The organism is Streptomyces sp. WI03-4A, from assembly GCF_033792105.1.
GTDB classification, from domain to species: Bacteria; Actinomycetota; Actinomycetes; order Streptomycetales; family Streptomycetaceae; genus Streptomyces; species Streptomyces collinus_A.
This window is the reverse complement of record NZ_JARAUO010000050.1, coordinates 1-57,331: the sequence shown is the minus strand read 5'-3', so window position 1 is coordinate 57,331 and position 57,331 is coordinate 1. Positions and strand designations below refer to the sequence as shown.

The following is a 57,331-nucleotide window of genomic DNA, read 5'->3' as shown; positions in this document are numbered from 1 at the left end:
ACAACCGCATCGACACCGTGCGCCCCGAGCACACGCCCGAGGCCATGGGCCGGCCGCCGCGCGTGGACGACCACGGCGGTGAGGTGTACGTCTACCGCCGGGCCACCCTGCCCTGCCACGTCTGCGGCACCGAGATCCGCACCGCCGGGCTCGCCGCCCGCAACCTCTTCTGGTGCCCCGGCTGCCAGAAGCCCTGACCTGGAAGCCCAGACCTGGAAGCGCTGACCTGGAAGCGCTGACCTAGAAGCCGTGCGGCAGCCACGGCGCCACGGGCGAGCCGAACGCCACCGCCGCCTCGCCCAGCGCGCCGCGCCGCACCTCCCGCACCCGGCCCGCCCCCGCCAGCGACAGCAGGCTCACCCCGCCCAGGTAGGACGCACCCAACTCCCTTACCGACAGGGCGAGGTCGGCCGCGTCCGAGGTCCGCTCGCAGGACGCGCCCTTTGCGTCCCCGGTCAGCCGCCAACGGCCCGTGTTCCAGGGGCAGAAGGCGTCCTCGACGTCCAGGACGACGTCCACCGGCGCCTGGTACGTCCGGGCGGCGAGCGCCGCGCCCACGTCGACGAGACGGAGATGGCACGAGTCCCGCGTGCGCGGCAGGCAGCGCCGGATGTCGGAGACCAGGTGCTGCCAGGAGTCGTCGAGCGGCCGCCCCCGCACGGTCAGCGTCGTCATCAGGTCGATGTCGAACAGGAAGCGCCACAGCGTCGCCTCGGACGCCGGGTCGACGGCCGCCAGGTTCTCCAGCGTCACCGTGCCGTCGTGCCCGCCCGGGCCCCAGCCCAGCTTGGTGCGGAAGCGGGCGTACCCGGTGACCGCGCCGTCCCGCTCGGCCACCACGCACTGCAGCGCCGATGCGCCCGCACGCTCGCTCTCCGGATCGAGCAGCCCCGCCCGTTCCCAGCCGGGCTGCCGGGCCAGCATCCCGGGCCGGCGCGGCACCAGCTCCGCGTACACCGCCTCGCACTCCGCGAGCACCTCGGCGGGGTCCGCGTACCTCAGGCGCACCTCCCCGGCGCCGGCCGGCAGCGCCAGCGTCACCCGGCCCGTGTCGATCTCGGCCTGCAGCTGGAAGGCGGCGGCGCCGTAGCCGAAGCGGCCGTAGATCGCCGGCTCGGACGCGGTCAGCGCCGCGAGCGGCTCGCCCAGCGCGCGCACGTCGTCGAGCTGGCGCCGCATCATCGAGGTCAGCACCCCGCGCCGCCGGTGCGTGGCGGCCACGCTCACCATGGTGACACCCGCGGTCGGCACGGAGGCACCGCCGGGCACGGTCATCCGGAAACTGAACGCACCGCCCGTCCCGACGATCGCGCCCCCGTCCCACACGGCCAGCGAACGGTCGAACTCGGTGAGGGACCTGTCCAGTTCGCGCTCCTCGGGAGAGGCCGCACCGCCTCCGAAGGCGCGCAGCAGCGTGTCCCACCACGGATCGAACTCCTCCGGGCGCAGCACCTTCGTCCCGGTCGCACGGTCAGTCGCCATACGCCATGCCTATCAGCGCGATGCGGGACGGGCGAGCGAATTTCTCCCGGTCGGCAGCGAGCGGGCGCCCGGTGCCGTTCACTGGGTGGTTGAACCGCGAAGTTGAGCCTCGGACGGGGGACAAGTGGGACCTCCCGTGCCAAGCGGCTGGTCCGATGGATAGGGTCCCGAACTAATGGCAGCAGGACGAGAGCGGCGCGCGAAGGCCGAGACGTTCACGGCCCGGTGGAAGATGCAGTGGCACCGGGCCCGCGTCGGCCTGCGCAGAAGCGCGGTGGACTATTTCCGCGGCAACGGCTCGGACTGGATCGCGCTCGTCGGCCTGTTCCTCACCATCCCCGTCCTCACGGTCATGACCCTCGGCAACTCCGTGTGGTGCTCACCGGCCACCCTCGTGCTGCCCATCGTCGCCGGCGGTCTGCTGCTGCGTCCGGCGAGCCTGCTGGGCCTGTACGCGGCCGCGGCCACCGCGCTGATCGTGGAGTCCGTCCGGCTCGGCCCGTACACCGAGGGACCCTCGCGGGTCACCCCGGGCGTGGTCCTCGTCGTCGCCGCGTGCGGCTTCTTCGGACTGCTCACCGCGCAGTTCCGCAGCCGGGTCGGCGTGCCCTGGCGGCGCGGCGGCACCATGCTCTTCGACCTGCGCGAGCGGATCCGGGTGCAGAGCAAGCTGCCCAAGATGCCCCAGGGCTGGCACCACGAGATGGCCCTGCGCCCGGCCGGCGGCCAGTCCTTCTCCGGTGACTTCGTCGTCGCCGCCCGCACCAACGGCGGCCGCACCCTGGAGGTCGTGCTCACCGACGTCTCCGGCAAGGGCATGGACGCCGGGTCCCGCGCCCTGCTGCTGTCGGGCGCGTTCGGCGGCCTGCTCGGCTCGCTCCCGCCGCACGCCTTCCTCCCCGCCGCCAACGGCTACCTGCTCCGCCAGGAGTGGGACGAGGGCTTCGCCACCTCCATCCACCTCGTCCTCGACCTGGACTCGGGCGACTACGAGCTGTACTCCGCGGGCCATCCGCCGGGGCTCCAGCTCAGCGCGGGCAGCGGCCGCTGGGAGGAGAAGGCCGCCGAGGGCCCGCTGCTCGGCGTCTACGACGGCGCCCAGTTCGACTCCGTCAAGGGCTCGCTGCGCCCCGGGGACGTGCTGATGCTGTTCACCGACGGCCTGGTGGAGACCTCCGACCGCGACATCGTCGAGGGCATCGACCGCCTCACCGGAGAAGCCGACCGCTACGTCGCCGGCGGCTTCCACGGCGCCTCCTGGCACCTCATCGAGGCGGTCGCGAAGGACGTCAACGACGACCGCGCCCTCCTCCTCATCTGCCGGCAGGCCTCCGCACCGGCCCGCTGAACCCGCCGTGGTGGGGTTTTCCCCCGCCCCGATCCGCCAGCCGCCCGCATGGTCCGGACCCCCTGACGCTCCGTACGTTCGAGACACCAGCGAACGCCCGCGGACCGGAAGGACCCCCATGCCAAGCGACTGGGCCGTAGAACTGCACGGAGTCACGCGCCGCTACGGACGCTCGGCCACCGCCGTGCACGCCCTGCGCGGCATCGACCTCGCCCTCCCCTCCGGCAGCTTCACCGCCGTGATGGGACCCTCCGGCTCCGGCAAGTCCACCTTCCTGCAGTGCGTGGCGGGCCTCGACCGCCCCACCGCGGGCCGGGTGGTGCTCGGCGGCACGGACATCACCGGCCTCAGCGAGAACAAGCTGACCGCGCTGCGCCGCACCCGCCTCGGCTTCGTCTTCCAGGCGTTCAACCTGCTGCCCTCGCTCACCGTCGAGCAGAACGTCGTCCTGCCGACGCGACTGGCCGGCCACCGCCCCGACCGGCGCCGCTGCGCGGAGGTCCTCGCCCAGGTCGGGCTCGCCGACCAGGCCCGCCGCCGCCCCGCCCAGCTCTCCGGCGGCCAGCAGCAGCGGGTGGCCGTCGCCCGGGCCCTGGTCGCCCGCCCCGACGTCGTCTTCGCGGACGAGCCCACCGGCGCCCTGGACACCACCACAGCGGCGGAGATCCTCGCCCTGCTGCGCGGTGCCGTCGACACCCAGCGCGCCACGGTCGTCATGGTCACCCACGACCCGTCCGCCGCCGCCTGGGCCGACCGCGTCCTGTTCCTCGCCGACGGCACCCTCGTCGACCACCTCGACCGCGCCCCGGCCGACCGCATCGCCGCCCGCATGACGACCCTCACCAGCCACATGGCCCACCGGCGCACCGCGGCCTAGGGCCACTTCCGCGACAGGCCCCGGGGCCGCTCGTCGGGACCGTCCTCGCCCGGCGCGGCGAACTCGGCGTCCTGCGGCTGGTCGGCTCCACCCGGCAGCAGGTGCTGCGCATGGTCCACTGGGAGGCCCTGCTGGTCGTCCTCGCGGGCATCGCCCTCGGCACGGGCATCGCCCCAGCCACGCCGGTCCCGATGGTCAACGGCCTCACCGGGCAGGCACCGTACGTGCCACCCGCCGTCTACGGAGCCTTCGCCGGCGCCATCGTCGTCCTCGGCCTGACCGCGGTGACCGTTCCGGCCAGGGCCGCGCTGCGCCGGGAGACACTGGAGCGGTGACCGACACACGACTCAGCCTGGCCGAGGTCGAGAACCTGGCGCGCACCGCCCACGAGGGACAGACCGACAAGGCGGGGCGGCCGTACGCCGAGCACCTCGCGGCCGTCGCCGACGGCGTGCGCGCCCGGGGCGGTGACCCCGAGCAGATCGCCGCGGCCTGGCTGCACGACGCGGTCGAGGACGACGCGCTGCCGGCCGAGTGGCTGGAGGGCGCCGCCCTCACCGAGCGCACCAAGGCGATCGTGCGCGCCGTCACCAAGCGGCCGGGGGAGGAGCCGGAGGCGTACGCGCGCCGGATCCTGGCCACCCCGGGCGCGCTGCTGGTGAAGGAGGCCGACCTGGCGCACAACGCCGACCCGGACCGGCTGGCCGTCCTCGCCGAGCCGACCCGGAAACGACTGACCGAGAAGTACACGCGGATGCGCGCACTCCTCGGTCTGTGAGCGGGGCGGGGAGGGGTTAGGCGCTGACCTTCTCCCGTTCGCGTTCCCTCGTCTGGCGTTCGCGGGCCAGTTCGGCCGCGTCCTGCCGGAACGCCCACTCCATCTTCGGTTCCATCGCGAAGCGGAAGAGCTGCTGGACCGGCCGGGTGCACAGCAGGGTGACGACGGTGGCCGCGACGGCGGTCACCGCGATCTCGCCGAGCGGGTGGTGCAGCCAGGGGTGCTCGAACCAGCCCCGGTAGTCCGCGAACTTCACGAGGAAGCCGTGCAGCAGGTAGCCGTACAGGGTGCCGGCACCGAGGGCCGTGAACCACATGTTCCGGCGCGGCACCCAGGCGAAGAAGCAGGCCGTCAGCAGCAGCGAGCAGCCCATCAGCGCGAGCGTCATCACCGGGCCCGACCACCACGGGGCGGCCAGTTCCTGGGCGGCGTCACGGTGGTAGAACCACGCGGTGTTCATACGGGGCACCGCCCACCAGCCGATCACCAGCGCGGCGGCGAACACCGGCACCGAGGCGATCCGGACCGAGCGGCGGCGCACCAGGTGGAAGTGCTCCGGCTTCATGCTCAGGCCGAGCACGAAGTACGGCAGGAACTGGAGCACGCGCTGCAGGTCGAGGTCGTCGCCGATGTTCGGGGTGGCGGTGGCCAGCATGGCGAGACCGACGGCCAGCGGCAGCGGCCAGCGCACCAGCTTCCAGATCGGCGTGGTGAGCCGCCAGATGAACAGGGCGACCAGGAACCAGGTCAGGTACCAGGGGTCGAGGAGGCTGATCTCCTCGTGGGAGCCGGGGTCGACCGCGTTCTTGAAGAGCGGGTAGGCGGTCTCGAAGATGACGTACGGCACCGCGACACCGGTGATCAGCCGCTTCAGCCGGTCCGGGCGCATGTCGAAACTGCGGGAGAAGAAGCCGGAGATGATGATGAACGCCGGCATGTGGAAGGTGTACACCACCGTGTACAGCGCCTCCAGGATCCGGCTGTCACCCTTCAGCGGCTCCCAGGAGTGCCCCATCGCGACGAGCACGATCGCGAGGAACTTCGCGTTGTCGAAGAACGCGTCGCGTTGTTTGCCCGGTCTGTCCGCCTTCTTCGCCGGTGGCTGCCGCGCCTGGATGCTCATGGGGGTGCGCGGACTGGGCACTCCGTCCGCCGGCGACTGTGCCGGGGGGAGTGGCCTGCGGTTCTGGCCGGGGGGCGAGGCGGCGTCAAACATCTCAGGCACCCTAGCGTCGTCTGTGGGATTTCGTAAAACCCCGAGCGTCATTCCTGGTTATCCCGCTCGGGTACCCCCTGATTTACATAACTTGCCTGTCCCGTCCACGTGATGGTCGGCACAGTCGGGCCCGTCGTTCACCTGCAATGTACCGATTCATCCTGACTAATTGGGTCATACGATGCCTCGGTGTCATCAATTCGAATTACCTGCGCGAGAGATGTGTGGGCACGGAAACGAACCTGCGCAATTCCTCGGTGAGTCCGGTGCCGATGACGGGGTGAATTACCGGACGGTAGGGCGGAGCCGCCGGACGGATGTCCAACGTTGTGTCACGAGCCGCATACCGAGGCCGGGTTGGTGGCACGATGGTTCTGGCGGAGGTGCGGGCGAGCGCCTCCGGGCCGGGAGCGGGACCGACCGAGGGTGTGATCAGTTGTGGCCATTTCACTGTCCGTGGTGCTGCTGTTGGCGATCATCCTTGTAGTGCTGATCCGAGGGGGGAACATCAAGGCGGGGCCGGCCATCGTCGCCGTCCTCTTCGGCTTCTTCCTCGCCTCCACCGGCATGGCGCCGTCCATCAACCGGTTCCTGAACTCGATAGCCGAGACGATCAACTCGATCAGCTTCTGACCCGGCCCCCCGGGGCGGCGGCCCCCGCCGGCCCCCGCCCGCCTCCTGGCGGCACCGCACCCCCGTCTTTACGAGCGACCGCTCGTACGGCCGCGCCCCCGCGTCCGCGCCCGCCCCGTTTGTCACTCGAACGGAGTAATTCGGCGAGGTGTCCTGCCCGGAAAACAGCCGGGGCCCGGCTCCGCCGAAGCGGAGATCCGGGCCCCTGGGCCGTACAGAGCGGGCGACGGGAATCGAACCCGCGTAGCTAGTTTGGAAGACTAGGGCTCTACCATTGAGCTACGCCCGCAAGCGTGCGCCGCAGGTCCGTGACCGCGGCACTGCAGAGCATCGTAGCGGGTCGCCCGCCGCGGAGGCCAACGTGTTGCGCTGCGGCGATGCCACGCGCACGGCAGCGGACAAAGCGGCCGACGGATCCGGCCGGGCCATGTACCCTACGTGTCGCACCAGACGGGGTGTGGCGCAGCTTGGTAGCGCGTCCGCTTTGGGAGCGGAAGGCCGTGGGTTCAAATCCCGCCACCCCGACCACCGGCTCGCGGCATCCCGATGATCACCTTTTGGGGCGCTGACCGGCTGCGGTTACTATGCAAGCTGCGCGCCCGTGTGTCCCGGCCCCCTCGGCCTACGAACTCCTCCGGGCGGCGAAGTCCGCCGGACCATTCTGGCTCCGGCAGAAACCAAGAAGTCAGCCACAAGGAGACCGAACCGTGAAGAGCGCCGTGGAGACCCTGAACCCGACCCGGGTTCGGCTCACTGTCGAGGTGCCCTTCGAGGAGCTCAAGGACAGCCTCGACGCGGCGTACAAGAAGATCAACCAGCAGGTCACGGTGAAGGGCTTCCGCAAGGGCAAGATCCCGGCCCGCGTCATCGACCAGCGGTTCGGCCGCGGTGCGGTCCTGGAGGAGGCGGTCAACGACGCGCTTCCGAAGTTCTACACCGAGGCGGTCAACGAGGCCGAGCTCAGCCCGCTGGGCCAGCCCGAGGTCGACATCACCGACCTGAAGGACGGCGAGACGCTGAACTTCACCGCCGAGGTCGACGTCCGCCCGGCCCTGGAGATCCCGGACTACTCCGGCATCGAGGTCGAGGTCGACGCCGTCGAGGTCACCGACGAGGACGTCGAGAAGTCGGTCGAGCAGCTCCGCGAGCGCTTCGCCTCCACCTCCCCGGTGGAGCGCGCCGCCGAGGACGGCGACGTGGTCACCATCGACCTGGAGGCCAAGGTCGACGGCGAGGTCCTCGAGGACGGCATCGCCAACGGCGTCTCCTACACCATCGGCTCCGGTGAGCTGCTGGACGGCATCGACGACGCCGTGAAGGGCCTGGAGGCCGGTGGCGAGGCCACCTTCACCTCCGAGCTCAAGGGCGGCTCCGCCGCCGGCAGGGAGGCCGAGGTCACCGTCAAGGTCACCCAGGTCGCCGCCCGCGAACTGCCCTCCCTGGACGACGAGTTCGCCCAGCTCGCCTCCGAGTTCGACACCCTGGACGAGCTGAAGGCCGACAGCCGCAAGCGCCTGGCCAACATGAAGCAGTACGACCAGGCCACCCAGGCGCAGGAGCGCGTCCTGGAGAAGCTCCTCGAGCTGGTCGAGGTCCCGGTCCCCGAGAAGCTGCTCGAGGACGAGATCAACACCCGCAAGCACAACCTGGAGCACCACCAGCTCGGCCAGATGGGTCTGGACCTCGACAAGTACCTGGAGATCCAGGGCAAGACCGCCGAGGAGTTCGAGACCGAGACCCGCGAGGCGGCGGTCAAGGGCATCAAGACCCAGTTCGTCCTCGACGAGCTGGTCAAGAAGGAGAACCTCAACGTCAACCAGGAGGAGCTCACCGAGCACCTCATGCGGCGTGCGGCCTCCTCCGGCATGTCCCCCGACCAGTTCGCCCAGGCCGTCGTCGAGGGCGGCCAGGTTCCGCTCCTGGTCGGCGAGGTCGCCCGCGGCAAGGCCCTGGCCGTCGTGGTCGAGGCCGCCACGGTGAAGGACACCAACGGCGAGGTCGTCGACCTCGACGACGAGGAGGAGGAGACCGAGGCCGCTGAGGCGTCGGAGACCTCCGAGGAGACCACGGAGGCCTGACCGGCCCCGCGGCGCCTCCACAGCGCGTACGACGGGCCCTGGGGACCTTCCCCGGGGCCCGTCGCCGTACCGGGGCGGACGCCGCCCCGGAGAGGCGCTGCGATCCGCCCCCGAAGGGGCGTGGGGAACTGCGCGAGCGGCCCCATGCGACCCGCGGACCGGCGACGCAAAGTACCCCTCCCTCACGGACCGCGACCGGTGCTCGGACGGAGCCCTTCGCTACGCCCCCGGCGAACACCCCCATCTCCGGGATTCCCCGAAGGGACCTGAGCGTTAGGGTCCTTGAGTACGGGGGCAGGGGAGTCTCCTGACACCCCAGCCAAGCCCCTGGCAGGACGACGTGAGACGGCCCGGCGCCGTCGTAAGACGAGCAGGTGGATACGTGACGAATCTGATGCCCTCCGCCGCCGGCGAGCCCTCCATCGGTGGTGGCCTCGGCGACCAGGTCTACAACCGGCTGCTCGGCGAGCGGATCATCTTCCTCGGCCAGCAGGTTGACGACGACATCGCCAACAAGATCACCGCACAGCTGCTGCTCCTCGCCGCCGACCCGAACAAGGACATCTACCTCTACATCAACAGCCCCGGCGGCTCGGTGACGGCCGGCATGGCGATCTACGACACCATGCAGTACATCCCGAACGACGTGGTCACGATCGCGATGGGCATGGCGGCCTCCATGGGCCAGTTCCTGCTCACCGGCGGCGCCGCGGGCAAGCGCTTCGCCCTGCCGCACGCGGACATCATGATGCACCAGGGCTCCGCGGGCCTCGGCGGCTCGGTCACGGACATCAAGATCCAGGCCGAGTACCTGCTGCGCACCAAGCGGCGCATGGCCGAGCTGACCGCGTTCCACTCCGGCCAGACGTTCGAGACGATCACCCGGGACGCGGACCGCGACCGCTGGTTCACCCCGGAAGAGGCCAAGGAGTACGGTCTCATCGACGAGCTCATCACGAACGCCTCGGGTGTCCCGGGAGGCGGCGGCACCGGTGCCTGACCGGCCAGGCCACATCACGCACCGCCGAGACCGAAGCCCCCAGAACGCCACCAGGACGGTGAACACCCCATGAGCAACTTCCCCGGCGCCGCCAGCGGCCTGTACGAAGGGCCCCGCCCCGACAGCCGCTACGTCATCCCGCGCTTCGTCGAGCGCACCTCCCAGGGCATCCGCGAGTACGACCCGTACGCGAAGCTCTTCGAGGAGCGTGTGATCTTCCTGGGCGTCCAGATCGACGACGCCTCCGCCAACGACGTCATGGCGCAGCTGCTGTGCCTGGAGTCGATGGACCCGGACCGGGACATCTCGATCTACATCAACAGCCCCGGTGGCGACATGACCGCCCTCACGGCGATCTACGACACCATGCAGTTCGTGAAGCCCGACATCCAGACGGTCTGCATGGGCCAGGCGGCCTCCGCCGCGGCCATCCTGCTCGCCGCCGGTACGCCGGGCAAGCGCATGGCGCTGCCGAACTCGCGCGTGCTGATCCACCAGCCGGCGGGCTCCACCGGCCGCGGTCAGCTCTCCGACCTGGAGATCATCGCCAAGGAGTTCACCCGGATGCGTGACCAGCTGGAGAACATGCTGGCCAAGCACTCGAACCAGCCGATCGAGAAGATCCGCGAGGACATCGAGCGCGACAAGATCCTCACGGCCGAGGAAGCGCTCGAGTACGGCATCGTCGACCAGATCATCTCCACCCGGAAGATGAACAACGCCGAGGTCCGCTGACCCCGAGCAGCAGACTCTCACGCCCTCTTGGCAGGGCCCACGTCAAAGTGAACCCTGCCAAGGGGGACCCGAACACGGGGCCCGGCAAGGTACCGTCGGACATAAGGCAGCACCAGGAGCCGCTGGACTCGAAAGCGTCCGGGCGTCTCCCAGGCGAAGGGGAAGCACACCGTGGCACGCATCGGTGACGGCGGCGATCTGCTCAAGTGCTCGTTCTGCGGCAAGAGCCAGAAGCAGGTCAAGAAGCTCATCGCAGGGCCCGGTGTGTACATCTGCGACGAGTGCATCGATCTCTGCAACGAGATCATCGAGGAAGAGCTCGCGGAGACCAGCGAGGTGCGCTGGGAGGAACTGCCCAAGCCGCGCGAGATCTACGAGTTCCTCGAGGGCTACGTGGTCGGCCAGGAGGCCGCCAAGAAGGCCCTGTCGGTCGCGGTGTACAACCACTACAAGCGGGTCCAGGCGGGCGAGAACGGCGGCGCGCAGGGCCGCGAGGACGCCATCGAGCTGGCGAAGTCCAACATCCTGCTGCTGGGCCCCACGGGCTCCGGCAAGACCCTCCTCGCCCAGACCCTGGCCCGCATGCTGAACGTGCCGTTCGCGATCGCCGACGCCACGGCGCTGACCGAGGCGGGCTACGTCGGCGAGGACGTCGAGAACATCCTGCTGAAGCTCATCCAGGCGGCGGACTACGACGTCAAGAAGGCCGAGACCGGGATCATCTACATCGACGAGATCGACAAGGTGGCCCGCAAGAGCGAGAACCCGTCGATCACCCGTGACGTCTCGGGCGAGGGCGTCCAGCAGGCCCTGCTGAAGATCCTCGAGGGCACCACGGCGTCCGTCCCGCCGCAGGGCGGCCGCAAGCACCCGCACCAGGAGTTCATCCAGATCGACACGACGAACGTGCTGTTCATCGTGGGCGGTGCCTTCGCGGGCCTGGACAAGATCATCGAGGCGCGGGCGGGTGCGAAGGGCATCGGCTTCGGCGCGACGATCCGCTCCAAGCGCGAGCTGGAGGCCAAGGACGTCTTCGAGGACATCATGCCGGAGGACCTGGTCAAGTTCGGCATGATCCCCGAGTTCATCGGCCGCCTCCCGGTGATCACCTCGGTCCACAACCTGGACCGCGAGGCGCTCCTGCAGATCCTCGTCGAGCCCCGCAACGCGCTCGTCAAGCAGTACCAGCGCCTCTTCGAACTCGACGGCGTGGAACTGGACTTCGAGCGCGAGGCCCTGGAGGCCATCGCCGACCAGGCCATCCTCCGCCAGACCGGCGCCCGCGGCCTGCGCGCCATCATGGAAGAGGTCCTGATGTCGGTGATGTACGAGGTCCCGTCCCGCAAGGACGTGGCCCGCGTGGTCATCACCGCCGACGTGGTCCACTCCAACGTCAACCCGACCCTGATCCCCCGCGACGCCCGCGGCCGGGGGGCGGGGGAGCAGAAGACGGCGTAGGCAGCACACACGAAAGGGGCCCCGGTCAGCCGACCGGGGCCCCTTTCGTGGTGACTCACGTCATCAGAGCTTGACGCGCACGTCGTTGCGGAGCTTGACGGCGAGGGAGGCGGTGTCGTCGATCGTGCCGCCCGTACCCGCGGCCAGCGCGGCGAAGCTGAACGCCGAGACGTCGGCCACCGTGCTGTGGTCGCCCCACACGCAGAAGGGCAGGTTGACGACCTTGGCGGCGCCGGCGGTGGACGCCGTCGACGAGCTGTTGTCGATCTGCGCCACCTGGCACTTCATGACGCCGTCGAAGCCTGCCGGGTGGACCGTCTGCGGGCTGCCGACCAGCTTGCCCTTGGTCTTGTCGCCGCTCTGGTCCTTCTCGGACTCGGACTTGATCTTGGCGAACATGGCGTCCACGACGGCCTCGGGGTCGTCGATGGTGCCGTAGACACCGCTGAAGGACAGGCCCTTCGCCGCGAGACCGGTGCCGTTCTGGTAGGTGGCGCCGGCGTGCTTCGGGTTCTTCACGCCCCACTTCGCGAAGTCGGCGAGGTCGTCGTCGCTCATGGTGTCGTCGGAACCGGCGTTGCCCTGCTGCTTGTAGGTGCCGTTGATGACCGTCGACGGCGTCGTCAGCTTGTGCGGGCCGTCGTCCGCGACGTCCGTGCCGCTGGTGCCGTTGAGCAGGAAGTACGCGGCCACGGCGATCGCCGCGACGACCGCCACCGCGCCGATGACCAGGCCCGTCTTCTTCTTGCCGCCGCCCGGCACCGGCGGCTGCGGGGCGCCGTAGGGCTGCTGGCCGTAGGGGCCCGGCTGCTGCTGGCCGTACGGGTTCGGCTGCGGGGGCACGCCCTGCTGCGGGTAGCCGTAACCGGGCTGCGGCGGCACCGGAGGGGCCTGCTGGGGGTAGCCGTAGCCGGGCTGGGGCGCCTGCGGCTGCTGGCCGTAGGGGCCCGGCTGGCCGTAGGGACCAGGCTGCCCCGGCTGGCCGTAGGGACCCGGCTGCTGGGGCTGCTGGCCGTACGGGCCCGGCTGGTTGCTGCTCATTACTGGGTTCCCCTCCAGATGCTTAAGTGTTCCTGACATCCTGGCCCAGGCCCGGGAAGCGCACGGCACCGGGGGCCGCACCGTTACAGAACAAACGCGTTTCGGGACCGCCCCGTGACACCTCTAAACTGACCCCCGTGACCGAGAACGCTCAGCAGCAGCCACCCGCGCCCGACACCGAACTGCCGACCCAGTACGCGCCGGCCGATGTAGAGGGGCCGCTGTACGAGCGCTGGGTAGAGCGCGGTTACTTCGAGGCGGACGCGAAGAGCGACAAGCCGCCGTACACGATCGTCATCCCGCCGCCGAACGTCACGGGCAGCCTGCACCTGGGCCACGCCTTCGAGCACACGCTCATCGACGCCCTGACCCGCCGCAAGCGCATGCAGGGGTTCGAGACGCTGTGGCAGCCCGGCATGGACCACGCCGGCATCGCCACGCAGAACGTCGTCGAGCGTGAGCTGGGCAAGGAGGGCAAGTCCCGCCACGACCTGGGCCGCGAGGCGTTCGTCGAGCGCGTCTGGCAGTGGAAGGGCGAGTCCGGCGGCCAGATCAGCGGCCAGATGCGCCGCCTCGGCGACGGCGTCGCCTGGTCCCGCGAGCGCTTCACCATGGACGAGGGCCTCTCCCAGGCCGTCCAGACCATCTTCAAGCGCCTCTACGACGACGAGCTGATCTACCGCGCCGAGCGCATCATCAACTGGTGCCCGCGCTGCCTCACCGCCATCTCGGACATCGAGGTCGAGTACCAGGACGACGACGGCGAGCTGGTCTCCATGACGTACGGCGAGGGGGACGACACCATCGTCGTCGCCACCACCCGTGCCGAGACCATGCTCGGCGACACCGCAGTCGCGGTCCACCCGGACGACGAGCGCTACAAGCACCTCGTCGGCAAGCTCATCAGGCTGCCGCTCACCGACCGCTCCATCCCGGTCGTCGCCGACACCCACGTCGACCCCGAGTTCGGCACCGGCGCCGTCAAGGTGACCCCGGCCCACGACCCGAACGACTTCGAGATCGGCCAGCGGCACGGCCTGCCGTCCCTCACCGTGATGGACGAGCACGCCGTCATCACCGCCCACGGCCCCTTCCAGGGCCTGGACCGCCTGGAGGCCCGCTCCGCCATCGTCGCCGCGCTGCGCGCCGAGGGCCGGATCGTCGCCGAGAAGCGGCCCTACGTCCACTCCGTCGGCCACTGCTCGCGCTGCAAGACCACCATCGAGCCGCGCCTGTCCATGCAGTGGTGGGTCAAGGTCGGCCCGCTGGCCAAGGCCGCCGGCGACGCCGTCCGCGACGGCAAGGTCAAGATCCATCCGCAGGAGATGGAGAAGCGCTACTTCGACTGGGTCGACAACCTCCACGACTGGTGCATCTCGCGGCAGTTGTGGTGGGGCCACCGCATCCCGGTCTGGTACGGCCCGAACGGCGAGGTCGTCTGCGTCGGCCCCGACGAGCAGCCGCCCGGCACCGAGGCGGAGGGCTGGAAGCAGGACACCGACGTCCTCGACACCTGGTTCTCCTCCGGCCTGTGGCCGTTCTCCACCCTCGGCTGGCCCGAGCGGACCGAGAGCCTCGCGAAGTTCTACCCGAACTCCGTCCTGGTCACCGGCTACGACATCCTCTTCTTCTGGGTCGCCCGGATGATGATGTTCGGCCTGTACGCGATGGACGGCACCCCGCCGTTCCACACCATCGCCCTGCACGGCATGGTCCGCGACCAGTTCGGCAAGAAGATGTCGAAGTCCTTCGGCAACGCGGTCAACCCGCTGGACTGGATGGACAAGTACGGCTCCGACGCCCTGCGCTTCACGCTCGCCCGCGGCGCCAACCCGGGCGTCGACGTCCCGATCGGCGAGGACTGGGTCCAGGGCTCGCGCAACTTCGCCAACAAGATCTGGAACGCGACCCGCTTCGCGCTGATGAACGGCGCGACAGTGGAGGGCCCGCTGCCGGAGCCGTCGGCGATGTCGGCGACCGACCGCTGGATCCTCTCCCGCCTCAACACCGTCATCGCCGAAGTCGACGCGTACTACGACGACTTCCAGTTCGCCAAGCTCTCCGACGCCCTCTTCCACTTCGCGTGGGACGAGGTCTTCGACTGGTACGTCGAGTTGTCCAAGACGACGTTCCAGGCGGGCGGCGAGGCGGCCGAGGTCAGCAAGCGGGTCCTCGGCGAGGTCCTCGACGTCACCCTCAGGCTGCTGCACCCGGTGGTCCCGTTCGTCACCGAGACCCTGTGGACCACCCTCACCGGCGGCGAGTCCGTCGTCATCGCCGAGTGGCCGAGTGACAGCGGCTACCGCGACCTGGCGGCCGAGCGGGAGATCGAGTCCCTCCAGTCCGTCATCACCGAGGTCCGCCGCTTCCGCGCCGACCAGGGCCTGCAGCCGGGGCAGCGCGTCCCCGCCCGCCTGACCCTCGACGGCACGGCGCTGGCCCCGCACGAGGCCGCGATCCGCCAGCTCCTGCGCCTGCAGCCGGAGGGCGACGCGTTCACGGCGACCGCCACCCTGCCGGTCGCCGGCGCCGAGGTCGCCCTCGACCTGTCCGGCACGATCGACGTGGCCGCCGAGCGCAAGCGCCTGGCCAAGGACCTGGCCGCCGCCGAGAAGGAGAAGGCCCAGGCCAACGCCAAGCTCGGCAACGAGGCGTTCCTGGCGAAGGCCCCGGAGAACGTGGTCGACAAGATCCGCACCCGCCTCGCCAAGGCGGACGAGGACATCGCCCGCATCACCGCCCAGCTGGACCGGCTCCCGCAGGCGTAGCGACACACGGCCGGCGGAGCGGGCGCGAGCCCGCCCCCGGCGGCGGACGACGGCCCCCGGAGCGCACGGCACCGGGGGCCTTCGTCCGCCTATGTCACCGCGCCTCCGTAGACTGGCCCCGTGAGCGAAAACCCCGGCAACGACCAGCCCGACCCCCTCGACTCCTTTGACGAGATCATCGCCGCGGAGACCGACCGCGACCCCGATCTCGCCGTCATCGAGGCCGGCAGCCGCACCCTGCGCACCCAGGGCGGCCCGCCGGAGGGGGACGTCCCCGCCAGGCCGGCGGACCCCGAGGTCGACAAGGCCCTGCGCGAGGTCGAGACGGAGCTGGCCACCCGCTGGGGCGAGACCAAGCTGGAGCCCTCCGTCAGCCGGATCGCCGCCCTGATGGACGTGCTGGGCGAACCCCAGCGCTCGTACCCGTCCATCCACATCACGGGCACGAACGGCAAGACCTCCACCGCCCGCATGATCGAGGCCCTGCTCGGCGCCTTCGAACTGCGCACCGGCCGGTACACCTCGCCGCACGTGCAGTCGATCACCGAGCGGATCAGCCTGGACGGCGCCCCGATCACCGCCGAGCGGTTCATCGAGACCTACCAGGACATCAAGCCCTACGTCGAGATGGTCGACACCTCGCAGGAGTACCGGCTGTCCTTCTTCGAGGTCCTCACCGGCATGGCCTACGCCGCCTTCGCGGACGCGCCGGTCGACGTGGCCGTCGTGGAGGTCGGCATGGGCGGCTCCTGGGACGCCACCAACGTGATCGACGGCGACGTCGCCGTGGTCACCCCGATCGGCCTCGACCACACCGACCGGCTCGGCAACACGCCGGGCGAGATCGCCGGCGAGAAGGCCGGCATCATCAAGCAGGACGCGACCGTGATCCTGGCGCAGCAGCCGGTCGACGCGGCGCAGGTGCTGCTGAAGAAGGCCGTCGAGGTGGACGCCACGGTGGCCCGCGAGGGGCTGGAGTTCGGCGTCGTGGCCCGGCAGGTCGCGGTCGGCGGGCAGCTGCTCACCCTGCGCGGCCTGGGCGGCGAGTACACCGAGGTGTACCTGCCCCTGCACGGCGCCCACCAGGCGCACAACGCGGCCGTGGCGCTCGCCGCCGTCGAGGCGTTCTTCGGTGTCGGCGCCCAGCGCGCCGAGCCGCTGGACATCGACACCGTGCGCAAGGCCTTCGCCGCGGTCTCCTCGCCGGGCCGGCTCGAGGTCGTCCGCCGCTCTCCCACCGTCGTCCTCGACGCCGCCCACAACCCGGCGGGCGCGGAGGCCACCGCCGAGGCCGTGCGGGAGGCGTTCGACTTCACCCGGCTGATCGGCGTGGTCGGCGCGAGCGCCGACAAGAACGTACGGGGGCTGCTGGAGGCCTTCGAGCCGATCTTCGCCGAGGTCGTCGTCACCCAGAACTCCACCCATCGCGCCATGGACGCGGACGAGCTGGCCGCCATCGCCGTCGAGGTGTTCGGCGAGGAGCGCGTCCAGGTCGAGCCGCGGCTGCCCGAGGCCCTGGAGGCGGCGATCACGCTGGCCGAGGAGGAGGGCGAGTTCGCGGGCGGTGGCGTCCTGGTCACCGGTTCCGTCATCACCGTGGGCGAGGCTCGCCTGCTGCTCGGGAAGGGCTGAGGTCCCGTCGTGCGTACGCTCTGTTCATCGACCCTGATCGGCGAGTTCTTCGTCATCGGCTTCGCCGCCCTGGTGGCCATGAAGGACCCCGGTCTGGCCATGTCGACCGTGTGGCTGGTCAGCGGGATCGCCATGGTCCTGTGCGTGCTGCTGTGCGGCATGGTGACCCGCCCGGGCGGCGTCGCCCTCGGCTGGGCCCTCCAGCTCGCCCTGATCGCCTCCGGCGTCTTCGTGCCGACCATGTACTTCATGGGCGCGGTGTTCGCCGCCCTGTGGTGGGCGTCGGTGCACTTCGGCCGAAAGGTGGACGAGGCGAAGGCCAGGTTCGCGGCCCAGGCGGAAGCACCCTCCACTACACCTGACGCTGTGTGACGGGCGCCCCGACACGCCCTGTAACCTCGTCCCACCGCACACGTCAGTAGCAAGGAGCCCTCCGTGAGCCAGCGCACCCTCGTCCTGCTCAAGCCCGACGCCGTCCGTCGGGGCCTGACCGGCGAGATCATCAGCCGTATCGAGCGCAAGGCGGGCTGGCGGATCACCGCGCTGGAGCTGCGTACCCTGGACCAGGACACCCTGGAGCAGCACTACGGCGAGCACAAGGGCAAGCCCTTCTACGAGCCGCTGGTGGAGTTCATGGCCTCCGGTCCGGTCGTCGCGCTGATCGTCGAGGGCGAGCGGGTCATCGAGGGCCTGCGCGCGCTGGCCGGCCCGACCGACCCGATCGCCGCCGCGCCCGGCTCCATCCGGGGGGACTACGGCGTGATCGTCCGCGAGAACCTGATCCACGCCTCCGACTCCGAGGAGTCCGCCGAGCGCGAGGTGAAGATCTTCTTCCCGGGCCGTGCCTGAGGCGCGCCGGACGGAATTTTCCGAGAATTTTCTGAGTGAGCGTCAGCTCACCCTCGGGTGCCTGACCTGGGACGGCCGTACGTTTTCGGCCGTCCCTCGGCATATGCGTTGCCGATCGGGGGAACGCGTGCCCCCGATGGCCCGTCTCCGAAGGCGAGGCGCCACGCCATCTGCTGACAATGGCGGAGACCCTCGCGCAGTGTTCGCGCAGGCGCGTTTACGATAGAAGCCTTCACGTCACAGCACCCGCCTCGCCGACCTGATATGCCCTCAAAAGCCCAGGAAAGCCAGATGAATCCGGATGGGGAACTCAATGTCGTTCATCGGCCGTGACATGGCTGTCGACCTCGGGACCGCCAACACGCTGGTGTACGTCAGGGGCCGCGGAATCGTTCTCAACGAGCCCTCCGTCGTCGCGATCAACACCAACACGGGCGGCATCCTCGCGGTCGGTGCGGAAGCGAAGAAGATGATCGGCCGGACGCCCGGGAACATCGTCGCCGTGCGCCCGCTGAAGGACGGCGTGATCGCCGACTTCGAGATCACCGAGCGGATGCTGCGCTACTTCATCCTGAAGATCCACAAGCGTCGGTATCTGGCCAGGCCGCGGGTCGTCGTCTGTGTGCCCTCGGGCATCACGGGCGTCGAGCGCCGCGCCGTGATCGAGGCGTCCTCCCAGGCGGGCGCGCGCCAGGTGCACATCATCGAGGAGCCGATGGCCGCGGCCATCGGCTCCGGCCTGCCGGTCCACGAGGCCACCGGCAACATGGTGGTGGACATCGGCGGCGGCACCACCGAGGTCGCGGTCATCTCGCTCGGCGGCATCGTCACCGCCCAGTCCATCCGTGTCGCCGGCGACGAACTGGACAACGCGATCATCCAGTACATCAAGAAGGAGTACAGCCTCCTGCTGGGTGAGCGCACGGCCGAACAGATCAAGATCACCATCGGCTCGGCGTACGACCTCGACTCCGACGAGCACACCGAGGTCCGCGGCCGGGACCTGGTCTCCGGCCTGCCGAAGACCGTCGTCATCTCGGCCGCCGAGGTGCGCAAGGCGATCGAGGAGCCGGTCAACGCCATCGTCGACGCCGTCAAGACGACCCTCGACAAGTGCCCGCCGGAGCTGTCCGGCGACATCATGGACAGGGGAATCGTTCTGACCGGCGGCGGAGCGCTGCTGCGCGGCCTGGACGAGCGACTGCGGCGCGAGACCGGCATGCCGATCCACATCGCCGAGGACCCGCTGGACAGCGTGGCGCTCGGATCCGGCAAGTGCGTCGAGGAGTTCGAGGCGCTCCAGCAGGTCCTGGACGCCCAGCCCCGCAGATGACGTGACACGCCGATTCCGCCGTACGAGACGTTCTCCTCTCGTGCGGCGGATCGTCGCTATCGAGGCATAAGCTCCCCACCCATGGGCCCCTTCGGTCGGCGCTCCCCGAGCGGCGCCTCAAGGGGTCCCCGAATTCCTATCGAGGAAGGGCACGGCCGCCGCACGTGAGGGACACCAAAGAGAGCCGGCTGCTCCTGGTCCTGCTGATCGCCATCGCGTTCGCGCTGATCACGGTGGACATCCGAGGAGGCCGGAACTCACCGGTCGACGGCGCCCGGCACGCTGCGGCCGCGGCGTTCGGCCCCATCGAGAACGGCATGTCCTCGGCGGTCGACCCCGTCGGCAACGCCGTCTCGGCCGTCCGCGACTCCGGCAGCCGCCACGACCGGCTCGCCGGCCTGGAACGCGAGAACGCGGCCCTCAAGGCGAAGCTCGGCAGCGACGACCGCAACCGCAGCCGTCTCAAGCAGCTCGACAAGATGCTGAAGATCGCCGGCGAGGGCCAGTACGGCATCAAGGGCGCCCAGGTCATCGCCATAGGGTCGGCGCAGGGCTTCTCCTGGACCATCACCATCGACGCCGGCGCCAACGACGGCATCCGGCGGGACATGACCGTCCTGAACGGCGACGGCCTCGTCGGCCGGGTCACCACCGTCGGCCCCGGCACCTCCACCGTCCTGCTCGCCAACGACCCCGACTTCACCGTCGGCACCCGTATGGAGAACAGCGACGAACTCGGCTTCGCCTCCGGACAGGGCGACCGCCCGCTGCGCGTGGAACTCCTCAACGGCAAGGCGGAGGTGAAGAAGGGCGACCGCCTCGTCACCTTCGGCTCCCAGGCCGACAAGCCCTTCGTGCCCGGCGTACCCGTAGGCGTGGTCTCCCGCGTCGACCCCTCCGGCGGCGGCCTCACCCGCACGCTGTACGTCACCCCGTACGTCGGCTTCACCAAGCTCGACATCGTCGGCGTGGTCGTGGCGGCCCCCAAGAAGGACCCCCGCGACGAGGTCCTGCCGGCCAAACCCAAGCCGACCCCGACGCCGACGGTGACCGTCACGGTCACCCCCTCGGCGGACGCACCCGCAGACGGCCAGCAGCAGTAGGAGCTGAGTTTTCTTCATGCGTGTCAACCGGATCCTGCTCTCCACCGCCCTGGTCGTCGTCGCCCTGGTCGTCCAGGTGAGCGTCCTCGCCCGGCTGCACCTGCCGGGCGCCGTGCCCGACCTGCTGCTGCTCACCGTCCTCGGCCTCGCCATGGTGTACGGCCACGTGGGCGGCGCCCTCGTCGGCTTCGGCGCCGGACTGCTCGCCGACCTCGCCCCGCCCGCCGACCACGCGGCCGGCCGCTACGCCCTCGTGCTGTGCGTCACCGGCTACTTCGCCGGACTCATCAAGCCCGAGAACGGCCGCCTGAAGTCGGCCACCGGCCCCATGGCCGTCGTGGTCGCCGCCGCCGTCGGCTCCACCCTGCTGTACGCGGGCGTCGGCGCCCTCGTCGGCGACACCGCCGCCCGCCATGTCGGCCTGACCGGGCTGCTGTTCTCGGCCGCCCTGTACGACCTGCTGCTCGCCCCGTTCGTGGTCCCCGGCATCATGTGGCTGGCCCGCCGTGCCGACAACGACCCGCTCACCGAGACCAGCCCCGCCGCCAAGGCCGGCGACATCTCCTCCGGCTGGCTCTCCTCCGGCACCGGCCTGCGCATCGGCAGCCAGCGCGGCGGCCTCGGCGCCCTGAAGGCCAAGGCCCGCACCCGCTCCACCCGGGTCGGCCGCATCAAGGGGGTCAAGCGGCTGTGATCCCGGGCGAGTCCATCCGGACGGCCACCCCGAGGTTCACCCGAACGGGGCGCCATCCGCGGAACGCGGCCTCACAGGACCGTCGTTCATCATTCGTACGCGCACACGCATCCGCGCACTGAGAGGGGGAGACAGCCGCAGTGACCAACATCCCCGAGACCGGACGGACCCCACGGGTCCAGATCCGGCTCGTCGTCATCCAGATCCTCGTGCTCTCCCTCCTGGGCACCCTCGGCGGCCGCCTGTGGTACCTCCAGATCCGCGAGGGCGCCGCCTACCAGAGAGAGGCCTCCGGCAACCACGTCCAGCAGGTCGTCGACCCCGCCGTGCGCGGCGACATCCTCGACGCCCGCGGCGTGCCGCTCGCCGACAACGAGACCCGCCTCGTCGTCTCCGCCTCCCGCACCGACCTGCTCAAGCAGAAGGACGACGGCAAGGCCGTCCTCGCCAAGCTGGCCGGCGTCCTCGGCATGAAGCCCGAGGACGTCACCCAGAAGGTCCGGCTGTGCGACGCCAAGACCCCCCAGCCCTGCTGGAACGGCTCGCCCTACCAGCCGATCCCCATCACCGACGAGGCGACGCCCAAGCAGGCCCTGCAGATCCGTGAGCGCGCCGAGGACTTCCCCGGTATCAGCGCCGAGCCCGAGGCCGTGCGCCGCTACCCGGCCCCCGGCAAGTCCAACACCTCCCAGGTCCTCGGCTACCTCTCCCCGGTCACCGACGAGGAGATCCAGAAGGCCAAGGACACCGACTCGCCCTACCTGCGCTCCGACATGGTCGGCCGCTCCGGCCTGGAGCGCCAGTACGACAAGGTGCTGCGCGGCAAGGCCGGCGTGACCCGCTACGAGGTGGACAACCTCGGCCGCGTCATCGGCAAGGCCAAGGCCGACGCCGCCGAGTCCGGCTCCAACCTCGTCACCAGCATCGACTCCCGGGTGCAGCGCGTCGCCGAGTACGAGCTCGACAACGCCATGAAGAAGGCCCGCCAGCAGTTCGACAAGATCACCGGCGAGAACTACAAGGCCGACTCCGGTGCCGTCGTGGTGATGGAGGCCAAGACCGGCCGCATCGTCGCCATGGCCTCCGCCCCCACCTACGACCCCAACGTGTGGGTGGGCGGCATCTCCGGCAAGGACTACAAGGCCCTCACCGGCAAGAACTCGGACTACCCGCTGCTGAACCGCGCCATACAGGGTCAGGCCGCGCCCGGCTCGACCTTCAAGGTGGTCTCCACGGCCGCCGCGGTCAACGCCGGCTATGTGTGGGACGGCGGCTACCCGTGCACCAGCTCCTACTCGGTGGGCGGACAGGTCTTCAAGAACTTCGAGGGCGAGAACTTCGGCCCCATCTCCCTCGGCCGCGCCCTCGAGGTCTCCTGCGACACCGTCTTCTACGGTCTCGCCGACCGGGAGTGGAAGAAGGACGGCGGCATCAACCCCAAGAAGGGCCAGCCCAAGGACCACTTCTTCAAGACCGCCCACCAGTTCGGCCTCGGCAAGGAGACCGGCGTCGACCTGCCCAACGAGGTCACCGGCCGCGTCCCCGACCGCAAGTGGAAGCTCGACTACTGGAAGGCCAACAAGGACGCCTGGTGCAAGTCCGGGAAGAAGGACGGCTCCTACGTCGAGAAGATCGCGTACGAGAACTGCCTCGAAGGCAACAAGATGCGCGAGGGTGACGAGATCAACTACTCCATCGGCCAGGGCGACACGCTCGTCACCCCGATCCAGGAGGCCGTGATCTACGGCGCCGTCGCCAACGGCGGCACCATGTACCAGCCGACCATCGGCAAAGCGGTCATCAGCGCCGACGGCAAGACGATCACGCCGATCAAGCCGAAGAAGTCCGGCAAGCTGCCGGTCACCCAGGCCACCCTCAAAGGCATGAACGACGCCTTCGCGGGCGTCATCACCCGCGGTACCGCGGCCTGGAAGTTCGGCGGCTGGCCGCAGGACAAGATCGCGCTGCACGCCAAGACCGGTACCGCGGAGGTCTACGGCAAGCAGACCACGTCCTGGCTGGCCACCTACTCCAAGGACTACACGGTGATCATGACGATCGCCCAGGCCGGTACGGGTTCCGGCGCCTCCGGTGAGGCGGTGCGCAACATCTACAGCGCGCTCTACGGCGTCCAGGCCGACGGCTCGGTGGACAACAAGAAGGCCCTGCTCCCCGAGCCGCAGAAGGGCCTGCCGAAGGTCCGCACGGACGGCACCATCGCCGCCCCCAAGATCACCGGCGACCCCGGCAAGGACGCCGAGGCGGCCCAGAAGGACAACCCCACCAACGGGGACGACCAGCAGCCCGCCACCTCGCCCTCGCCCAGCCGCAACAGCAACACCCGCAGAAAGCCTCGCGGGAGGGGACGCCGGAGGATGCCCGCATGACCGGCAACAGCTTCTCCGTCTCCGGCTACGGCCCCGAACGGGCCGGCTGGACCAGGGTCTTCGCCCGCGACTCCCTGGCCCGCCGGCTCGACTGGCCGATGCTCCTCGCCGCGATCGCGCTGTCCCTGCTGGGCTCGCTGCTCGTGTACTCGGCGACCCGCAACCGCACCGAGATCAACCAGGGCGACCCCTACTACTTCCTGCTCCGGCACCTCATGAACACCGGCATCGGGCTCGCCCTGATGATCGGCACGATCTGGCTCGGCCACCGCGCCCTGCGCAACGCCGTGCCGATCCTCTACGGCCTGTCCGTCTTCGGCATCCTCGCCGTGCTCACCCCGCTCGGCTCCACCGTCAACGGCGCGCACTCCTGGATCGTGCTCGGCGGCGGCTTCTCGCTGCAGCCCTCCGAGTTCGTCAAGATCACGATCATCCTGGGCATGGCCATGCTGCTGTCCGCCCGGGTCGACGCCGGCGACAAGAAGTACCCCGACCACCGTACGGTCCTGCAGGCCCTCGGCCTGGCCGCCGTACCCATCCTGATCGTGCTGCTCATGCCCGACCTCGGGTCGGTCATGGTCATGGTCATCATCATCCTGGGCGTCCTGCTCGCCTCCGGCGCCTCCAATCGCTGGGTCTTCGGCCTCATCGGCGCCGGCGCCCTCGGCGCCATCACCGTCTGGCAGCTGCACATCCTGGACGCCTACCAGATCAACCGCTTCGCCGCCTTCGCCAACCCCGACCTGGACCCGGCCGGCGTCGGCTACAACACCAACCAGGCCCGCATCGCCATCGGCTCCGGGGGCCTGACCGGCGCGGGCCTCTTCCACGGCTCCCAGACCACCGGCCAGTTCGTCCCCGAACAGCAGACGGACTTCGTCTACACGGTCGCGGGGGAGGAGCTGGGCTTCCTCGGCGCCGGCCTGATCATCGTGCTCCTCGGCGTGGTCCTGTGGCGCGCCTGCCGCATCGCCCGCGATTCGACCGAGCTGTACGGCACCGTCGTCGCCGCCGGCATCGTCGCCTGGTTCGCCTTCCAGGCCTTCGAGAACATCGGCATGACCCTCGGAATCATGCCGGTCACCGGCCTGCCCCTGCCGTTCGTGTCCTACGGCGGCTCGTCCATGTTCGCCGTCTGGGTGGCCGTGGGACTCCTGCAGTCGATCAAGGTGCAGCGGCCGATGTCCGCCTGAGGCGCTTCACCAGGTGAATGGCGGGCGCCGGCCCGCCATTCACCCGGGACTGCCCCTGCCGTCCACGCCGCTCTGCCACTAGATTCGGTTCATGGCGGATGCGAAACGCGAGATCGAGCGCAAGTACGAATCCGACGACAGTGGTCTGCCCGACCTGAGGGGCGTCGGCGAAGTCGCCGACGTCCTCGACAAGGGCCTGACCGAACTGGACGCCACCTACTACGACACCGCCGACGAACGCCTGGCCGCCGCGGCACTCACCCTGCGCCGCCGCACCGGCGGCAGCGACGCCGGCTGGCACCTGAAGGTCCCGGTCGCCCCGGGCGTCCGCGACGAGATCAGAGCGCCCCTCTCCGACACCGTCCCCGAGGAGATCGCCGCCCTCGTCCGCTCCCGGGTCCGCACCGCCGAACTGATCCCCGTGGTCCGGCTCCGCTCCGCCCGCGACGTACGCCACCTGGTAGACGCCGACGGAGCCCTGCTCGCCGAGGCCAGCGTCGACGCGGTGACCGCCGAGCGGCTCAACCGGGCCGGCGGCACCGCCCAGTGGACCGAGATCGAGGTCGAACTCGCCGACGACGGCGACCCGGCCTTCCTCGACAAGGTCGACAAACGCCTGCGCAAGGCAGGCGTACGGCCGTCGAAGGCGCCGTCCAAACTGGCCCGGGCACTCGAACAGACCGGCGGTACCCCCGCCCACCGCGCCACAACCGCCCGGCCCGTGACCGCCGGCGACCACGTCCTCGCCTACCTGCGCGAACAGCGCGAGACCCTCCTCGAATGCGACCCCGCCGTCCGGCGCGACCTGCCGGACTCCGTCCACCGCATGCGCGTGGCCACCCGCCGGATGCGCAGCACCTTCCGCACCTTCGGCCGCATCCTCGACCCCGCCGCCACCACCCCCCTCGCCACCGAGCTGAAATGGCTCGCCGCCGAGCTCGGCGCCGACCGCGACCAGGAGGTCTTGGCCGACCGCCTGACCACCGCCCTCGACGGCCTCCCGCCCGCCCTCGTCCTCGGACCCGTCCACCACCGCGTCACCACCTGGGCGCGCACCCGGCACGGCAGCACCCGCGGCCACCTGATCGCCATCCTCGACTCCACCCGCTACCTCGCCCTCCTCGACGGCCTGGACGCCCTGCTCGCCGCCCCGCCGCTGCGGGCGAAAGCCGCGTCGAAACCTGAGAAGGCACTCGCGAAGGCCGTACGCAAGGACTTCGCCAAGGTCTCCCGGCTGATCACCGCGGCGCTCGACCTGCCACCGGGCGAGCAGCGCGACCTCGCCCTGCACGACGCCCGCAAGAAGGCCAAGCGCACCCGCTACGCGGCCGAGGCCGCCATCCCGGCCCTCGGCGGCCCCGCCCGCTCCCTGGCCAAGTCCATGAAGTCCCTGACCAGCCTCCTCGGCGACCACCAGGACAGCGTCATGGCCCGCCGCACCCTGCGCGAGCTGTCCGCCGTGGCCAACGCGGCGGGGGAGAGCGCCTTCACCTACGGACTGCTCTACGGCCGGGAGGAAGGCCGCGCGGAGGCGGTGGAGACGGAGCTGCCGGGGCTCTGGCGGGAGATCACGTCCGGGGGGTCCGTCTGAGCGTACGAGACAGGCCGCCGGGCGGGTTAGTCTGAATGGTCACCCCTGTCAGCTCATGAAGGTTCGCGAGATGCCTGTCGAGTCGGTTTTTCCGCAGCTCGAAGCTCTGCTCCCCCACGTGCAGAAGCCGATCCAGTACGTCGGCGGTGAGCTCAACTCCACCGTCAAGGACTGGGACGAGTGCGACGTCCGCTGGGCGCTCATGTACCCGGACGCCTACGAAGTCGGTCTGCCCAACCAGGGCGTCATGATCCTCTACGAGGTACTCAACGAGCGGGAGGGCGTCCTCGCCGAGCGCACGTACAGCGTGTGGCCGGACCTGGAGGCGCTGATGCGCGAGCACCGCGTCCCGCAGTTCACGGTGGACGGCCACCGCCCGGTGAAGGCCTTCGACGTGTTCGGCCTGTCCTTCTCCACGGAGCTGGGCTACACCAACATGCTCACGGCCCTGGACCTGGCGGGCATCCCGCTGGAGTCCAAGGACCGCACCCTCGACGACCCGATCGTCCTCGCCGGCGGCCACGCGGCCTTCAACCCGGAGCCGATCGCCGACTTCATCGACGCCGCGATCATCGGCGACGGCGAGCAGGCCGTGCTCGACATGACGCGGATCATCCGCGAGTGGAAGGCCGAGGGCCGCCCCGGTGGCCGCGAGGAGGTCCTGCTCCGCCTGGCCAAGACCGGCGCGGTGTACATCCCGGCGTTCTACGACGTCGAGTACCTGCCCGACGGCCGGATCGCCCGCGTCGTCCCCAACCGTTCCGGTGTCCCGTGGCGCGTCTCCAAGCACACGGTCATGGACCTGGACGAGTGGCCCTACCCCAAGCAGCCCCTGGTCCCGCTCGCCGAGACGGTCCACGAGCGCATGTCGGTCGAGATCTTCCGCGGCTGCACCCGCGGCTGCCGCTTCTGCCAGGCGGGCATGATCACCCGCCCGGTGCGCGAGCGCTCGATCACCGGCATCGGCGAGATGGTCGACAAGGGCCTGAAGGCCACCGGCTTCGAGGAGGTGGGCCTGCTCTCCCTCTCCTCCGCCGACCACTCGGAGATCGGTGACATCGCCAAGGGCCTGGCGGACCGCTACGAGGACGACAAGATCGGCCTCTCGCTGCCCTCCACCCGCGTCGACGCCTTCAACGTCGATCTGGCCAACGAGCTGACCCGCAACGGCCGCCGATCCGGTCTGACCTTCGCCCCCGAGGGCGGCTCCGAGCGCATGCGCAAGGTCATCAACAAGATGGTCTCGGAAGAGGACCTGATCCGGACTGTCTCGACGGCCTACGGCAACGGCTGGCGCCAGGTGAAGCTGTACTTCATGTGCGGCCTGCCGACCGAGACCGACGACGACGTCCTGCAGATCGCCGACATGGCGACCCACGTCATCCAGAAGGGCCGCGAGGTCTCGGGCTCGAACGACATCCGCTGCACCGTCTCCATCGGCGGCTTCGTCCCCAAGCCCCACACCCCCTTCCAGTGGGCGCCCCAGCTCTCCGCCGAGGAGACGGACGCCCGCCTGGCCAAGCTGCGGGACAAGATCCGCGGTGACAAGAAGTACGGCCGCTCCATCGGCTTCCGCTACCACGACGGCAAGCCCGGCATCGTCGAGGGCCTGCTCTCCCGTGGCGACCGCCGCATCGGCGCGGTCATCCGCGCGGTCTACGACGACGGCGGCCGCTTCGACGGCTGGCGCGAGCACTTCTCCTACGACCGCTGGATGCAGTGCGCCGACAAGGCCCTCGCCGACTTCGGCGTGGACGTCGACTGGTACACGACCCGCGAGCGCACCTACGAGGAGGTCCTCCCGTGGGACCACCTCGACTCGGGCCTGGACAAGGACTGGCTCTGGGAGGACTGGCAGGACGCCCTCGACGAGACCGAGGTCGAGGACTGCCGCTGGACCCCGTGCTTCGACTGCGGGGTGTGTCCGCAGATGGACACCCACATCCAGATCGGCCCGACCGGCAAGAAGCTGCTGCCCCTGACGGTCAAGAACGGCGGCCCGACGCCGGCTGCGAGCGGTCACACGCACTGAGGTGAGTGAGGCACTCGATCGGGTGATGGAGGCGCTTGCGGGGTGAGCGAGGATGAGGTGCCAGCTGCGGCCGGCACTTCGGTCCCTCGCCCGTCGGCGGCGCCATCGTCATCTCGAACGCCGTTGCCGGGTCCTAGAAGGACGCCTTACGTCGTTTCCGAGAAAGTCTCCTGCCATCATGCGCGGAACCACATGGGTCCGCGAGCCCTCTCCGTGGTCAGCAAGAGGGCTCCTCGGCGTTCGGTGACAAGTCAGATCAAATCCCTGTTCCGGATCAGACCTCGGGAGTCTCAGTCCCGGCGGATGAGTTCCGGATCGACGCGGCGGCCTACCAGTGGCAGCGTGCCCAGTGTCGCGACGACGATCACGCCCAGGGCAGCGCACGCCAGTACGGGGATCCCGGCGATGTCCCAGAACACCTCACCGCCCCCGGTGACGAGATAACTGGACTCGGCGAGCTTGCCGCTCACCAGGGCCAGCCCGAGGCCGACGGCGAGCGGCAGCACCACCTGGATGCTCTGCACCGCGCGCAGAGTGCGCGCCCGCGCCCCGATCAGCGTGATCGCTGTGACCTGGGCGCGGCGTTCGACGGCCCGGTCCGAGACGGCGACCAGGAAGGCGGCGACACCGATCACCAGCCCCATGATCATGCCGAGGACCAGCAGGGTCTCGATGACCGCGATCTGCGACAGACTGTCGACGTTGACGCCGACCGGTTCGACGGAGACGGTCGGCGTGACACCGCCGATGCCGTCCAGTACCTTGCGGACCACGTGCGGATCGGAGTCGCTGTCGAGGATGAGCGAGCCCGACTGCGGCCGGGCGTGCGCGGGCAGCGCGGACGGCGGGACAATCACGGACGCGTCGCCGACCGCGGACGGGTCGTACGGGCGCATGACGACCCTCGCGGACGGGATGGTCAAGGTTACCGAGACCGGATGCCGCCCGGACCGCAGCCGGAAGGGGAAAGACGCGCCGGGGTGGATGTCCGGGTCGGTGGCACTGTTGGGGTTGACCAGCCGCATGACCCGGCCGTCCGTGCAGCCTTCGGCCCGCCGCACCAGCCGCGTCAGGTCGGCGCAGGTGGCGACCAGCGCCGTGGCCTGGGGCGGGATGCCGGAGGGCCCGGGCTTGCTCCAGGAGACCATCGTCCGGGCGTGGGCGCGGACACCCGGCACCTCGGTGAGTCGCTTCTGCTGCCGGTCGGAGAGCGCCGAAAGCGGCATGGAGTAGTCCTGGACGGGATTGTTCGGCTTGCTGACCTGCTCGAACTCGATCAGCACGCCCTGCGCGAGGGACGCCGCGTACACCAGCAGGACCAGGCCGGTGACGACCCGCATGGTGCTGCCGGGCTCGACCTCGTTGCGGCGCATGGCCAGGTTCAGCGCCAGGGACCGGGTGGTGCGGGCCACCTTGCGGGCCAGGAGGTAGGACAGCCACGGCAGAGTCAGTACCAGCCCCGAGCCGGTCAGCAGGACCCCGCCCACGACCAGGACCGCGAAGAGGCCGTCGCTCGTGGCTGGGTGGTCGGTGAGGCCGGTCGCGCAGAAGCCTGTGACGATGCCAAGGCCGGTGACCAGCAGGAGGCCGCCCCACTTCGTGGGGGGCTTGGGTACGGCCGTGCGCCGTACCGCCAGGGGATTGGCGGCGGCGGTGCGCGCGCTCGCTCGACCGACGAACCAGGCGAGTGCCGGGCAGCCGAGAAGGCAAACGGCGACGGTGGTCCAGGACAGGGCGCCGTCGGCCGGGTACCAGCGCAACGCCGGTAGGCCGGAGCGGGCCATCACCTGGTTGAGAATCCCGTACTCGCCGAGCCCGAGGAGGGCGCCGAGCAGCGCCGCGGCCACGGTCTCGGCGGCGTTGACGCGCTGCGTGCCCTTGGTGCTAAGGCCCAGCAGGCGCAGCGCGGCCAGGCGGCGGGTGCGGCTGGCGGCGGAGAGCCGGGCGCACACCGACAGGAAGACGGCCAGGGGAAGCAGGACCAGGGTGGCAAGGGCGAAGCGGAGGTTGGTGAGGGTGGACGGCTCGACGACGGGGGTGGGGGCGTAGGAGTAGCCGAAGGACTGCAGCGCCCCGGTGTCCGCGTCGCCGGCGATCTCCTTCCGGGACGTCCCCACATAGGCGTACAGCTCGTCCGGGTCAGCGAGCCCCGCAGGGCCGATGCGGCCCTTCTCCCGACCGGGCAGCAGACCCTTGAGGGCGGGCTCCGCATGCAGCAGTTCGTGCAGGCGCGGAGACAGGTACAGTTCGCCGGGTCCTGGGAGGGCGTCCAGGCCGGGCGGCGGTTGTTGCGTGGCCTTGGTTCCGCGGGCGACGAACACCCGGGTGAACGGCTTGGAGCCGTGCGGATCCCTGCGCTCCAGGACGAGCGCCGAGCCCGTGCGCGCCTTGCCCGCCGACGTCGTCTGCGGTTCCCGGGCCGCGGCCCGGGCGTCGTGCGCGTCCAGGATGGCCGGGATCGTCAGCACGAGGGCGAGGCAGCACACACCGAGGGAACCGCCCGCCGCCATGAGGAAGAAGCGGATGCGGCTGCCGCGCCCGGAGCCGAACAGCAGGCGTAGGCCGAGCATGAACTCCCTCACGCGCCACCCCGCGGGGAGAGAACTCCGTCGGCCATGGTGTAGTGGCTGTCGGCCCGAGCGGCGACGGCCGGATCGTGCGTCACCAGGACCACGGCCGTGCCCTGGGAGCGTGCCAGGCTGAGGAACTCGTGGAGTACGGCGGCGGCGTTGGCGCTGTCCAGCGACCCGGTGGGCTCGTCGGCGAAGACGACCGCCGGACGGTGTACCAGGGCGCGGGCCACCGCGACGCGCTGACTCTGGCCGCCCGACACCTGCGAAGGCCGCCGCTCGCGCAGGTCCGCCAGGCCGAGCCGCTCCAGTACCCGGCCGGCCGCCTCAAGGGCGGACTTCTTGCCCTGCCCGCTCAGGCGCAGCGGCAGCGCGGCGTTCTCCTCGACGGTCAGCTCGGGCAGCAGTTCCCCGTACTGGAAGACGAAGCCGAAACGCTCCCGGCGCAGCGCGCTCACCTCCTCGTCGGTGAGGCCACCGAGTACGCGCCCTTCGAAGCGCACCTGTCCCCGCGTGGGGGGCAGCACACCAGCCAGGCAGTACAACAGTGAGGACTTGCCCGAGCCGCTCTGCCCGGTGATGGCCGCCACCTCGCCGGGCGCGACGTGGAGATGGGCGTCGCGCACGGCCGGCTGGCTGCCGTAGGAGAGGTCTACTCCGACGGCGGAGAGGATGGGTGAGGTAGTGATGGTTTCCCCCAGGAAAGGGCTGGGGGCCCAGGTGTGACACCTGGGCCCGAAGCAAACCGACCTGCCGGCTACGGCCGCTTGTAGTGCTTGGTCACCGAGCAGTTGTCGGGGTGGAGCGAGCCCCTGTCCCGGCAGACGCGTATGTAGGCGTTGACGGTGTAGCGCTCGGCGCCGTCCCAGTTGTAGTAGTCGAGCGGAACCGTCTTCTTCTGCTTGCCGTTGTACCGGCTCCAGTCGTAGCCCTCGACCTTCACCTGCATGTACACGTTGTGCCCATCACCGCTGTCGGTGTCCTGGAGATTGCCCTTCCACTCGAAGGCACCGTGGTGCTGGCCGGCCGGCCAGAAAATCTTGTGTCAAGAGGCGGCAAACGCGGTACCTGCCCCCGTGGCGAACAGGGCTGCCGTAAGAACGCCTGCTGCCAGCTTCCGCATGTTTTCTCCCGTTTTTTGTTCTGTTGTGGCCCCTGGCGGTCAGATCAGGGACGGGGAGATGCTAGTAACGGTGATCGGCAAGGGCAGCGCATATATGCAGGGTTTGGCCGCCTTTGGTGCAGTATTTCCGGTGAGGCTTTGTCTTTCTGTTGCCCGCCGTTGAGCGGAATCTGATGATCCGTAAGTTGTCGTCGGTGGGCGTGGTGGGGAAACGCCGTCCGGCACGGTCGGTCTCCGGGGTGCGCAGGTGTCCTACCTCCACGAAAGCGAGGCCAGCTGGCCGGACGTGGTGGAGCTGGACGGCTTCGTCTATGGCTCCATCGAAGTGGTGGAGGGAGGTGAGAGACGGGAGGCGGTGGAGCGACAGGAATCCGTGGCCCGGTGCCTGGCATGGATACGACGCAGCCCCGCCTACAGTCCCCAGCCCTACGAGCAACTGGCCGCCTGGTACCGGAAGGTCGGCCATCACGATGATGCCCGCCGGGTGCTCCTGGCCCGGCAGCACCACCGGCGCAGTACGCTGCGTCCGGCCGCTCGCGCCTGGGGGCGTCTGCTCGACGGAGCCGTCGGGTACGGCTATCGCCCGTGGCTCGCGGCCGTCTGGCTCGTCGCGCTGACCCTGCTGGGCGCTCTGGTCTTCGGTACTCACTCGCCGACCCTGGTGAATCGAGGCGAAGGCACCCCTTTCCAGCCCCTCGTCTACACGCTGGACCTCTTGATTCCCATCGGCGGCCTCGGCCAGCGCATCGCTTGGTACTGGAGGGACACCGGCGTTCAATGGTTATCGTTCGTGCTGAACGCTGTCGGCTGGTTGCTGACGACGGCTGTCATCGCGGGTGTGACCCGCACCCTGAACAGGAACCGGAGCAGGCCGGGCGGCGGCCGGGGCACCGGCGCGGCACAGATGTCGGCCTGCTGGTGTATGCCCGCAGATGGAACCCACATCCAGAGCGGCCCGACCGGCAAGAAGCTGCTGCCCCTGACGGTCAAGAACGCGGGCCCGATGCCGGCTGCGAGCGGTCACACGCACTGAGGTGAGCGGGGCGCACCGCCCGTGACAGCGTGGCTCCGCGAGCCCCCTTTCCTGACTGGGAAGGGGGCTCGCGGGCGTCGGGGGGCGCGTAGCAACCGGTATTGCTGCCGAGATTCTCGGACCCGAGAGGGGAGTCGCGGACGGAGACCTCCGGGAGGAACATCGGAATCACGGAGGCAAGGTGGTGGTGGCTATGGGGACGCCGTCGAGGCATTTCAGCGAGAGTCCTGAGGATCCGTTCGCATTCGGGCGTGCCGCCGCGGCCGTGCTCGATGATCGGGGCATCGTGGTCGGCTGGGGCTCACGCGCGGAGGAGCTGCTCGGCTATCCGGCCAAGGAAGTGATCGGCCGGATGTGGCAGGACCTCCTGATCGACAGCCGTGACCTGTCAGCCGCGCGGTCCGTTGTCGTGGACGCCGTGAAAGCGGGGGGATGGTTCGGGGTGCTGCCCGTCCGGCACCGTGACGGACGCCGTGTCGACATGGGTTTCCGGGCCCGTGCGGTCACCCGCCAGGGGGGTGATCAGGAGTGGCTCCTGGTCGGTGCTCCTGCCGCCGACGTCATCGCCTGGCAGCGGGACCGTGCGCTGCTGGACGGTCTGTACCGCCGGTCTCCGATCGGTCTGGTCACGTACGGTCCGGACAGGAGAGTGATCAGGGTCAACCGGGCGGTCGAAAAGGCGAGCGGCGTGCCTGCCGAGGCGCCGGTAGGCCACCGCCCCCGCGAATTCATGGTCGACGAGGACGCCGGCCCGGCGGATGAGCGGGTACGGCACGTCCTGGAGACCGGCGAGCCGTTGATCTTCACGGAGCAGTCCGCCCGGACACGCCACGATCCGGGCCGGGAACGGATCCTGTCCGTCTCGGCCTTCCGGATGGAAGATCCCTCGGGGCGGATTCTCGGCGTGGCCGAGACGATCGAGGACGTCACCGAACGTCACCGGGCGCAACGCAGACTCGCTCTGCTGAACGAGGCGAGCGCCCGGATCGGGACCTCGTTGGACGTGGCACAGACCGCTCGGGAACTGGCCGAAGCGGGCGTCCACGGCTTGGCCGACTACTGCTCGGTGGACCTCCTCAGGCCTGTGACGGTGGGTGACGAACCTGTACCGGGTGCGGCAGGCCCTCTGCTCCGGACCGCCCTCTCACCGCCGGACCACCGTGTCCCGTTCCAGGAGGGTGACGTGGTGCCCCTGCTGCCGGAGTCCGGGCAAGCACGGTGCCTGGCCGAGCGACGCCCGGTCGTCGAACGGCTGCTGTCCCTCCGCCCCGAGTGGTACGCCATGGACCGGCGGCGCATCGAACTCGCCCTGGGGCTCGGTGTTCACTCGCTGATCGCGGTGCCCTTGATCGCGCGCGGCCTCGTTCTGGGTGTGGTCAGCCTGTGGCGAGCGCGGGATTCGGAGTCTTTCGAGGATGGCGACGCGGCGGTGGCCCAGGAGCTCTCCTCGCGCGCGGCCGTCTGCATCGACAACGCGCGCCGCTTCACCCAGCAGCAGAACACCGCTCTCACCCTGCAGCGCAGTCTGCTGCCGAGCACGCTCACCGACCTGCCGGCCGTGGAGGTCGCCTGCCGCTACCTCCCGGCAAGCGGTGAACTGGGCCTCGGGGGCGACTGGTTCGACGTGATTCCGCTGTCAGGGGCCCGGGTGGCTCTCGTCGTCGGAGACGTGGTCGGTCACGGGATCCACGCCGCGGCCTCGATGGGCCGGCTGCGTGCCGCGGCGCGCACCCTGGCCAGCCTTGACCTGGAACCGGACGAGGTGGTGGCGCGGCTGGACGACCTGGTCGGTCTGCTGGCCGCTGAGCTGGAGGCGAACGCCGACGGCAACACGTCGGCGATCGAGCAGGTGCTCGGGGCCACCTGCCTCTACGCCGTCTACGATCCGGTCCTCCAGCGCTGTTCCCTGGCTCGGGCGGCCCACCCGGCGCCGGTCATGTCAACCCCGGACGGCGAGGCGACCGTGCTTGATCCGCCTGCGGGTCCCCCGCTGGGTCTGGGCGGACTGCCCTTCGAGACTTACGAGGTGGATCTTCCCGAGGGGAGCCTGCTCACCCTCTACACCGACGGCCTCCTGGAGGCGGGGAACGGCGACGTGGACACCGCACTGGAGACCCTGTGCGCATGTCTTTCCGACCCCACGCAACCTCTGGAACAGGCGTGCCGGACCGCGGTCGAGGCGCTGCTGCCCAAGGGCCACCACCCCACCGACGACGTCGCGCTGCTCATCGCCCGTACCCGTGTGCTACGTCCGGAGAACGTCGCCTCGTGGCAGCTGCCGCTGGAAGCGACCTCCGCCGCCCGTGCCAGGGAGCTGACCACGGCGAAACTCGCCGAATGGGGGCTGCCCGAACTGGCCTTCACCACCGAGCTGGTCGCGAGTGAGCTGGTCACGAACGCCTACCGATACGCGACCGGCCCCGTCACCATGCGTCTCATCCGCACCCACTGCCTGACCTGCGAGGTGTCCGACACCAGCCACACATCTCCTCACCTGCGGCGGGCCCTCAGCACGGACGAGGGCGGACGCGGGCTCTTCCTGGTCGCGCAGCTCGCAGAGCGGTGGGGTGCCCGCTACACCCGCGACGGCAAGACCGTCTGGACGGAGCAGCCTCTGCTGCCCGCATGACGCGCGGCCCCCGGGAGACGTCGGGCGCGAGGTGGTAGGCGTCGAACCAGGGCAGTCGCTCACTCGTCACGCGGCAGTCACGTTTGCGGTGATTTCACCGTTCCACATCCGGAGGAGAGCGTGCAGGACGAGGATCCCGCTGCGCACGGGGGCCGGAACGCGGTGGGTCAGGCCGGAGTCCCGGCGTCGTGCGCGAAGGCCTCGGGCCCCTTTTCCGCCGCCGCGGGGTCCATCCACATGACCTGCCAGCCGTGGCCGTCCAGGTCGAAGAAGCTGCGTGAGTACATGAAGCCGTAGTCCTCGGCGTCGTCCGCCTCGGTGCCGCCCGCCGCGAGCGCGGCGGCGCTGACCGCGTCGACCTCGTCGCGGGACGACACGCTGAAGGAGTACAGGGCCAGCGCCTGCTTGGCGGGATCGGCCATCGGCAGCTTCGAGAACTGCGCGAACTTCTCATGGCTGAGCAGCATCACGAAGGCGTGCTCGCCGACCGGCATGCAGGCGGCGGTCTCGTCGGTGAACGCCGGGTTGAAGCCGAACCCGAGCTCCGCGAAGAACGCCTTGCTGCGCTCGAGGTCAGCCACGGGGATGCTCACGAACAGGTTGCGGCCGGGGTGTGCGGGGGTGGTCATGGTGGGTCTCCAGTCGGTGGCTCGATGGCGTGCGTCCGGGTAGACCGGTCCGGCCGGCGGAACTCATCGGTGCCGCCGGCCCCGGTCCACGCGTCGGCAGACGCCGTCGGCCGGGCAACGCCGCCGGGCTCGCGGACCCCGCGGGGCTTGTCTCGGCGAGGCGCCAGAGCGGTCGCGACGGTGATCACGTTCTCCATGTCGCCGCGGGACTGCTCGGCGTCGTGGCGCACCTCGTACTGGATGATCAGTCCGTCGAGCGCCGCGACGAGGAACCGCACCAGGGCGAAGAGGCGGCCAGCCGCTCGAAGCCGGGGTTCCGGCGGCAGTGGAGTTCCGTCACCGCGCCGATGACGGCGCGGCGGCACCGAACCCGCTGCGGCTGCCGGGCATCTTCGTCTCGGCGCTGCGCGGCCGGGTCCCGTCCGGCGGCGCGTCCCGCGTCAGCCGCCGCCCTGCGCGACCTCCAGGTGGATCGGGCCGCGCAGGAGGGGGCTGCGGCGGTACGGCGGGGGGTCGGTGACCAACTGGGGCCGGTCGAGGCGGCGTACCAGTTCGGTCAGGGCGATCTGGGTCTCGCGGCGGGCCAGCGGGCTGCCGAAGCAGTTGTGGATGCCGCTGCCGAAGCCCAGGTGCTGGTTGTCCCGGCGGTCGGGGTCGAAGCGCTCCGGGTGGTAGAAGCGGCCCGGGTCGCGGCTGCCCGAGGCCAGCATGAGCATCACCTGGGCGCCCTTGGGGATGACGGTGTCGGCGACGGCGATGTCGCTGTAGGCCGCCCGCCAGGGAATGATGTGCACCGGCGGCTCGTAGCGCAGGAGTTCCTCGACGAGCGGCACGACCAGGTCGGGGTCCTCGCGCAGGCGGTGCAGCACGTCCGGGTGACGCAGCAGCGTCAGCATGCCGTTGGTGATGAGGTTGACCGTGGTCTCGTGGCCGGCGATCAGCAGGAGGTTGGCGGTGGCGACGATCTGCTCGTCGGTCATCCGTCCGTCCGGCCCGTCGTCGTTGGCCATCCGGGTCAGCAGGTCCTCGCCCGGCGTGCCGTGGCGTTGCTCCAGCAGTGCGGCGAGGTACTGGCGCAGGTCCTTGGTGGCCTGCTTGCCGTTCTCGAGTTTCTCCACCGGGTCGGTCTGTGGGTCGTAGCCGGCCGCGTCGATGATGTCGTTCACCCACAGGTGGAATCTCGGTTCGTCTTCGCGGGGCACACCGAGCAGGTGGCAGATCACGGCGACGGGGAACGGGTAGGCGAAGTCGTCGACGATGTCGACGACTTCCTTGTCCGCCAGGTCGTCGATCAGCCCGTCCACGGTGGCGGCCAGGTCGGGTTCGAGTGCGGTGACCAGGTCGGGGGTGTGCGGGGGGCCGAAGTGACGCATCGCCATGCGCCGCAGGCGGTCGTGCTCGGGCGGGTCGAGGTGGATGAACGAGGGACTGCGTTCCTCGAACGCGGGCATCGGCCGCGCCAGGTTGCGGATGTCGGAGCTGAGGTGCGGGTTGTGCAGCAGGCCGGCGATCTCGCGGTAGGTGCTGACGACGTAGCTGCCGTCCCGCTGCCGGGCCACCGGTGTCTCGCGCAGTTCGGCGTACAGCGGGTACGGGTCGGCCCGGGAGGAGTAGTCGAGGATCCGGCGCAGCGTGTCGGTCGTCGTCTCGGTCGTGGTCATCGCGCTGTCCCTCCTACCGGTGGTGCTGCTGCGCGGCCGTGACCCGCCGTTCGCCCGGGTCGTGTCCGGTGACGACCACGGTGGCGCCCTGGGCGAGCAGTTGGGGTCCGGGGAAGTCGACGGGGACCGGCTTCATGTCGAGGGGCTGGTCGGGCGTGGGGGCGGGCGGCGGGAAGGGCGCGGCCGTCTCGATCAGTCCGCGGTAGTGGTCGAGCCACTTGGCGTTGTCGAAACTGACCGCCGCGGTGACGCGGCCCCGGTAACCGTAGGCGGCGACGAAGCGGTGGTCGGCCACCGATCCCTGGGCGAGGACGACCTCGTCGGCGAAGGTCGGTACGCCGACGGACTTGATGTTGACGCCGAACTGGATCGACCAGAACACCGGCAGGGTCAGGTGGGGCCAGCGGTCGGCCTGGGGGCTGACCATGTTGTGCGCCGCGACCTCCGCCTGTTCGACGGCGTTGGCCCAGTGCTCCAGGGAGATGAGCCGGTACTCGTAGACCGGGTTCGGGCAGCGTGCCACGTCGCCGGCGACGAAGACGTCGTCGGTGATCAGGCCGTCGAGGGTGAGGGCGCGGCAGCCCGTGTCGCAGGCGATTCCCCAGACGCCGGCGGCCAGTCCGGAGCCCCGCAGCCATTCGGTGTTGCGGATGCCGCCGAGTGCCACGACGGCCACGTCGGCGTCGACGGTGCTGCCGTCGTCGAAGTGCGCGCGGCGGAAGTGCCCCTGGGCGTCGCCCTCCAGCCGGGTGACCTTGACGCCGCAGCGCAGGTCCACCCCGTGGGAGCGCTGCATGTCGGAGGCGACCTCGCCGATCATGGCGCCGAGCGCTCCGACCAGGGGGGCCGGGGCCAGTTCGGCGACGGTGACCTCGATGCCGCGTTCACGGCAGATGGACGCGATCTCGGAGCCGGTGAAGCCCGCCCCGATGACCAGGACGCGGGAGGGTCCGGCGGCGAGCGCCTGTTGCAGTCCCTCGGCGTGTTCGCGGGTGCGCAGGACGAACACGCCGTCCAGGGCCGCCTCGCTCTCGACGAACCAGGGCCGGGCCCGAACGCCGGTGGAGATCAGGACCCGGTCGAAGGGGATCTCGCGTCCGTCCGCCAGGTGCACATGGTTGGTGGCCAGGTCCAGGCCGTCCGCGGGCACGCCCAGCAGCCAGTCCGCGTCGACCGCGCGCCGGCGCGGCAGCGTGGTGCCGTCGGCCGGCACCCACCCGGTCAGGACCTGCTTGGACAGGGGTGGCCGGTCGTACGGCTCGCCCGTCTCGTCACCGATCATGGTGAGGGAACCGGTGAAACCCTCGTCGCGCAGCGTCTCCGCGGCCCGCAGGCCCGCCAGCGACGCACCGACGATCACGATGCGGCCCTCACGCTTGAAGGCGCGCAGGTTGTCGGCGCTGGTCATGGCGTCGACGCCGCCACTGGTACGTCCCCGCCCTCGAGCCGTCCCTCCAACTGGTCGACCAGGATGGCCTGGACCGGGCAGGCGGCCGCCGCGCGCAGCACCTGGTCGCGCTGGGCGTCGTCGGGCGTCGGGTCGTACATCAGCGCTTCTTCTCCGTGCATCCGGAACGCGTCCGGGGCGAGGAAGGCGCACTGCGCGTACCCCTGACAGCGAGAAAGATCAACGACAACTCTCATGCCGACCTCCACAGGCACCACAGGCCGTGGCACCCCGGATCCGGCATCGCTGCGGCACGCACGGCGCGGGACAAGCCTCGGTGAGAAGATTCGGCCGGCTGCCGCCCCGGAAGAGGAGGGGGGCCGCGCTCGTCGGGTCTCCGCAAGGGGAAGTGGTCGTCACGCAGCATGCGACCGGCGTCTGTGGAACCGCCCAGAGAACCTGACCTGATTGTCACAAAAGCGTATCCCGGGCACATATCACCTGCACTCCAGAAAAACCGGGAGGCAGACATGGGACAGGTACTGGGGGACGTGCTGGGCCTGGCGGCCGGCGTCGCCGTCAGTCCGCTGCCGATCGTCGCGATCATCATCTTTCTGGCGACGCCCCACGGACGCCGCAACGGCCTGGTGTTCGCCGCCGGTTGGGTGGTGGGCCTGTCGGCCCTGGGCGCGGTGATGCTGGCGATCGGCGGCGGGGGAGACGCCTTTGGCCACGGGCATCCGGCCGACTGGGTGGGCGCGCTCAAGCTCGCGCTGGGGCTCGCGTTGACGCTCTTCGGTGTACGGCTGTGGCGCCATCGGCCCACCGACGTCACGCAGGCGCAGCTGCCGAAATGGATGGCGGCGATCGACCGCTTCCCACCGGTGAAGATCTTCCTCCTCGCCCTGCTGCTGTCGGCAGGGAACCTGAAGAACGCCCCGCTGACCATCGCCGCGGCGGCCTCCATCAGCTCGTCGGGACTGCCGGTAGGGCAGCAGGTCGGCGCACTGGCGATCTTCGTCGTCATCGCGTCCGTCGGGCTGCTGGTTCCGCTGGTGGTCTTCCTGATCCTGAGCGAGCGGGCCGCGAGCATGCTGGGCAACTGGAAGGAGTGGGCCGCGCGGCACAACGTCGCGATCATGGCCGTCCTGTTCTTCGTGTTCGGGCTGAAGCTGCTCGGGGACGGCATCGACGTCCTCACGTCCTGAGGTCGCGACGCCCGCCCGGCGGCCGTTCCTCACCCGCTCGGCGACGTCCGGATGCCGTGACCCGGCGCCGTGGCGAGGATGGGACGGGCCCCGGGCGGTCCCCGCGGGCGCCCGAGCGCGAGGTGACTGGATCATGGCGAGACGCGGACGCGGGTACGGGGTGTGCCGGCCGGCCCGGGTGGGCGCCGCGGGGATGTGCCTGGGGGTGCTCGGGTTCCTGCTGCCGGGGTGCTCCGGTACGGACGCCGCCGCCGACAGCCCCGCCGCCTCCGCGTCCCTCGCCTCCACGCCGCCGAAGCAGCCCCCGCCCCAGTTGACGCGGGCGCAGGTGGGGGCGGCCGTGGACCGGCTGGACGGCCTGGTGCGGGAGGCGATGAAGCGCACCGGGGTGCCGGGGGTCGCCGTGGGCGTCGTCCACGAGGGCAGGGTGGTGTACGCGAAGGGCTTCGGCGTCCGCGAGGTGGGCCGGAGCGCGAAGGTCGACCCGGGGACGGTGTTCCAGCTGGCGTCGCTGTCCAAGCCGCTGGCGTCCACCGTCGTCGCCGGGGCGGTGGGGCGCAAGGTCGTCGGCTGGGACGACCGGATCGTCACCCATGATCCGGGCTTCGCGCTCAAGACCCCGTACGTGAGCGAGAACGTGACGGTCGCGGACCTGTTCGCGCACCGCAGCGGGCTGCCCGACCACGCGGGCGACCTGCTCCAGGACCTGGGCTACCAGCGCGACTACATCCTGCGGCACCTGCGCCTCGAGCCGCTGACGCCGTTCCGCGCGAGCTACGCCTACACCAACTACGGCCTCACGGCGGCGGGCGTGGCGGTGGCCGACGCGGCGAAGACCGACTGGTCGCGGCTGGTGGCGGACACGCTGTTCCAGCCCCTGGGGATGGACCACTCCAGCTACCGGCGCGCCGACTACGACAAGGCCGCCGACAAGGCGTCGCCCCATGTCGAGGCCGACGGCCGCTGGAAGCCCTCCACCACGGAGAACGCCGACAGCCAGGCCCCCGCGGGCGGGGCGAGTTCCAGCGTCGACGACCTGACGAAGTGGATGCGCCTGCAACTGGACAACGGCGCGTTCGGCGGGAAGCGGCTCGTCGATCCGACGGCGCTGGACCGGACCCGCGTCCCGCACTCCGTCGCCATGGAGCCGCTCGCCCCGGCGGGTGAGCCCGGCTTCTACGGGCTGGGCTGGAACGTCGGCTACGACCAGCGCGGCCGGCTGCGGCTGAACCACTCCGGCGCCTTCGACCTGGGCGCCGCCACCGCGGTCACCCTGCTGCCCGGCGAGCGGCTGGGCATCGTCGTGCTCACGAACGGCCAGCCCGTCGGCGTGCCCGAGGCGGTGGCCGCCGCGTTCTTCGACATCGCGCAGAACGGCAGGCAGACCGTCGACTGGCTGCCGTTCTACGAGAAGGTGGTGCGGGCGGCCGCCTACACGGGCGCCTCACCCACCGATTACGCGAAGCCGCCCGCCGGCGCCGCGCCGGCGAAGGCCGACGACGTCTACACGGGCACCTACGCGAACGCGTACTACGGTCCGCTCACCGTCACCCGCGACAGCGGCGGCGGGCTGAGCATGAAGCTGGGCCCGCGCGGGATGACGTTCCCCCTCACGCACTACTCGGGTGACACCTTCAGCTACCGCACCCGGGGCGAGAACGCCGTCGGCCTGTCCGGCGTCACGTTCCACGTCCGCTCGGACCGCGCCACGAGCGTCACCGTCGAACACCTCGACGCCAACGGCCTGGGCACGTTCCGCCGCTGAGCCGGACCCGCCGGGGAGTCGTTGTCACCCGTCGCCCGCGCCGCCTTTCAAGCCCGGGGATTCCGGGCACCCAGCAGGTGCGGGAACCCCCGCTCCCCCGGGGCCCCGTCGTGGCGATTGGCTCCGGTGCCGAAGAACGCCGCGTCGGCTCGGCATCTCGTGCGGTCGGCGCTGGACGGTGTCGCGCCGGACCTGGCGGCCACCCCCGAGCTGCTGACCGGCGAGCCTGCTGGTGAGCTTCCCCGCGCAGGGCGCGCCCGTCGCGCCGGCGCGGCCACGGCGCAGGCGTCCCTCGACGTCTTCTGCGACGAGCTGGCCATCAAGTTCGGCGCCGACGCCGCGGACGACATCGCCCTGCCCGCGCTGCGCCCCCGTTCCGGCCCGCACCCGTGAGCCGCCCCGGCCCGGACCCGCACCCGTGAGCGGGACGGGTCACGCCGTGGTGTGCCAGCCGGGCTCCAGGCTGTCGAGCAGTGTCCGGAAGGCCTGGTCCGCCCGGTCCCAGTGACCGTCCGCCAGCGGGGTGGCCAGGAGGCCGAAACCCGCGCCGACCAGCAGGGTGGCCTGGGTCCTGGCCCGGTCCCCGGTCATGCCGAGGTCGCGGAGGACGGAGGTGAGCAGGTCCGTCCAGGCGGTGACGATGTCCCGCATGACGGGCCCGTAGCGGCTGCGGTCCAGTACGCTCGCGCTCATGAGCTCCAGGTAGAGCGGGAGCGAGGCGCGGATGTCGGGGTCGTCGAACCGCCGCCACAGCTCCTCCAGGAAACGGCGCAGCGCCGCCGGGTCCCGCGGCGGTCCGACGGACTCCAGCAGTTCGCGGACGCGGATGAGGGGCCGGCGCTCGTAGCCCCCGAGCGCCTCGGCGACCATGCGTTCCTTGGTCCCGAAGTAGTACAGGAGCATGCGGTCGCTGGTGCCCAGGGCACGGGCCAGCGGGCGCAGGGACAGCCCCGCGAGGCCGTTGCGGAGCACGTACGCGCGGACCCCGTCGAGAAGGTCGCGCCGTTTGGCCGGGTCGGGCGGGCGGGGCATCAGGGCTCCCCAGGGAGTGGGCGGCCGGACCGCCGTACAGCAGTCCGTTTTCCCAGTTTTTGGCAGGGTCTTTACTGTAGCGCCCGCTACGCCTATATTCGTAGATGTAACGACTGCTACATGTACGAAGGATTGATTCCCATGGCCGTCCAGGCCATATGTGAGCCCCGCACCCTCCGCCTCCGCCGAGGGGACCGGTCCTCCCGTGCTGCCGCGCACACCTGGATCGCCCGGCAGTGGGCCCTGTGGTCCCGGATGCTCACCCCGTTGCGCCCGCTGGACGCCCCGCGGGGTCGGGCCACCGTCTGGGACGCCTCCTGGCCACTGCGGCGGGAGCCGACCTCCGTGCGGCAGGCGCGCCGCCTGGTGACCGGGCAGCTCGCCCACTGGGGCCTCGGTCACCTGGCCGACACCGCTGAGCTGCTGGTCAGCGAGACGGTCACGAACGCGCTGCGGCACACGCGCGGCCCGCTCCGGCTCAACCTGCGGCTGTGCGGCTCCCGCTTGCTGTGCGAGGTCGAGGACACCGAACCCGCCGGTCCGGTGCGCGGCGACGTCGACCTGGACGCGGAGGGCGGCCGGGGCACCGAACTGCTCGATCTGCTCACGGACGCCTGGGGCAGTCTCCGGACGGCCACGGGCAAGACCATCTGGTTCGAGCTGCGGGACGGGAGCGCCGGCCCGGGGGAGCCGGTGGGCTGAGCCCCTTCCCCGTCCGCGGCCGGCCCCGAGATCCGCGGGGCCCGGCCGGCCGAGGTCAGCGGACGACGTCGAAGACGTTCTTCTGCAGGCCGTTGGCGTAGACCTCGTGCTCGACCAGCTTCAGCTTCTGCGCGTCCTTGTCCGTGGTGCTGAACAGGCGCTTGCCCGCGCCGAGGAGCAGCGGGAAGACCAGCAGGTGGTAGCGGTCGACGAGGCCGGCGTCCGCCAGGCCGTGGTTCAGCTCGGCGCTGCCGTGGACGATGATCGGGCCGCCCTCGGTCTCCTTGAGGGCGGCGACCTCGTCGAGCGAGCGCAGGATCGTGGTGTCGCCCCAGTCCGTCACGAGGTCGTCCTCGGCGAGGGTGGTGGAGACGACGTACTTCGGCATCACCTTGTAGTCGGCGAAGTCCTCCATGGCCGGCCACACCGGGCTGAACGCCTCGTAGCTGACCCGGCCCATGAGCATCGCCGTGGCCTCCTTCTGCTCCCGGCCCTTCAGCTCGAAGGCCTCCGGCAGGAACGCGACGTCCTTGAACGTCCAGCCGGCGTTCCGGTAACCGCTCTCGCCGCCCGGAGCCTCCACGACGCCGTCGAGCGAGACGAAGGCGGTGCTGATCAGAGTGCGCATGAGGGTTTCTCCGTGTCTCGTCGTGGTCCGGGCTTGATCGCGTCGCCGTCGCACGCGTGGTGGGCGTGCCCTTGTGACGCCTCCAGCATCTAACCGACAAATAATTTTGTCAAGACGATTTGAGTTGTCGGAGAGGCGCGCCGGGCCGCGGCGCTCAGGCCGTGACCCTCGGCTGAGCCGGGCTGAGGTACCGCACGCTCGTGCGCTCGGCGTGCGGGGCGAGCAGGCCCTGGAGCTCGTCTGCCGCGACCTTCAGCAGGTCGCCGTTCCCCAGCCACCCCCACCAGGCCGGGGTCGTGGAGACCCTCAGCGTCACCAGCGGCCGGATGGTCCTGGTCGTCGACGGCACCGAGCACACCATCGAGGCCGGGCAGACCGCCACGTTCCACGGCGACACCGCGCACGTCTACCGGGGCGCGGGCGACGCGACCTGCCACGTGATCATGACCGTCCACCTGCCACCCGGACCCGTGCCGACGGCCGCGGCCTGACGGCCCGACGGGTCACGTCGGCTAGCCCGATGTATTGATCCACCAGCGTGTTCTCCCAGGACAGCACCGGCGTTCCCGTGAGCCCCGGTCAAGCTCGCACTCGGACTCGGGCAACACCCGAACACTCTGAGAACAAGGAGCACCACGTGAGTCCTGAGCGCATGAGAGCCCCGTGGCAGGGGCCGGCGGCACCCGGCGGGGCCGGCAGGGTCCGCAGGCTCGCCGCGATCGCCACGGCGGTGACCGTCGCGGTGGCGACCCCCGCGGTGGCGGTGGCCGCCGGCATGACCTCCCGGACCGGCGCGACGACCTACACCGCCGGCCCCCACCCCTGCGACGAGCACGGCAAGCCGCGCCACCGTGGGGGTGGCGACTGCGAGACCAAGCACCCCACGCCCACCGTCACGGTGACCGAGACGGTCACCCAGACGGCGACGGCGACGGCCACCGCGACGGCGTGCGGCACCGGTGTCGACTCGACTCAGCCCAACGGCATGGAGCAGTTCCTCGCCGCACTGGTCAACGGGACGCCGTTCGCCGGCCGGCGCCCCAACATCAACGCCACCCCGGACAACCCGAACATCGTCTCGGGCCCGGCCAACACCCCCGGCTGGACCGACCTGAGCACGATCACCGGCTACCCCACGGACTCCCCGGTCTGCGACGTCTCGGTCGACGCCAACGGCAGCGACGCCTTCTACAAGATCATCACGCAGGGCGGTTCGGTCTACACCCTGCACTGCGCGGCCAACGGCACCGCCCTGGTGTGTCCCGCCCCGGCCCAGGGCAACGTCCCGCAGTCCAGGTGGACCGCGGTCTCGCCCCAGCCCTGAGCCCCGGAATCCGTCCCGGGCGGCCGTGAACCGCGCCCTCCGAACGGCACCGAGCGGCCCCTGACCAGCTCAAGCGGGCAGGGGCCGCCGAACGCACACCCCGGCCGCCGGCCGCACCGCACGGCCGGTCGGCGGGCTCACCCGCCTGCCCCCCGCTGTTGCGGAGGTGAGCGGCCCCGCGTTGCAATCAAGTGTGAGGCACTTTGGCGGCGCCGAGTCTCCCGGCCGTCCCGCGCCCGGGACAGGGGTGGGCCGCAAGGGGCTCAAGAACAACGCCCTCGGCCTGTTCTCCTCGGTCGTGATCGGGATAGCGTCCACCGCGCCCGCCTACAGCCTCGCCGCGACCCTGGGACTCATCGTGACGGCGGTCGGCCTGCAGGCCCCGATCGTCACCATGCTGTCGTTCCTGCCGATGCTGCTGATCGCGTACGCCTTCCGGGAGCTCAACGCGAGCAACGCCGACTGCGGGACCACCTTCACCTGGGCCACCCGCGCCTTCGGGCCGCGCACCGGGTGGATGGGCGGCTGGGGCATCGTCGTCGCCAACGTCATCGTCATGGCGAGCCTCGCCGAGATCGCCGGCTCCTACGGCTTCCGGCTGGTCGGCCAGGACGCGCTCGCCGAGGACCGGCTGTGGACCACCGTGGCCGGCGTCATCTGGATCACCGTGATGACCGCGGTCTGCTACGTCGGCATCGAGTTCTCGGCCGCCGTCCAGCGCTGGCTGCTGTGCCTCGAGGTCGGCGTGCTCGTCCTCTTCGCCGTCTCCGCGCTGTTCCGGGTCTACAGCGACCCCCCGTCGGGGGCGATCCACGTCTCCGCCTCCTGGTTCAACCCCTTCGAGGTCTCCTCGCTGAAGGCCCTCACCTCGGGGCTGCTGGCGGGAGTCTTCATCTACTGGGGCTGGGACACCGCCGTCTCGATCAACGAGGAGACCGTCGACAGCACCCGCATCCCCGGGCGCGCCGCCGTCCTGTCCACCGTGCTGCTCCTGGTCCTGTACGCACTCGTGGCCACCTCGGCCCAGGCCTTCGCCGGGGTCGGCTCCTCGGGCATCGGGCTCGGCAACCCCGGCGACTCCGACGACGTCCTGTCCGGGCTGGGCGAGGCCGTCTTCGGCAACCAGGCCGCAGGGCTCGTGCTGACCCGACTGCTGATCCTGATGGTGCTGACCTCGGCGCTCGCGTCCACCCTGACCACCATCCTGCCGCTGGCCAGGACCGTGTTCTCGATGGCGGTCCACAAGGCCGTGCCCGCCCGGTTCGCCCGGGTCCACCGGAGGTTCCTCACCCCGACCTGGTCCACCGTCGGCATGGGAGCGGTGTCCGTCGCCTTCCTCGTCGTACTCACCTCCTTCAGCGGGAACGTGCTGGCCGACTCGATCGACTCCGTCGGTCTCGCCATCACCTTCCAGTACGGGCTGACCGGCTTCGCCTGCGTCTGGTACCACCGCATGGTCCTGCGCCGCAGCACCAAGGACCTCGTCTTCAAGGGCGTGCTGCCCGGGCTCGGCGGGCTGATCATGTTCTGCCTGTTCTGCTACGCCGCCTACGTCTACGCGGCACCCGGGTACGGCGCCACCAGCGTCGACCTGCCGCTGCTCGGAGCCATCGGCGGCGTCACCTTCATCGGCCTGGGCGCCCTGCTGATCGGCCTGCTGCTCATGCCGGTGGTCACCCGGGGTCACACCGTCGCCCTCAAGCTCCAGCGCAGCCTCCTGCCGCGCCGGCTGCCCGCGCACACCGCCGTCGACTCGGCGAGCCGCTACCTGCCCGCCGACAGCGGCTCCGGCGTGGGCGGCGACTGGTACGACGTCATCCCGCTGTCCGGCACCCGGGTCGGCCTGGTCGTCGGGGACGTGCTCGGCCACGGCCTGCGCGCCGCGGCCACCATGGGACGCCTGCGCACCGGCGTGCGCGTCCTGGCCCGGCTCGACCTGGCCCCGGACGAACTCCTCTCCCGCCTCGGCGACCTGGCCGAGCAGGCCGTGCACGACCGCGAAGTCGGCCGCGCCCATGGCCACCCCTGGTCACCCGCCGACGCGTCCATGGGGGTGACCTGCCTGTACGCCGTGTACGACCCCGTCTCCGGCGAGTGCAGCCTGGCCCGCGCCGGAGAGTCGGTGCTGGCGGTCGTCGAACCCCGCCGGGGCGAGGCCCACTTCCCCCGGCTGCCGCCCGGGCCGCCGCTGGGCGTCGCCGGCGTGCCCTACCGGAGCACCGAGTTCCGGCTCCCGCCGGGCAGCCTCCTCGCCCTCTTCACCGGCGGCCTGCTGCAGGCCACCGACGGCGGTGACGCCGGACTCGCCGAGCTGTCCCGCGTCCTCGCCGGGGACCACGACGGCCGGGAATCGCTCGACGAACTCTGCGACCGGGCGGTGACCACCCTGCTGCCCGGGCCGGTGGACGTGGACGCGACGCTGCTCCTGGTCCGCACCCGGATGCTCGACCGCAGCCGGTTCGCCCAGTGGGAACTGCCCCCCGACCCGGCCGCAGTGGCCACCATCCGGGCCGCCGTCGGCAAGCAACTGGGCGACTGGGGCCTGGACGAATTGGTGTTCACCACGGAACTCATCGTCAGCGAACTGGTCACCAACGCCATCCGGTACGCGGGCGGCCCCGTCCAGGTGCGCCTGATCCGCGACCGGACCCTGATCTGCGAGGTCTCCGACACCGGCCACACCGCGCCCAACCTGCGGCACGCCGCGACCGACGACGAGGGCGGCCGGGGCCTGTTCATCATCGCCCAGATGACCCACCACTGGGGCACCCGTTACACCCCTACCGGCAAGACGCTCTGGACCGAGCAGGACCTGTCCCCGCAGGCCGGCCCGTGACCCCGCCGCCCACCCCCGGAGGTACCGATGAGTGCAGAGTCCAGCGCCGCCGACACCCGTGACCGGCCCCGCCTCGCCGACCGGACGGTGGTGGTGATCGGCGCCAGCGCCGGCATCGGTCTGGAGACCGCCCGCCAGGCGCGCGCGGACGGCGCCCGCCTGGTCATGACCGGCCGCGACCCCGAGCGGCTGCGGCGGGCCGCGGCCGGGCTCGACCCCGTCGCCACCGCGGCGTTCGACGCCACCGACACCGACCGGCTCAAGGAGTTCTTCGACGGCCTGCCGGAACCGGTCGACCACGTCATGGTGACCGCCGGTGCCCCCAGTTACCGGCCGCTGGACGAACTCGACCTCGACGACGCCCGGCGGGACTTCGGCGACCGCCTCGCCCTGACGCTCGGGGTGGCCCTGCACAGCCGCGGCAAGGTCCGCGACGGCGGCACACTGCTGTTCATCGGCGGCACCGGAGGCAGGCGCCCCGCACCCGGCATGGCCGTCGTCTCCGCCATGACCGCGGCGCTGCCCGCCCTGGTCGCGAACCTGGCACTAGAACTGGCGCCGGTCCGGGTGAACCTCATCGCCGCCGGCTTCGTCGACACCCCCCTGTCCGCCGCGCTCCTCGGCGACCGCCTCGAGGCCCGGCGCGAGGAACTGCGCGCGAGCCTCCCCATCCGGCGGGTCGTGGGACCGGCCGACGTCGCGGCCCTGGCCGTCCACCTGATGTGCAACGGGGCGCTCACGGGCGCGACCTACGACATCGACGGCGGCCAGCAACTCCTCTCCCACTGACCCCGGAGTCCCCCTGACCCCGGAGTCCCACTGACCCCCGAGTCCTACGGACCCCCGAGCGGACCATCGGCCACCATCGAGTCCCGTGGTGGTCGTGACGCCCCCGGGCGGCCCAGGCGGCCGTGGAGCGTGCCCCCGTGCGGTCCAGGGCCAGGCGGGTCACTTCCGGCCAGTCGACCGGGGGACCGCCGGCGGGGTGGCCGGGGCGGTCGCGGGGGACGCGGACGCGCAGCGCGCCCGGGGCGATGCGGCAGACGACGGGCGCGGGGAGGGTCACGTGCTCGCCGTCGATGCCGGCGGCCAGCGTGCCGTCGCCGCCGCCCGCCACGACGACCTCCCTGGCGGTCAGCCGGGTGAGACCGCGGGAGCGGTCTCCGCGCACCAGCCGCGCCGCCTGCGCCGTGTCGTCCACCCGTACGCACACCACGCCGAGCAGCCCCGACGCCAGGCTCCGCCGCCGGCCGGGCCGGCCCGCGTCGACGGCGCGCAGATACGGGTTGTTGCTGACGAGCAGCGCCTGCAGCCCGCCCAGGTGGTGGTCGCCGGCCCGTACCTCCAGGCGGGGCGCCCGCGGGCCCGTGAGGAGGACGGGCAGCGACCGGAACGCGGTCTGCAGCTTGTGACCCCGGTACTCGGGCTCGGCGACCACGGCAGCGTACGTGCCGAACGAGGCGTTGTTGACGAACGCCCGGCCGGCCGCGTACCCGAGGTCCACCCGGAACTCCACGCCGTCGGACAGGGCCTGGAGCGCGGTGGACGGGTCCCGGCGGTCCAGGCCGAGGTCCAGGGCGAAGTGGTTGCGGGTGCCCGCGGGGATCGCCAGGAAGGGCAGACCGTGGCGCGCGGCCACCTCGGCGACCAGGGCCTGGGTGCCGTCGCCCCCGGCCACGCCCAGCAGGTCCGCCCCCTCGGCGACCGCGCGCCGGGCCAGGGCGGCCACGTCCTGGTGGGCCCCGGGTTCGAGCAGGACCACCTCGGCGCCCGCCGCCCGGGCCCGCTCCGCCAGGCCGAAGCGGTCCACCTTGCCGCCCCCGGAGAGCGGGTTCATCACGATCCACGGGTGGCGGGGCGCGGGAGCCGGACGCCGCCACTGCCCGGTGACGTCGTCGTCCTCGGGGACCAGCGCGGCGTGCCCCGCGGCATGGGCGACCAGCCACAGGACGAAGGCCGCCACGGCCGGCCACAGCAAGCCGTACGAGGAGTAGAGGCCGAGGACGGTGAGCGGAGCGGCCACGGACAGCAGCGCGCCGAGCAGTCGCAGCGGCCCGGTGTGGGCGAGCGTCCACCACACGCCGACCGCCGTCAGCGCCACGCCCGCCACCGCGAGCAGAAGCCAGAGCGCACTGCGCAGCCCCGCGGCGACGAGCGGCACCACGGCACTGCCCACCAGGGCCGCCAGTGCCAGACGCGCCCACCAGGGACGGCCTTCGGGGGTCATCCTGCGCCTCGCCTCGTCTCGCCGCTGCGGCCCGGTGCCCCGCTCGCCCCGGGCGGCGGGGTGTCGGGTCCCAGCGTCCGCCCGGTGCCGGCCGCCCACCTCACCCGGCGAGGGTGAACCCGCGTCGGTGCGGCCCGTTCAGTCCCCTTCGTCGGGCGGTTCTCCTGGGCGGTGGCGGGACACCTGGCGGCGCACCTTGCGCCAGCGGGAGACGGTCTGCTCGACGACGCTGTCCCACTGCCGGCGGACCTCGTCGTCGGGCGTGCGCTGCCCTTGGGCGATCCGCGAGAGCTCGTCCGCGACCTCGCGCCCCAGCACGGCCGACCCGACGACGACGAGCATGGCGCCGAAGAGCGCCGAGATCAGCGCGAAGACGGCCCCGACCACCCCGTAGCGCTCGGCGGAGGTGTTGAACAGGTGCGGCAGGTAGAGGGCGGTGCACCAGGAGTAGACGGCCGTCGCCACGGCCGCCGTGACGCCGAAGGGGACCAGGTCCTGCCAGCCGACCCTCCGGGCGGAGAGCAGGTAACCGCTCCAGATCAGGAAAACGGCGGACAGCGGCATCTCGCAGATCGTGGCCACGAGCCCCCGCCTGGTCTCGCCGAACGCGGCGTACAGCCAGCCGGTGGCCAGCGCGAACACACCTCCGGACAGCAGCCACCACAGCCCGTTGCGCGTGTTGCGCACGCTGAGCGGCTTGAGCTCCCAGGTCTGTTCGAACAGGCGCTGCAGGGCGCGGGTGAAGCTCAGCGCCGAGACGACGAGGAACAGCACGCCGAACACGCCCACGCCGGCGCTGCTCTCGGCGGGCGAGAAGAGGGACTTCACCGCGTCGGCACCGGCTCCGCTGAGGCCGTACCGGGAGATGATCCGGTCCGCGGCGTCCGATTTGGTGAGGCTGGACAGCACGGTGCCGCCGATGATCGCGACCGGCACCAGGGCGGTCAGCGAACTGGAGGCCAGGGCCATCGAGCGGTCGAACCCCGCGATCCGCTGGAAGCGGGCGAAGCACCCCAGCGCGAAGGCGGGACGCAGCCAGAACGTGAGCGTTCTGGTCAGGCGCCGGCGACTTGTCTCCGCCGTCCTGCCCTCCTCGGGACGCACGATCAGGGCGGTATGCCCGGAAGGTGACTTTAGCCGCCCCGAGTGCCGGTTCGCCGCCGCCGACACGGCAAAGGCCCGCCGGAGACTCCGGCGGGCCCTGCTGTCGCGCTGACGTGCGGTCAGGCGGCGGTGGCGTACTTGGGGTTGGCCCCGTACTCGTTCGGCTCCGCCTTGCCCTCGCTGGCGAGGAAGACGATCAGGATGATCGCGCCCACGAGCGGGACGAGGGAGATGAAGATCCACCAGCCGGAGCGGCCGGTGTCGTGCAGACGCCGGACGGCGACACCGAGGCCCGGAAGCAGGACGGCCAGGGTGTAGATGAGGCTGAGGATGTTCGAGCCGATCGCGCGATCGACGACCGTCAGCACGATGCTGATGATCAGGTTGAACAGGAAGAACATCCAGTATTCCTGTCGGCGCGCGCGCCCGCTGAAGACCGCGTACTTCTTCAGGACGTCCACGTACCAGTGCATTCTCGTCCCCCCAGGGATGGTGATGTGCGTGACCCCCATCGAATCAGTCGCCATGACCGAAAGCCATCGCTCTGGCGTGCACAGCTCAAGGCGTTACCTTGCTGCGGCCGTTCGGTGACAGAAACCGTCCAGCCAGTCGAAGACACGCTGCTCGAACAGGGCGCGGCCCATGGGTTCGCAGTGCCGGTGCGCCCCCTCGGCCTCGGTGAACCGGACCAGCCGCTTCGGCCCCGGGAGCAAGTCGTACAACTCCCGTGAGGCGCCCGGCCAGAAATGCTCGCCGTCCGGGTCGGTGATCAGCAGCGGGGTCGTGATCCGGCCGACGACGGGCGCCAGGTCGTACCGGCTCACCTCGGCCAGCAGTTCGGACGGTACGTCGATGCCGTACGGCTTGGCCCGCCAGCGCCATGTCGCGGCGAGCGCCGGGTCCTCGGCGAAGGCGCCCTCCAGCACGCGGTCGAAGGTCTCCCGCTCGCCGGACTCCCACAGCCCGCGCAGCTCGGGCCCGAGGTTGTGCCACCAGCTGTCGGCCACCCGCACCACCCCCGGGTCGGCGACCGCGGCGGCGATCCGGTGCTCGAAGGCCAGGGCACGCGGCACCCAGTAGCCGGCCTGGCTGACGCCGGCCAGGACGATCCGCGCGGGATCGACGTCGGGACGGGCGAGCAGGAAGTCCACGACCGGGGTGACGACCTTCTCCCAGTCGGGCCGGAAGGTCACCCCGTGCTCGAACAGCGTCGACTGCTGGCCCGGGCCGTCGAACAGCAGGACGCGGTAGCCACGGGCCACGGCCGGCGCCCCGAGCATGGTCCAGGCGGTGCTGACCGGGCCGTCGCTGCCGTTGTTGACGATCAGTGTCGGCGACCGGCCCGACGCACCGGAGGCACCGGGCGGGCTGATCAGGTAGCCGGGCAGCGTCATGTCCTCGTAGGGGATCGCCACCGGCTCGGCGGGCGGCCGCAGGGAACCGAGGAAGCGGTCGAAACAGGCCCGGTGCTCCGGGAACACCTCGGCCAGCCGCTTGTCCGGGTCCGCGACCGCGTCCACGCCGACGAGCGCGGTGCCGAGATAGCCGGCGGCACGCAGCCAGGCGTCCCGGGCGCTCACCGCGTGCCCGCGCGCCGCACAGCGGTCGGCCTCCTCCCGCACCCTGCGGCCCAGCGCGGCCCAGGCGTCGAACCACTCCTGCCCGCCGGCGTCCGCGACGGCGGCAGCCGTCGCCAGCACCTCGCCCACGTCGGCGCCCTGCCGCCAGGCCGAGCCGAGGGCGACCACGATCTCGTAGTCGAACTGGACGTTGTCGCTGAAACGGTGGGTCATGGCGGCTCCCGGACAGCCCGTGTCGGCACCCCCGCACGTCGCGACCGCCAGATCCCACGCTAGGACCGCGCCGCGCCGGCCGCACAACGAGCGGCGTGCGCCGGGCGCCGGCCGACGGCACGATGAGAGGAGCGGGGGGTGGCGGCACCCGACGGGAGGAACCCCCATGGCGCAGCAGACGGAGACGAAGGCACCGCCCCGCAAGCCCGTCGGCACGGGCAGCGTGTTCTTCTCGTTCGCCCCCTGGATCATCTTCGGTGTCGTCGCCAGCCCCAGTACCTGGGAGTACGCGGCGCTCGCCGCGCTGATCGCGGCGATCGTCCTGTCCGGCAAGGACATCCTGCGCGGGCGGATCTACCTCCTGGACGCGGTCGGCATCGTCTTCTTCGCCGTCATCACCGTCCTCGCCCTCGCCCTGGACCGCTCGGAACTCGTGTGGCTGGAGACCTACGCCCAGGTCATCTCCAACGCGGTGGTGGCCGCCGTCGCGCTGGGCTCGCTGCTCAAGGACCCCTTCACCGCTCAGTACGCCCGCGCGCAGACGCCCCGCGAGGTGTGGGACTCGCCCGTCTTCCTGCACATCAACCGGGTGCTGACCGCGGCCTGGGGCGTGGTCTTCGTCCTGATGGCCCTCTCGACGTACCTGGCCATCCGCGTCCCGTCCATGGACGACTGGCTCAACTGGGTCATCCCGGTCGTCCTGCTGGTCGCCGTCATCAAGTTCACGGAGCGCTACCCGGAGGCGTACAAGGCGCGCGTCACCGAGGGCGTCCAGGCGTAGGCGCATCCGTACGGCCGCCGCCGGCGTCTGACCCGGTATGGACCTCGACAAGCCGCCCGCCCCGCCACGACGGCCCGAAGCACGACAGCCCGAAGGGTGCCTCACCGTGGCGATCCGCCTTCCCGTGCGGATCGTCGTCCTCGTCCTGGTGCTCCCGGTGCGGATGGCCTGGGACGCGCTCGTCGTGTGCGGACGCCTCCTGCGGGACACGGTGCTGCGGCCGGTGGGCCGCGCGCTGCTGTGGGCCGGGTGGGCGCTGCTGGTGTGGCCCTGGGTGACGCTGTGGCGCCACGTCCTCGTGCCCGTCGGGAAGGCGCTCGGAGTGCTCGGCCACGTCCTCCTGGTCGTGCCGCTGCGCTGGCTCTACGCGCGCGTGCTGACCCCCGTGGGCCACGCCCTCGCCCGCGTGGCGCGAGCGGCCGGGGCGGGACTCGCTCGGCTGTACGCGCGCGTGCTCGCCCCGGTGGGCCGAGCGGTCGTCAGGTCGCTGGAGTTCGTCGGCCGTCTGCTCGCCGCGGCCGGGGCCGGCGTGTGGGCCGGCGCGGCCTGGCTGGCGCGTCACCTCGTCGTCGTCCCCGCGCGCGTGCTGTACGCCTGGGTCCTCGCACCGGCCGGACGGGCGCTGGCCCGGCTCGCCGCGGCCGTCGTCACCGGGGTCGGCGCCGTCCTGTACTGGACCGCCCGCGTTCTGTTCGTCCTGCCCGCCCTCGCCCTGTGGCGCTGGGTCCTCGCACCCGCGGGGCGCGTCCTCGCCGTCGTCGCGCGGGAGGTGGGGGAGGCCCTCGGGCACGCCTGGCGGGTGGCCGGACGGATCTCGCGCGCCGCCGGACGGGTCCTGGCGACCCTCTTCCGGTGGATCTTCCGGATCCTCACCGAGCCCCTGCGCTGGGCGTACCGCACGCTCCTCACCCCCGTCGGGCACGTCGTACGGGACCTCGTCCTGCGGCCGGCCGCCCGGGCCGCGCGCGCGGTGGGCCGCACCGCCCGGCAGGCGCTGGACGGCGCCCGCGAGACCCTGCGGCAGGCACGCGCCGACTTCCGGCGCGTGCTCCTGGGCGAGCCCCGGCCACGGACCGCGGTGGACCGGCGGGAACCCACGGGCCGCGAGACACGTACTCTTGGTAGCAGTACGACCGCTCTCACGAAGGACTAGGACACTGGGCAAGCGACAGCCCGAAGGCCCGCCGCCCGCACCCGCGGTGCAGCGCATCCGACTGCGCTACACCAAGCGCGGCCGCCTCCGGTTCACCAGCCACCGAGACTTCCAGCGCGCCTTCGAGCGTGCGCTGCGCCGCGCCGAGGTGCCCATGGCGTACTCGGCGGGGTTCACGCCGCATCCGAAGGTGTCGTACGCCAATGCCGCACCCACCGGCACGGGCAGTGAGGCGGAGTACCTGGAGATCGCGCTGACCGCGCCGCGCGACCCCGAGCCGCTGCGCGTCCTCCTCGACGAGTCGCTGCCCACCGGGCTCGACATCGTCGACGCGGTCGAGGCACGGACCTCGGGCCTCGCCGACCGGCTCACGGCCTCCGTGTGGGAGCTGCGGCTGGACGGCGTCGACCCGGCCGACGCCGAGCGCGCGGTCGAGGCCTTCATCAAGGCCGACACCGTCGAGGTGCAGCGGATGACCAAGAACGGCGTCCGCACCTTCGACGCCCGCCCGGCCGTGGCCGGCCTGGAAACGCACAGTTCGCAGGCTGATAGGCCGACCGACCAGCCCTGTGCGATACTGCGGCTGGTTGTTCGGCACGTGACGCCTGCCGTACGACCCGACGACGTCCTGTCCGGTCTCCGCGCCGTGGCCGACCTGGCGCCGCCGGTCCCCGCAGCGGTGACCAGGCTGGCGCAGGGGCTGTTCGATGAAGAGACCGGCACGGTGACCGACCCGCTCGCGCCCGACCGCGAGGCAGCCGAGGCCCTGACGGCCGCACCGGCTACCGCCGCGACGGCGCCGACGCCGGAAGGTTCCGCGTAGGGACGGACGTCGTAGCGCCGCCCTCGTACTCGGGAGCCACCTGGGTCGGGCAGCGCACCGACCAGAAGACTTTCGCCAGGCCGTACCGACAAGGCGTACGGAACCGGCGAGACAGGACACAGAGTGCTCCCGTGCGGCGCCCGCGCCCCGGACGGCGGCCATCGCGCATCGCGCGGGCCGCGGACGTCAACGGCGGACGGTCCATCGAGACCGCCGCCGGACCAGGCGCGGCGCCCGGGAGCCTGACGGGAGAAATGCCCGCATGCTCGAACCGACCGAACCCAACGAGGGTTCCGAACTGAACACGCCGAGCGACACCCTGCCCCCGCGCAGGCGTCGCCGTGCCGCCTCCCGCCCGGCGGGCCCGCCCTCCGGGGCCGAGGCGCCCACCGAGGTGACCGAGCCGGCCATACCGGCAGCGGAGGCCGACGAGATCACCGAGGCCGAGGAGAAGGCCCGGGCCGAGGAGAAGGCCAAGGCCGAGAGCGGGGCCGTGGAGGAGCCCGCGCCCGCCGCCCGTACCCGCCGCCGGGCCACCCGTCGTGTCTCCGCGCCGGCCGGTCCCGCGTCGGCCGAGGCCGAGGGCGCCGAGACGGTCGTGCCCGCCACGACGGCCGCCGCCGAGCCCGAGGCGGCCGTGGCGAGCGCCGGTGCCGCCGAGGTCGCCGAAGAGGTCCCGGCCCGTCCCACCCGCC

Annotated in this window: 51 protein-coding genes, 2 tRNA genes and 3 pseudogenes (1 of these 56 cut by a window edge); 36 read left to right on the top strand and 20 right to left on the bottom strand. The window is 71.1% G+C overall.

Going from position 1 to position 57,331, the window contains the following annotated elements:
• Positions 1-197, top strand: partial view of an Fpg/Nei family DNA glycosylase gene (locus tag PV343_RS35195; protein WP_319151098.1) — the 3' portion only. The gene continues 613 nt to the left of window position 1, outside the view; the window shows 197 of its 810 coding nt (coding positions 614-810); its start codon lies off the left edge, out of view; it ends in the stop codon at positions 195-197.
• A 43-nt stretch (positions 198-240) separates the two neighbouring features.
• Here the strand turns inward: PV343_RS35195 and PV343_RS35190 are convergent, their stop codons facing one another.
• The gene (locus tag PV343_RS35190; RefSeq protein ID WP_319151097.1) at positions 241-1,482 is read right to left on the bottom strand and encodes a GNAT family N-acetyltransferase; all 1,242 of its coding nucleotides are present in this window, start codon (positions 1,480-1,482) and stop codon (positions 241-243) included.
• 175 nt (positions 1,483-1,657) lie between these two features.
• On the opposite strand from PV343_RS35190, the gene PV343_RS35185 reads away from it, so the two are divergent.
• Positions 1,658-2,830, top strand: a complete 1,173-nt coding sequence (locus tag PV343_RS35185) for a PP2C family protein-serine/threonine phosphatase (RefSeq protein ID WP_319151096.1) — start codon at positions 1,658-1,660, stop codon at positions 2,828-2,830.
• Positions 2,831-2,948: 118 nt separating this feature from the next.
• Positions 2,949-3,707: an ABC transporter ATP-binding protein gene (locus PV343_RS35180; RefSeq protein WP_319151095.1), complete on the top strand. Its 759-nt coding sequence runs from the start codon at positions 2,949-2,951 to the stop codon at positions 3,705-3,707.
• Here the strand turns inward: PV343_RS35180 and PV343_RS40485 are convergent.
• A complete protein-coding gene (locus PV343_RS40485; RefSeq protein WP_387949929.1) occupies positions 3,704-3,826 on the bottom strand; it encodes a hypothetical protein in 123 nt (40 codons plus the stop codon). The two genes, PV343_RS35180 and PV343_RS40485, sit on opposite strands and share 4 nt — an antisense overlap.
• Between PV343_RS40485 and PV343_RS35175 the strand changes: the two genes are divergently transcribed.
• Entirely contained in the window at positions 3,809-4,042 is a 234-nt protein-coding gene (locus PV343_RS35175) for a hypothetical protein (RefSeq protein ID WP_401698332.1), read from the top strand. The genes PV343_RS40485 and PV343_RS35175 overlap by 18 nt on opposite strands.
• Positions 4,039-4,485, top strand: a complete 447-nt coding sequence (locus PV343_RS35170) for an HD domain-containing protein (protein WP_319151094.1) — start codon at positions 4,039-4,041, stop codon at positions 4,483-4,485. The genes PV343_RS35175 and PV343_RS35170 overlap by 4 nt, the downstream gene beginning before the upstream one ends.
• 16 nt (positions 4,486-4,501) lie before the next feature.
• Here PV343_RS35170 and PV343_RS35165 read toward each other — a convergent pair whose 3' ends face one another.
• Positions 4,502-5,701 carry an acyltransferase family protein gene (locus PV343_RS35165; RefSeq protein ID WP_319151093.1) on the bottom strand — a complete coding sequence of 400 codons (1,200 nt, stop codon included), beginning with the start codon at positions 5,699-5,701 and terminating at the stop codon, positions 4,502-4,504.
• Between the two features lie 438 nt (positions 5,702-6,139).
• Here PV343_RS35165 and PV343_RS35160 point away from each other — a divergent pair, with 438 nt between their 5' ends.
• Positions 6,140-6,334, top strand: coding sequence for a hypothetical protein (locus tag PV343_RS35160; protein WP_133921152.1), 195 nt, complete (start codon positions 6,140-6,142; stop codon positions 6,332-6,334).
• 218 nt (positions 6,335-6,552) lie between these two features.
• Here PV343_RS35160 and PV343_RS35155 read toward each other — a convergent pair.
• Positions 6,553-6,623: transfer RNA gene (locus PV343_RS35155), tRNA-Gly, on the bottom strand.
• A 162-nt stretch (positions 6,624-6,785) separates the two neighbouring features.
• On the opposite strand from PV343_RS35155, the gene PV343_RS35150 reads away from it, so the two are divergent.
• The 5 genes from PV343_RS35150 (at position 6,786) to clpX (ending at position 11,605) form a co-directional block, all read left to right on the top strand.
• A tRNA-Pro gene (locus tag PV343_RS35150) sits at positions 6,786-6,862 on the top strand.
• Positions 6,863-7,041: 179 nt separating this feature from the next.
• Positions 7,042-8,412 (top strand): trigger factor, encoded by a 1,371-nt coding sequence (gene tig, locus PV343_RS35145; RefSeq protein WP_319151092.1) that lies wholly within the window; start codon positions 7,042-7,044, stop codon positions 8,410-8,412.
• A gap of 394 nt (positions 8,413-8,806) precedes the next feature.
• Complete coding sequence (locus PV343_RS35140; protein WP_319151102.1) at positions 8,807-9,412, top strand: ATP-dependent Clp protease proteolytic subunit; 606 nt, start codon at positions 8,807-8,809, stop codon at positions 9,410-9,412.
• A gap of 69 nt (positions 9,413-9,481) precedes the next feature.
• The gene (locus PV343_RS35135; RefSeq protein WP_317443331.1) at positions 9,482-10,147 is read left to right on the top strand and encodes an ATP-dependent Clp protease proteolytic subunit; all 666 of its coding nucleotides are present in this window, start codon (positions 9,482-9,484) and stop codon (positions 10,145-10,147) included.
• Positions 10,148-10,318: 171 nt separating this feature from the next.
• Positions 10,319-11,605, top strand: coding sequence for an ATP-dependent Clp protease ATP-binding subunit ClpX (gene clpX / locus PV343_RS35130; RefSeq protein ID WP_319151090.1), 1,287 nt, complete (start codon positions 10,319-10,321; stop codon positions 11,603-11,605).
• 63 nt (positions 11,606-11,668) lie between these two features.
• Here clpX and PV343_RS35125 read toward each other — a convergent pair whose 3' ends face one another.
• Complete coding sequence (locus PV343_RS35125) at positions 11,669-12,646, bottom strand: hypothetical protein (protein WP_319151089.1); 978 nt, start codon at positions 12,644-12,646, stop codon at positions 11,669-11,671.
• A 137-nt stretch (positions 12,647-12,783) separates the two neighbouring features.
• Between PV343_RS35125 and PV343_RS35120 the strand changes: the two genes are divergently transcribed.
• The 11 genes from PV343_RS35120 to PV343_RS35070 all read left to right on the top strand — a co-directional run bounded on the left by PV343_RS35120 (position 12,784) and on the right by PV343_RS35070 (position 28,228).
• Positions 12,784-15,414, top strand: coding sequence for a valine--tRNA ligase (locus PV343_RS35120; protein ID WP_319151088.1), 2,631 nt, complete (start codon positions 12,784-12,786; stop codon positions 15,412-15,414).
• Between the two features lie 120 nt (positions 15,415-15,534).
• On the top strand, positions 15,535-17,046 hold the full coding sequence (gene folC, locus PV343_RS35115; RefSeq protein WP_319151087.1) for a bifunctional tetrahydrofolate synthase/dihydrofolate synthase: 1,512 nt from the start codon (positions 15,535-15,537) through the stop codon (positions 17,044-17,046).
• A 9-nt stretch (positions 17,047-17,055) separates the two neighbouring features.
• The gene (locus tag PV343_RS35110; RefSeq protein ID WP_319151086.1) at positions 17,056-17,418 is read left to right on the top strand and encodes a DUF4233 domain-containing protein; all 363 of its coding nucleotides are present in this window, start codon (positions 17,056-17,058) and stop codon (positions 17,416-17,418) included.
• Positions 17,419-17,481: 63 nt separating this feature from the next.
• Complete coding sequence (ndk, locus tag PV343_RS35105; protein WP_020940057.1) at positions 17,482-17,895, top strand: nucleoside-diphosphate kinase; 414 nt, start codon at positions 17,482-17,484, stop codon at positions 17,893-17,895.
• A gap of 313 nt (positions 17,896-18,208) precedes the next feature.
• Positions 18,209-19,228 (top strand): rod shape-determining protein, encoded by a 1,020-nt coding sequence (locus PV343_RS35100; protein WP_020940056.1) that lies wholly within the window; start codon positions 18,209-18,211, stop codon positions 19,226-19,228.
• A 164-nt stretch (positions 19,229-19,392) separates the two neighbouring features.
• Positions 19,393-20,331 carry a rod shape-determining protein MreC gene (gene mreC, locus PV343_RS35095; protein WP_319151084.1) on the top strand — a complete coding sequence of 313 codons (939 nt, stop codon included), beginning with the start codon at positions 19,393-19,395 and terminating at the stop codon, positions 20,329-20,331.
• Positions 20,332-20,347: 16 nt separating this feature from the next.
• The gene (gene mreD, locus PV343_RS35090; protein ID WP_319151083.1) at positions 20,348-21,025 is read left to right on the top strand and encodes a rod shape-determining protein MreD; all 678 of its coding nucleotides are present in this window, start codon (positions 20,348-20,350) and stop codon (positions 21,023-21,025) included.
• A gap of 140 nt (positions 21,026-21,165) precedes the next feature.
• Positions 21,166-23,412 (top strand): penicillin-binding protein 2, encoded by a 2,247-nt coding sequence (gene mrdA / locus PV343_RS35085; RefSeq protein WP_319151082.1) that lies wholly within the window; start codon positions 21,166-21,168, stop codon positions 23,410-23,412.
• A complete protein-coding gene (gene rodA / locus PV343_RS35080) occupies positions 23,409-24,605 on the top strand; it encodes a rod shape-determining protein RodA (protein WP_319151081.1) in 1,197 nt (398 codons plus the stop codon). The genes mrdA and rodA overlap by 4 nt, the downstream gene beginning before the upstream one ends.
• A 91-nt stretch (positions 24,606-24,696) precedes the next feature.
• Positions 24,697-26,196, top strand: coding sequence for a CYTH and CHAD domain-containing protein (locus PV343_RS35075; protein ID WP_319151080.1), 1,500 nt, complete (start codon positions 24,697-24,699; stop codon positions 26,194-26,196).
• A gap of 70 nt (positions 26,197-26,266) precedes the next feature.
• Complete coding sequence (locus PV343_RS35070) at positions 26,267-28,228, top strand: TIGR03960 family B12-binding radical SAM protein (protein ID WP_319151079.1); 1,962 nt, start codon at positions 26,267-26,269, stop codon at positions 28,226-28,228.
• Positions 28,229-28,518: 290 nt separating this feature from the next.
• On the opposite strand, the gene PV343_RS35065 is transcribed toward PV343_RS35070, so the two are convergent.
• The 3 genes from PV343_RS35065 to PV343_RS35055 form a co-directional block, all read right to left on the bottom strand.
• The gene (locus PV343_RS35065) at positions 28,519-30,798 is read right to left on the bottom strand and encodes an ABC transporter permease (protein WP_319151078.1); all 2,280 of its coding nucleotides are present in this window, start codon (positions 30,796-30,798) and stop codon (positions 28,519-28,521) included.
• Between the two features lie 8 nt (positions 30,799-30,806).
• Positions 30,807-31,424, bottom strand: a complete 618-nt coding sequence (locus tag PV343_RS35060; RefSeq protein ID WP_319151077.1) for an ABC transporter ATP-binding protein — start codon at positions 31,422-31,424, stop codon at positions 30,807-30,809.
• 131 nt (positions 31,425-31,555) lie between these two features.
• Complete coding sequence (locus tag PV343_RS35055; protein ID WP_319151076.1) at positions 31,556-31,747, bottom strand: hypothetical protein; 192 nt, start codon at positions 31,745-31,747, stop codon at positions 31,556-31,558.
• A gap of 388 nt (positions 31,748-32,135) precedes the next feature.
• On the opposite strand from PV343_RS35055, the pseudogene PV343_RS35050 reads away from it, so the two are divergent.
• Positions 32,136-32,783: pseudogene (locus tag PV343_RS35050) on the top strand (oxidoreductase); the annotation flags it as partial.
• Positions 32,784-33,147: 364 nt separating this feature from the next.
• On the top strand, positions 33,148-35,583 hold the full coding sequence (locus PV343_RS35045) for a SpoIIE family protein phosphatase (RefSeq protein WP_319151075.1): 2,436 nt from the start codon (positions 33,148-33,150) through the stop codon (positions 35,581-35,583).
• A 167-nt stretch (positions 35,584-35,750) separates the two neighbouring features.
• Here PV343_RS35045 and PV343_RS35040 read toward each other — a convergent pair whose 3' ends face one another.
• The 5 genes from PV343_RS35040 to PV343_RS35020 form a co-directional block, all read right to left on the bottom strand.
• The gene (locus PV343_RS35040) at positions 35,751-36,212 is read right to left on the bottom strand and encodes a VOC family protein (RefSeq protein WP_319151074.1); all 462 of its coding nucleotides are present in this window, start codon (positions 36,210-36,212) and stop codon (positions 35,751-35,753) included.
• Positions 36,209-36,490: a hypothetical protein gene (locus PV343_RS35035; protein WP_319151073.1), complete on the bottom strand. Its 282-nt coding sequence runs from the start codon at positions 36,488-36,490 to the stop codon at positions 36,209-36,211. The genes PV343_RS35040 and PV343_RS35035 overlap by 4 nt, the downstream gene beginning before the upstream one ends.
• Positions 36,491-36,652: 162 nt before the next feature.
• Positions 36,653-37,873 carry a cytochrome P450 gene (locus tag PV343_RS35030; protein ID WP_319151072.1) on the bottom strand — a complete coding sequence of 407 codons (1,221 nt, stop codon included), beginning with the start codon at positions 37,871-37,873 and terminating at the stop codon, positions 36,653-36,655.
• 13 nt (positions 37,874-37,886) lie between these two features.
• Complete coding sequence (locus PV343_RS35025; protein ID WP_319151071.1) at positions 37,887-39,281, bottom strand: NAD(P)/FAD-dependent oxidoreductase; 1,395 nt, start codon at positions 39,279-39,281, stop codon at positions 37,887-37,889.
• Positions 39,278-39,517: a ferredoxin gene (locus PV343_RS35020; protein ID WP_319151070.1), complete on the bottom strand. Its 240-nt coding sequence runs from the start codon at positions 39,515-39,517 to the stop codon at positions 39,278-39,280. Before PV343_RS35020 ends, PV343_RS35025 begins: the two co-directional genes overlap by 4 nt.
• Positions 39,518-39,790: 273 nt before the next feature.
• On the opposite strand from PV343_RS35020, the gene PV343_RS35015 reads away from it, so the two are divergent.
• From PV343_RS35015 to PV343_RS35005, 3 genes are all read left to right on the top strand, one after another.
• On the top strand, positions 39,791-40,468 hold the full coding sequence (locus tag PV343_RS35015; RefSeq protein ID WP_319151069.1) for a GAP family protein: 678 nt from the start codon (positions 39,791-39,793) through the stop codon (positions 40,466-40,468).
• 133 nt (positions 40,469-40,601) lie between these two features.
• Positions 40,602-42,233, top strand: coding sequence for a serine hydrolase (locus PV343_RS35010; RefSeq protein ID WP_319151068.1), 1,632 nt, complete (start codon positions 40,602-40,604; stop codon positions 42,231-42,233).
• 126 nt (positions 42,234-42,359) lie between these two features.
• Entirely contained in the window at positions 42,360-42,626 is a 267-nt protein-coding gene (locus tag PV343_RS35005) for a hypothetical protein (RefSeq protein ID WP_319151067.1), read from the top strand.
• A 39-nt stretch (positions 42,627-42,665) separates the two neighbouring features.
• Here the strand turns inward: PV343_RS35005 and PV343_RS35000 are convergent, their stop codons facing one another.
• Entirely contained in the window at positions 42,666-43,265 is a 600-nt protein-coding gene (locus tag PV343_RS35000) for a TetR/AcrR family transcriptional regulator (RefSeq protein ID WP_319151066.1), read from the bottom strand.
• A gap of 141 nt (positions 43,266-43,406) precedes the next feature.
• Between PV343_RS35000 and PV343_RS34995 the strand changes: the two genes are divergently transcribed.
• On the top strand, positions 43,407-43,967 hold the full coding sequence (locus PV343_RS34995) for an ATP-binding protein (RefSeq protein WP_319151065.1): 561 nt from the start codon (positions 43,407-43,409) through the stop codon (positions 43,965-43,967).
• Between the two features lie 55 nt (positions 43,968-44,022).
• On the opposite strand, the gene PV343_RS34990 is transcribed toward PV343_RS34995, so the two are convergent.
• Positions 44,023-44,595, bottom strand: a complete 573-nt coding sequence (locus tag PV343_RS34990) for a dihydrofolate reductase family protein (protein ID WP_319151064.1) — start codon at positions 44,593-44,595, stop codon at positions 44,023-44,025.
• A 154-nt stretch (positions 44,596-44,749) separates the two neighbouring features.
• A complete protein-coding gene (locus PV343_RS34985; protein ID WP_319151103.1) occupies positions 44,750-44,911 on the bottom strand; it encodes a hypothetical protein in 162 nt (53 codons plus the stop codon).
• Between PV343_RS34985 and PV343_RS34980 the strand changes: the two are divergent.
• From PV343_RS34980 to PV343_RS34965, 4 genes and pseudogenes are all read left to right on the top strand, one after another.
• Positions 44,862-45,086: pseudogene (locus PV343_RS34980) on the top strand (cupin domain-containing protein); the annotation flags it as partial. The gene PV343_RS34985 and the pseudogene PV343_RS34980 sit on opposite strands and share 50 nt — an antisense overlap.
• 146 nt (positions 45,087-45,232) lie before the next feature.
• Positions 45,233-45,919 (top strand): hypothetical protein, encoded by a 687-nt coding sequence (locus tag PV343_RS34975; protein WP_319151063.1) that lies wholly within the window; start codon positions 45,233-45,235, stop codon positions 45,917-45,919.
• A 247-nt stretch (positions 45,920-46,166) separates the two neighbouring features.
• Positions 46,167-48,755 carry an amino acid permease gene (locus tag PV343_RS34970; RefSeq protein WP_319151062.1) on the top strand — a complete coding sequence of 863 codons (2,589 nt, stop codon included), beginning with the start codon at positions 46,167-46,169 and terminating at the stop codon, positions 48,753-48,755.
• 27 nt (positions 48,756-48,782) lie between these two features.
• Positions 48,783-49,544: an SDR family oxidoreductase gene (locus tag PV343_RS34965; protein WP_319151061.1), complete on the top strand. Its 762-nt coding sequence runs from the start codon at positions 48,783-48,785 to the stop codon at positions 49,542-49,544.
• On the opposite strand, the gene PV343_RS34960 is transcribed toward PV343_RS34965, so the two are convergent.
• The 4 genes from PV343_RS34960 to PV343_RS34945 form a co-directional block, all read right to left on the bottom strand.
• Entirely contained in the window at positions 49,492-50,982 is a 1,491-nt protein-coding gene (locus PV343_RS34960) for a diacylglycerol/lipid kinase family protein (protein WP_319151060.1), read from the bottom strand. The genes PV343_RS34965 and PV343_RS34960 overlap by 53 nt on opposite strands.
• Positions 50,983-51,120: 138 nt before the next feature.
• On the bottom strand, positions 51,121-52,086 hold the full coding sequence (locus PV343_RS34955; RefSeq protein ID WP_319151059.1) for a YhjD/YihY/BrkB family envelope integrity protein: 966 nt from the start codon (positions 52,084-52,086) through the stop codon (positions 51,121-51,123).
• A 119-nt stretch (positions 52,087-52,205) separates the two neighbouring features.
• Positions 52,206-52,559 (bottom strand): DUF805 domain-containing protein, encoded by a 354-nt coding sequence (locus PV343_RS34950; protein ID WP_319151057.1) that lies wholly within the window; start codon positions 52,557-52,559, stop codon positions 52,206-52,208.
• Positions 52,560-52,652: 93 nt separating this feature from the next.
• Positions 52,653-53,879: a dipeptidyl aminopeptidase gene (locus tag PV343_RS34945; protein ID WP_319151056.1), complete on the bottom strand. Its 1,227-nt coding sequence runs from the start codon at positions 53,877-53,879 to the stop codon at positions 52,653-52,655.
• A 166-nt stretch (positions 53,880-54,045) separates the two neighbouring features.
• On the opposite strand from PV343_RS34945, the gene PV343_RS34940 reads away from it, so the two are divergent.
• The 4 genes and pseudogenes from PV343_RS34940 to PV343_RS34925 all read left to right on the top strand — a co-directional run.
• Entirely contained in the window at positions 54,046-54,660 is a 615-nt protein-coding gene (locus PV343_RS34940; RefSeq protein ID WP_319151055.1) for a hypothetical protein, read from the top strand.
• Positions 54,661-54,697: 37 nt separating this feature from the next.
• Entirely contained in the window at positions 54,698-55,813 is a 1,116-nt protein-coding gene (locus tag PV343_RS34935; RefSeq protein WP_319151054.1) for a hypothetical protein, read from the top strand.
• Positions 55,814-55,859: 46 nt separating this feature from the next.
• Positions 55,860-56,636 carry a TIGR03936 family radical SAM-associated protein gene (locus PV343_RS34930; RefSeq protein WP_319151053.1) on the top strand — a complete coding sequence of 259 codons (777 nt, stop codon included), beginning with the start codon at positions 55,860-55,862 and terminating at the stop codon, positions 56,634-56,636.
• A 262-nt stretch (positions 56,637-56,898) separates the two neighbouring features.
• A pseudogene (locus PV343_RS34925) lies at positions 56,899-57,331 on the top strand (ribonuclease E/G); the annotation flags it as partial.

Excerpts from the sequence above, each read along its gene's own strand:
- PV343_RS35065 (WP_319151078.1), bottom strand. The coding sequence starts at position 30,798 with ATGCTCGGCCTACGCCTGCTGTTCGGCTCCGGGCGCGGCAGCCGCATC.
- PV343_RS35025 (WP_319151071.1), bottom strand. The coding sequence starts at position 39,281 with ATGACCAGCGCCGACAACCTGCGCGCCTTCAAGCGTGAGGGCCGCATC.
- PV343_RS35075 (WP_319151080.1), top strand. The coding sequence starts at position 24,697 with ATGGCGGATGCGAAACGCGAGATCGAGCGCAAGTACGAATCCGACGAC.
- PV343_RS34950 (WP_319151057.1), bottom strand. The coding sequence starts at position 52,559 with ATGCACTGGTACGTGGACGTCCTGAAGAAGTACGCGGTCTTCAGCGGG.
- PV343_RS35135 (WP_317443331.1), top strand. The coding sequence starts at position 9,482 with ATGAGCAACTTCCCCGGCGCCGCCAGCGGCCTGTACGAAGGGCCCCGC.
- PV343_RS34960 (WP_319151060.1), bottom strand. The coding sequence starts at position 50,982 with ATGACCCCCGAAGGCCGTCCCTGGTGGGCGCGTCTGGCACTGGCGGCC.
- PV343_RS35100 (WP_020940056.1), top strand. The coding sequence starts at position 18,209 with ATGTCGTTCATCGGCCGTGACATGGCTGTCGACCTCGGGACCGCCAAC.
- rodA (WP_319151081.1), top strand. The coding sequence starts at position 23,409 with ATGACCGGCAACAGCTTCTCCGTCTCCGGCTACGGCCCCGAACGGGCC.
- PV343_RS35015 (WP_319151069.1), top strand. The coding sequence starts at position 39,791 with ATGGGACAGGTACTGGGGGACGTGCTGGGCCTGGCGGCCGGCGTCGCC.
- PV343_RS35190 (WP_319151097.1), bottom strand. The coding sequence starts at position 1,482 with ATGGCGACTGACCGTGCGACCGGGACGAAGGTGCTGCGCCCGGAGGAG.
- PV343_RS35165 (WP_319151093.1), bottom strand. The coding sequence starts at position 5,701 with ATGTTTGACGCCGCCTCGCCCCCCGGCCAGAACCGCAGGCCACTCCCC.
- PV343_RS35125 (WP_319151089.1), bottom strand. The coding sequence starts at position 12,646 with ATGAGCAGCAACCAGCCGGGCCCGTACGGCCAGCAGCCCCAGCAGCCG.
- PV343_RS34995 (WP_319151065.1), top strand. The coding sequence starts at position 43,407 with ATGGCCGTCCAGGCCATATGTGAGCCCCGCACCCTCCGCCTCCGCCGA.
- PV343_RS35070 (WP_319151079.1), top strand. The coding sequence starts at position 26,267 with ATGCCTGTCGAGTCGGTTTTTCCGCAGCTCGAAGCTCTGCTCCCCCAC.
- PV343_RS35180 (WP_319151095.1), top strand. The coding sequence starts at position 2,949 with ATGCCAAGCGACTGGGCCGTAGAACTGCACGGAGTCACGCGCCGCTAC.
- PV343_RS35010 (WP_319151068.1), top strand. The coding sequence starts at position 40,602 with ATGGCGAGACGCGGACGCGGGTACGGGGTGTGCCGGCCGGCCCGGGTG.
- PV343_RS35045 (WP_319151075.1), top strand. The coding sequence starts at position 33,148 with ATGGGGACGCCGTCGAGGCATTTCAGCGAGAGTCCTGAGGATCCGTTC.
- PV343_RS34935 (WP_319151054.1), top strand. The coding sequence starts at position 54,698 with ATGGACCTCGACAAGCCGCCCGCCCCGCCACGACGGCCCGAAGCACGA.
- PV343_RS34940 (WP_319151055.1), top strand. The coding sequence starts at position 54,046 with ATGGCGCAGCAGACGGAGACGAAGGCACCGCCCCGCAAGCCCGTCGGC.
- PV343_RS35185 (WP_319151096.1), top strand. The coding sequence starts at position 1,658 with ATGGCAGCAGGACGAGAGCGGCGCGCGAAGGCCGAGACGTTCACGGCC.
- PV343_RS35055 (WP_319151076.1), bottom strand. The coding sequence starts at position 31,747 with ATGCAGGTGAAGGTCGAGGGCTACGACTGGAGCCGGTACAACGGCAAG.
- PV343_RS34990 (WP_319151064.1), bottom strand. The coding sequence starts at position 44,595 with ATGCGCACTCTGATCAGCACCGCCTTCGTCTCGCTCGACGGCGTCGTG.
- PV343_RS34965 (WP_319151061.1), top strand. The coding sequence starts at position 48,783 with ATGAGTGCAGAGTCCAGCGCCGCCGACACCCGTGACCGGCCCCGCCTC.
- PV343_RS35030 (WP_319151072.1), bottom strand. The coding sequence starts at position 37,873 with ATGACCACGACCGAGACGACGACCGACACGCTGCGCCGGATCCTCGAC.
- PV343_RS35040 (WP_319151074.1), bottom strand. The coding sequence starts at position 36,212 with ATGACCACCCCCGCACACCCCGGCCGCAACCTGTTCGTGAGCATCCCC.
- PV343_RS35000 (WP_319151066.1), bottom strand. The coding sequence starts at position 43,265 with ATGCCCCGCCCGCCCGACCCGGCCAAACGGCGCGACCTTCTCGACGGG.
- PV343_RS35020 (WP_319151070.1), bottom strand. The coding sequence starts at position 39,517 with ATGAGAGTTGTCGTTGATCTTTCTCGCTGTCAGGGGTACGCGCAGTGC.
- mreD (WP_319151083.1), top strand. The coding sequence starts at position 20,348 with ATGCGTGTCAACCGGATCCTGCTCTCCACCGCCCTGGTCGTCGTCGCC.
- PV343_RS34945 (WP_319151056.1), bottom strand. The coding sequence starts at position 53,879 with ATGACCCACCGTTTCAGCGACAACGTCCAGTTCGACTACGAGATCGTG.
- PV343_RS35140 (WP_319151102.1), top strand. The coding sequence starts at position 8,807 with ATGCCCTCCGCCGCCGGCGAGCCCTCCATCGGTGGTGGCCTCGGCGAC.